Below are 57,671 nucleotides of genomic sequence, written 5' to 3'. Positions count from 1 at the left end.
TGCAATTAGTAAAGGTGCTCTCGCTACTTTAGGTATAGATTACTATAAATTAGGAAAAGAAGCAGGCTTTGAAGCTGCAGAAATATTTGAGGGAAAGAAGCCTTCAGAAATTGAAATAACAAAATTAAGTGAAATAAAAGTAGTTATAAATACAGATGTTGCAAAAAAATTAAATATAAAGATTCCTTCAGATATTGAAGCTAATGCTGAAAAAGCAACAGGTGGTATTGTTGAATAGTAGGGATTAATTTACTAAGGCACAATCAAAAAAATTGGACTCGTTATTTTATTTCATATCCTTAATTATTAACGGAAGTAGATGGTGATTAAAAATGAGCATAAAAACTAGGAAAATAGTAATAGTTGGAAGTGGAAATGTAGGCTCACATTGTGCATTTTCTCTAGCAATACAGGGTATATGTGATGAAATTGTAATGATTGATAAAATAGAAAAGAAAGCAAATGCAGAAGCAGTTGATTTAAGTGATACAGTTTCATATTTACCTCATTATGTAAAAAGCAAAAAAGGTACTTTTAAAGATTGCGAAGATGCAGATATTGTAGTAGTAAGTCTTGGAATTCCACCAGAAGATAATAAATCACGTTTAGATTATTTAGAAGATACAATAAAAGAAGTAAATACTATAATAAATCCAATACTAGAATCAGGATTTGATGGTATATTTATAGTTATATCAAATCCAGTAGACGTAATAGCTCATTATATATGGAAAAAAACAGGTTTTCCGAAAAACAAAGTCTTTGGAACTGGAACAACGTTAGATTCATCAAGGCTTAGAAGAATATTATCAGATGAAACAGGCATAGATCAGAAATCTATACAAGCATATTGCATGGGAGAACATGGGGATTCACAAATGGTACCATGGTCACATGTGTATTTTGGTGGAAAACCATTATTTGATTTGATGAAGGAAAAAACAGAAACTTATGGAAGGCTTAATCTAGATGAGTTAGCTAGTAGAACAGCAAATGCAGCATATGAGATAATAGCTGGAAAAGGATGTACAGAGTTTGGAATAGGCGTTGGTTTAAGTGAAATAGTTAAAGCAATACTTCATGATGAAAAGAGAATACTTCCTGCATCTACATTATTAGAAGGACAGTATGGTGAAGAAAATGTTTTTGCAAGTGTACCTGTTATATTAGGTAAAAATGGAGTAGAAGAAGTTATTGAAATAAGCTTAACTAAAAAAGAAAAATCACAATTTAATCATACATGTGGAATTTTAAAAGAATATATAGAGAAAGCCAATACTATTTAATTGCCAAAAAAGAACCCTCAAAACAAGGGTTCTTTTTTGGCAATTAAATTAGATATCTTATATTAGTAACTTTAGCCATTTTTACTTTAGAAGCACCTCTCTAGGAAATATGAGTTTACAATGCAGATAATAGAATTCATTTAATCCACATATCCAGAATCTTATATTATAATCTTTGAACATTTGTAGCCATAGGTCCCTTTTCGCCACTTTCAATGTCGAAGGTAACACTTTCATCTTCATGCAGATCTTTATCAGGCCCTTTATCTTTAATTTGGGAATGATGTACAAAAACATCATCTCCTTTGTCACAAGATATAAATCCATAGCCTATTTCTGTATCAAACCATTTAACTACGCCAGTAACTTTAGCCATGAAAAATTCCTCCTTTTGCAATAATTATATTTTATAGTCTTTGTTAAAAGAATGGATTTTAAACATTAAAATAATATAATAAATAAAAAGTTTAAAGTAAAAAATAATCAACTTTAAGCTTTTTTTGTTTTATATTAAATTCTAATATAAAATTAGAAAAAATGTGTTATAATTATAAACAAAAGAATATTATGGGAAAATAGGTTTAAAGTGCGAGTTTATTTGTCGAATTTGGCAATAAAACGGTACAACAATATTTTTTCAGAGAGTAATGGTATAAAAAATAGCGAAAATAAATTTGGAGGTGATCTTATTTTGAAATTAAGTAATATCAAAATAAAAAGTAAATTACACTTATTAAGTTCAATACTATTGATTTTTACAGTATTTGTTGGTATTTTCGGTTACATTCAACTAAAAATAAGCAATGATAATATGGAATCAATGTATAATAATAAATTAAATGCAATTAACTGGTTGAATGATAATAGAAATCAAGCAAGGGCAATTGAAGCGGATATGTATTACATAATATTATATCCAGATGATAAAGACAAGCAAAATGAAAAAATGAAGGACATTGAGAAAAGAAAGCAGATGTTTGATGATAACTTTCAAAAATATAAAAAAGTGGAGTTAGATACGTATGAAGAAGATATGATTACAACGATAGAAAACGATTTGTCAAAATATAGGGAAGGAAGAGATGAGGTATTAAAACTTGCTTTAGCGGGAAAGCAAAAGGAAGCATTAGAAAAGAATGAAGATATTAAAAATGTGGCGAATAATTTTCAAGTAAATTTAAAAGATTTGGCGCTACATAATATAAAAGCAGCAGATGAGATTAATGATTTAAACAATAAGAATTATAAAAAGATAACAATATTTTTTGTTATATCTATAGCTGTTTCTATTATAGTGGGATATTTGATGTCTAAGATTATCACAAAAAATATAGTTAAACCTTTAGATATTTCAGTTAATTATTTGGACATACTATCAAGTGGAGATTTTACGAGTGAAGTACCTGTAGAATTGAAAAAGAGAAAAGATGAAATAGGAACAATGGCAAAAGCGTTAGATAATATAAATGGAAGCCTGAAATCATTAATTAAAAATATTGTAGAAGAATCAGATAAAATTGAAGAGGTTGTTAACACAGTAAATAATGAAGTAAAAATTCTTAATGGAAATATAGAGGATGTTTCAGCAACTACGCAGGAACTTTCAGCAACTATTGAGGAAACCTCAGCTTCAGCAGAAGAAACTTCAGCAACTTCTCAAGAAATAGGTAAGGCAGTACAATCAATAGCTGAAAAATCACAAGAGGGAGCGATTCAAGCAGGAGAAATAAATAAAAGAGCACAACAAACTAAAGGAAATATTGAAAATTCTCAAAAGATGGCTCATAACACATTTGTAAATACAAAAGATGGACTTGAGAAAGCTTTAGAAAAGTCAAAAGTAGTTGAAGAAATTAATGTACTATCTGATTCAATTATGCAGATAACAGAACAAACAAACCTATTGGCATTAAATGCAGCCATAGAAGCAGCAAGAGCTGGAGAAGCAGGGCGTGGATTTTCTGTAGTTGCAGAAGAGGTAAGAAAACTTGCAGAACAGTCAAAAGATACTGTATCAGAAATACAGAAAGTAACAAATAAGGTTAGAGAAGCTGTTAACGATCTTTCATATAATTCAAATAATCTTTTAGAGTTTGTGTCTAAAGATGTAAAGAGAGACTATAGTAATATGCTTGAAGTAGCAGGGAAGTATAGCGAAGATGCAAAATTTGTAGATGACCTTGTTATGGACTTTAGTTCAACATCAGAAGAACTTTTAGCATCAATTAATGATATTTTAAAAACAATAGATGGAGTAGCAGAAGCAACAAGCGAAGGGGCAAGTGGAACGGTAGATATAGCAAATAAAGTTGCAGAAATTAATCATAAATCCAATGAAGTATTAGAACAGGTTACACAAACAAAAGAAAGTGCAGAAAAGTTAAAAGTTGAAATGTCTAAGTTTAAAGTTTAGGTTATATATATGAAGAAAACTTAAATAAGTAATACAATAAATATTAATATTGAGCCTGTAACAAGGCTCTTTTTTTATTTGGAGATTAAGTTATTAGCAAGTCGTTCGTAAACTCTCGCCTACAACCTCTGAGGTCCATAAATTATATACTTATAACTGCTAAATGTATTTGTGTAAAAATTTTGTCTGTAATCAAAGTAAAAACAAAAAATTAAGATGTCTTTGTGATTATATGTTATAATTATTTTTAGTGAGAAATTATGTAAATGTATGAAGGAAATCCAAATTGAGACTCTTCAATGTTTAATAATTGCTTTTGAATTTAGTATACATATATTGTCAGGAGAATAGAAAAATGAACTTAAATGTGTATTCAGATAATTTTGAAATAAGTAGAGAGTTACTTATTAAAGTAGATACTGAGGGAGTTATTAAATTTATTTCTAAAAACTGTTATAGGGTTTTAGGATTTATGCAAAATGAAATTCTAAATACTAGTATTGATAAATTTTTAGGTTATAGATTTGATGAGTTATTATCACGTGAAAGTTTCGAGGCCTTAGTTTTAAAAAAAGATGACAACCAGTTACTTTTTGAGGTTGTCTCTAAACCTATTTTTAATGATGATTCTAAAATAGTTGGGACATATTTGTCTCTTATTGATATAAGCAAATATATTCACATTCAAGAGAGGTACAATCAACTAATTAAAACATGTGAAAAAACAAAGGACGTTTTTTTTGTATTTGAAATTTTACCGGAATTTAGGTTTATATATGTTAACCCTTCGATGCAAGAGACTTTAGGGTATGAACTAGAAATGTACTATACTGACCCTCATTTTGTATTCGAAATTGTTCATCCTGAGGATACCAATATTATGCAATCTAGAGTGGATAAAAACACTGATTTTTCCAAAGATTTTTGTCTAAGATTTAAGCATAAAGATGGACATTATGTCTGGATAGAGGATTATTTAGTTCCTACATATAATGAAAATGGGGATTTAGTATCTGTATCAGGATTCAGCAGGGATATCACAGAAAGAAAAAAATTAGAAAAAATGCTAGAAGAACAAAATAAATTATTAGAAAAGGATGTTACTGCTGAAATAAAGACGAATAAAATCATGGAAAAAACATTAAAATCACAGGAAGAGTTATTGGTTAATATATCTCACGAACTTAAAACTCCATTAAATGTAATTTCGGCAACAGCTCAGTTATTAGAAATGTATTATATGGATGATTCAATAATAAATAAGAAGGACATACTTATTAAATATTTTAAATCAATAAAGCTAAATACCTATAGATTATCAAAGCTTATTAACAATATAGTGGACACGTCAAAAATTGAAGCAGGATTTTTTGAACTTAACCTATTGAATGTGAATATAGTTAATGTCGTAGAAGAAATAGTCATGTCAGTAACCAGTTTTATTAAAATTAAAGGCTTAAATATTATTTTTGATACGGATACGGAAGAAAAGATTATTGCATGTGATCCAGAAAAGATAGAGAGAATAATGCTAAACCTTATTTCAAATGCTACAAAATTTTCAAATGATAATGGTGAAATATTTGTAAAAGTTAAGGATATGAATGAATGGGTTGAAATATCAGTAGAGGATAATGGAATTGGTATCGAAGAGAAAAAAATGGATATTATATTTGATAGATTTGAACAAGCGGATAAATCTTTGTCTAGAAATGCTGAAGGTACGGGTATTGGATTGAGTCTAGTGAAATCTATTGTTTTATTACATGGTGGCAGTATAAATGTAGAAAGTGAATATGGGAAAGGGAGCAAGTTTACTGTGACTCTTCCAGCTATTTCAGTAGATAAGGAAAATATGATTTATGATAGAAATATTAAAAATAAGGATGAACGTATAAGAATAGAATTTTCAGATGTTTATTTTTAACTTTTGAAATCATGAATTACTAAAAATTTAAAAATATATTTTAGTACATAAAAGAAAATAACAGATCCTAATATGCTAATGAATTAATTTGGTATTTTCTTAATAGTGCCTTAATTGGTACAATCAAGATTAAAAAAACCGCATCTAGCATAGATATATACTAAATACGGTTTTTTAAAGAGCATAACAATCTTCACTAGCACAATAATAGATAGCTTATCATCATATTATAATCTTTCGACTATAATACAACAAATCACAACCAATTACCATGTTTCGCTCCACCACACAACATATTTATTCAACTTAATATAACCTCACGGCTGTATTAAATCAATTCAACACATTGAATAATGTTAACTCGACCTTATATAATAAGTTGGAGTACTATTATAATAGATATAAATCAACTATAATAAAACTTTTCCCCACCAGATAAAATCTTATCGCCGACTATCATAACAACTATATGTTATAACCATTATAAAATCTTTGTTCGACTTATATACACCCTCATATCAAGAGCATATAGAAATCTTTGCTCGACTGTTATGTTCCTTATGATATTAGCATGTGTAGTTTTGCTTTGAATATGCATGATACGAAAAATAAATTTTGAAATATTTAATGGACGTTGCATTGCAAAATTATTTCAAGGATATTAAAAGAGGATTTCTTATAGTTTTTTAGAAAAATAAAGAAATTGAGAAATGAGGAAAGATATAGATATCCGAACCAGGAAATTCACTTATACATTTAATGTTTCCATTAGTATTACATGAATTAGAATAATGAATGTGTCAAATTTATAATTTGGGTATCTATAATAAAAATAATTAAAATCTGGTAGATCAAGGATTGTATTAAGGGATACTTCTAATTTTATCATCTAACAAGAACATATGTGCGTATATTTTGTTCGATACTGGAAATAATTATAATATAGACATATGAGTGATCAAACCTAAATTTATGATATAATGGAGGTAGAAATATGGATAGAAAAAATGACTCATTTATAAACTTATTATAAATGTTAGGATGTGAGAATATGAAGTGGGAAGAAGTAAGAACTATATACCCTAATAAATTTGTGCTTTTGAAAAGCTTAGAGGCTCATATTGAAGAGAACAAAAAGTGTATAGATGATGTAGCTGTAGTGAGAGTTTTGGATGATGAAGAAGCAAGCAATATATTAATTAGATGTAAAGGCGATAATTTTGTATTTCATACATCAAAAGAAGAATTATCAATGAATATAGTTCAAATGCCAGTACTAAGAGGAGCAATTAGATGAAGTTAGAATATAAAAATGGTTTGTTATTTGTTGATATGAATATTGGATATAAGGGCAATAATGTAATAATTAATAATGTAGTTGTAGATACAGGTGCTGCACATACTATTATTAATCCAGATAGTGTATATAAATTAGGAATTAAAGCGGAAGCAGACGATGAATTTATCACAATGTATGGTGTTGGTGGCGAGCATTATTCTTATAGGAAAAATATTAATTCAGTTAATATAGGAAGAAATTGTCTAGAAGATGTAAATATAGATTTTGGATTAATTGATGAAGAAGGATATATAAATGGTTTACTTGGGCTTGATGTATTGTTAAAATTAGGTATAACTATCAACTTAAAAGAATTGAAATTATATAGCTGTTAAGGTGTAAGAATCTGATAAAGAAATATTTCATAATTTGAAAGTCTTAATTTTGACACTAGAATTCGCAAAAAGCTATCCGCAAAAGGATGGCTTTTTACATATTAAAATTTACAACTTATTTTTAAAGCTTATAGCTGGTGCTTGCCACTGTCAATCGTTGGTCTTTGGGGTGTTTAACCACGCGTGTTATCATTAAATGAATAGTAGAAATACGTGGATATTATGTAATAAAAAGGTTAGTATGCATATTGTTATATAGATTATAATGATAAAGAGAAAATATCGGATAAAAAGGCATATTTGTAACAATAATAGTAAGAAATATAGAAAAGAGATGATCAAATGATAAAAGCAAATTTTAATGATTATAAGTTATGCAATGAGCTATTAAAAGCAATTAGTATGTTGAATTTCAATGAGTTAACAAAAGTTCAAGAACAGGTTATACCGATTGCGTTAGAAGAAAAGGATATAGTAGTAAAGTCTAAAACTGGAAGTGGTAAGACTGCATCATATGCTATTCCTATTTGTCAATTAGTGGATTGGGAAGAAAATAAACCTCAAGCATTAGTGATTACACCAACAAGAGAACTTGCTATCCAAGTCAAAGAGGATTTTTTTAATATAGGTAGATTTAAAAGAATTAAAGCAGCTGCAATTTATGGGAATTCACCTTTCTATGATCAAGAAAAGGAACTTAAGCAAAAGACACATATAGTAGTTGGGACACCTGGTCGTATTATAGATCATATAGAAAAAGGGACATTTGATACATCAAAAATAAAGTATCTTATAATAGATGAAGCTGATGAAATGCTTAATATGGGATTTGTAGAGCAAATAGAAACAATAATAAAAAACTTATCAAAAGAACGTGTGACCATGTTATTGTCAGCCACAATGCCAAAAGACATAGAGACTTTATGCAATAAATATATGAAAGATCCTATACATGTTGAAATAGAGGAGCAAAATAAATCCGCAGATAATATATGTCAAGAAAGATATAATGTAAATGAATCAAATAAAATAGAACTCTTAAGAGATATAACTATATTGGAAAATCCAGATAGCTGTATGATATTCTGCAATACAAAACAAAAGGTAGATGAAGTTTATAAGGAGCTAGCAAAGCTCCAGTATAATTGTAGAAAAATACATGGCGGAATGGAACAAAGTGATAGATTAAGAGTAATGAATAATTTTAAGCAAGGTTATTTTAGATATCTAATAGCCACAGATGTTGCAGCTAGAGGGATAGATATAGATAATATCACCCATGTAATTAATTATGATATACCAGAAGATAAGGAAAGTTATGTTCATAGGATAGGAAGAACTGGACGTGCAGGCAAGATGGGTAAAGCGATTACTTTTGTAACACAAAATGAAAGTAAGTTTTTAAATGATATACATGAGTATATCGGTAAAGAAATTCTTTTGAAGGAAAGACCTAAAGTGGAAACTGTAAATAATCTCAAAGAAGAATTTGATTTGAAAATGAATACAAGATCTGAAATTAAAGAAACAAAGGGTGCGAAGTTAAGTAAAGAGATTATGAAATTACATATTAATGCAGGTAAGAAAACAAAGATGAGGGCAGTTGATATTGTAGGCACGCTTTGTAATATTGAAGGCATGACAAAAGACGATATAGGAATCATCAATATAGTTGATATATCTACCTTTGTAGAAATATTAAATAATAAAGGAGAGTGGGTGTTCCAGCAGTTACAAAAAACACCTATCAAAGGCAGGCTTCGTACCGTAAGTAAAGTTGATATATAAGAATAAACAATGTATTCTTATGAATTTGAAAATAATATTTTACCTGCTGACGTTTTAATATAATCTGTAACATGGTAACTTTTCTATTTCTAAGGTAAAAACCCCCGACATAAGTCGAGGGTTATATGTAGTTTTCATACCTAATATTTCAAGTGTAATAGTTTTCATTCATCTGAAATAACTTAAACTACAGTTAAATTATATTTTTAGATTTTAACTTATTAATGCTTTGCTTAACTAAATCAATTGCTTCAGACTTACTCTGTCCCTTATGCTTTATCTCATTATCACCTATTTTTGCAATTGCCTTATATGGGTATTGACTTTCATTATTCTGTATTACGATTATTTCATGATCTCCATATTTCTCCATAAAGCATACCACCTCTATATATTTTTATCTTATTATATCATATTCTAAATATTTTGAATATTCCTTCTTTTAAAATTTTTCTGAAAAATACTCAAAACTAAATAAGGAAGAAATATTAAGAATTAAAATTTGAATAACTGGATGATATGGGGATTAGTTTGAATAATGTAAAAAGTAGACTTAATAAAAATTATTATAGTAAATTATTTTTTAGTGTTAATATAAAGTGAGTCGTATAGTTAAATTATCTTCTAAAAGTTTAAATTTAATTGATGATAATAATGGGGCTAAATATGATGAATGAGTTAATACTTATGAAAATAGGGGGAAGACTTATTAAGCATTAAGCTACAAAGCAACTTTGAAAATTCAAATAAAGTACCAATCATAAGGGGAATATGATTGGTACTCTTTATTTATTAGGGAAATATATATGAAAAAAACTATCATCTAAACAGCTAATTTAAAAACATAAAATTTATAGAGATTTATTTTTCAGGGGTAAATCCTTGTTTCTTCATTGCATCCTTTACTTTTGGATAGTATATATTTTGATAAACACTTGAAGTTAAAGTACTCCAATTTTTTTCTTTATCATATCTACCGATGTCTTTTAAGTAAGCTTCCATTTCTTCATCGTAGCTATCAATAGAATTTTCTATAGCTTCTTTGTTATAAGTATCATTGTGTCTAAAGCTTTCAAAAGGAATTCTTGGCTTTTGGTGTGATTCATCTGAAGGATACCCTATTGCAAGACCTACAAGTGGGAATGTATATTTAGGCAAATCCAAGAGTTCTATAACTTCTTCGGGATTTTTTCTTATTCCACCAATTGGAACAGTTCCAAGGCCTAGAGATTCAGCTGCAATTATTGCTGCACCTAAAGTAATTCCACTATCTACAGCACCAACTAGAGCACTTTCAATGTCTTCATGTATTATTTGCTTAGAACCAGTTTTTTCTCCAGCTAAGTAAGTTCTATAAAAATCCATTACGAAAACTAAGAAAACAGGAGCTTTAGCTACGTATTCTTGATTCCCAACAAGCCCTGCAAGTTTTTCTTTTTTTGCCTTATCTCTTATAGCTATGACAGTTGTTTGTTGACCATTTATTGAATTAGGCATGGCTTGGGCAGCTTTTATTATTTCATCTATGATTTCATTTGAAACATCCTTATCTAAATATTGTCTAATTGATCTATGATTTTTTATATTTTCTATTGTATTATTCATTTTATTCAATCCTTTCAATTTTACGATTTATTACAATTTCATTATAGTGTTATTTTTAAGGGAAGTTACACCTTCTGGAGTATGAGTTGATAAATAAACTGTATCATTTTCTTTTATAAAAGTTCTGACTTTATTTAATGTTTCAATTGCTTGTCCTTTATCTTCAAAGACAACAGATAATTGGTTTTGCCTTAAAGCTTCGTCTGTGTAAGTAACATCACCATGAATCATGTAGTGAATACCGTTATCATAAACAACAATTAATGAATTTCCAGTAGTATGTCCATAAGCTGGCAACATATAAATATTTTCACTTATAATTTGGCTTTTATCAAAGTTTTTATACTGCCCATCAGTAAAATTAACTTCAACTAAATTGTCGCCTGCAATATTCATAGCCTCAAGCTCTATTTTTGATATATAAATCTTTGCATGATCAAACATTCTAAGTTCACCAGCATGATCTGGATGTTTATGAGTTAAAACGACTTTGCTAACATCTTCTGGAGTATAACCTACATTTTTTAGTGCTTCCTTAAAATTAGCAATTTTTTCACCCATATATAAGGCTTGATCAGGTTTGTCTTCAAAATCAGGAGTCTCAACTGGTAAACCTGTGTCTACTAGAATAACCTCTTTTCCAGTATCTATTAAATAATTTTGCAGGCTTGCAGGGTAATCTTTGTTTATATTAATTTTTTCTTTTTCAAGTGATCCTCCAAATGCAAAGGATTCTTTCATTCTTCCATTTTTATAAAATTCCAATGCTAAAATTTTCATAATCTTTTCCTCCACTATTATTAATCTTTATACGACATTCAATATGAATAGATTATATTGTGTAAAATTAAATTTGTCAATCGGTATTTTAACTTAAAATATTTTAAAACACGAACTTAAGCTACATAAATATTGGCATCTTAAGGAATAGGAGTTAATCTAAATATATGCCATATATTATATATTCTTTATATGTTCAGAATATTTCGAATATCATGTTTTCGCTAGAGGTTGGATTATAAATATGATACAATAACTAATAGAAATTATTATATAACATTAATACTTTATTTTGAGAATTAGAATTAGGAGAGATACGCGATGAAAACTGATTTATTAGAAAAAGGGGCAATATTGCAAAGGGATAAGGAAACATATGCAATTGCTCCACATTTAACTGCTGGACTTGTAACTCCAGAGATTTTAAGAAATATTGCAGATGTAGCTGAAAAATATAATGCAGCAGCTATTAAAGTTACAGGAGCTCAAAGAATTGCATTAGTTGGATTAAAAGAAGAAGATTTAGATAATGCTTGGGATGATCTAGGGATGGACCCAGGTGCAGCAGTAGGTCTATGTGTAAGAAGTATAAAAGTATGTCCAGGGACTACTTTTTGTAAAAGAGGTCTTCAAAATTCAGTAGCAGTTGGTTCAAAATTGGACAGCTTATATCATGGAAAAGAATTACCTAATAAATTAAAAATGGGAGTAAGTGGTTGCCCTCATAGCTGTGCAGATAGTGCATTTAAAGATATAGGATTAATAGGAAGCGGAAAAGGATGGATGTTCTATGTTGGCGGAAAAGGTGGAGCTAGACCAAGAATAGCAGATAGAATAGCACTTTCTGTATCAGAAGAAAAGGTATATGATTTAATAGAAAAAGTTATTGAAGTATATAGAGAAAATGCAACTAACAGAGAAAGATTAGGAGATTACATAGATAGAGTAGGATTAGATGAGTTCAAAGAACAAATAAATCTTAATAGTTATCTATAAAGTGAAAATTTTAATACATGGTTTTATCTGAATAGAAAATTTTCAAATTAATGAACAAATCAATTAGTTTAAATTTAATATATCTAATAGTGTAAAAAATCATGCTAAATAATGGCATGATTTTTTATTATTTCAAGCACAGCAGGAATATCTGCAGGAGCCCACTTCAAAGAAAGCAGGCTTTCTGGTTTCAGCCATAATAAAGCTGCATGTTCATTAGATTTAGGATAGCTATTTACTAATTCGCAGTTAGTAGTTATCAAATTTACAATAAAATCATCATATTCATGTCTATTTTCATTATGTATATTAATATATCGCACTTTACAATTTAATTCTTCAAAAATTTCTCTTTCAATAGCTTCTTTTGGAGTTTCGTTAGCTTCTATTTTACCACCTGGGAACTCCCAAAGATTTGGCGATTTCATAGTAGGAGAGCGTAAAGCACATAATATTTCTCCGCTATCATTTTTTATAATTGCAGCTACAACATTAATAGTTTTTTTCATCATAACACCTCAAAAAATATTTTATAGTATATGGATTGTATTTTCAAATAAACTTATAAAATTTAAACCCTTTTTTAAATAAACCTTTTTAACAATAAGAATTTTTTCAAAGTTTTCATTGTATATTTTTAAAAGGGAACAAAGGTTTAAATAAAACTTTTTACCTTTTTAAAAAGTTAAGAAGGTAAAAATGAAAAAAGTTAACTATGTTGCAGAAAATATAATGGCTGAGACGTATCAAAAGGTTTTGAAGAAACAAATATTATGAAATATAATATGATATTAAAAAACTAAGAATTTTATTATGAAGATTCACAGTTTTATTAATATAAGGCATTAAGTTCTAAATTAGCATCAATAACATAATATCTTAGATATTATAATTATCCCCAATATAATAATTAGAGCAAATATCACTGTGAATTAACAATTCTTATATTGAAATTACAGTGATTCTTATTATAATTCATATATAAATTGAAATTTAATTGTATGTGTTAGCTAGCTCAAGAAATGGGGCGGGATTTCCAAAGCCAGAAGCTATTGAAACTAAATGTTTAATTAGTTATAATGTTGTTAATAATCAAAACAAAAGATGATGAATAAGGTAAGGTTAATAAGATGGATAAGACATTAAAGGAATTAAATCTTGAAGATGATTTCCTTTTTGCAAAGGTTATGAGTGATAAAGAAATTTGCAAAGAATTATTAGAAAAGATTTTAGAAATTGAAATAGAAAAAGTCGAACTAGTTGAAGAGCAAAAAACCATAGATTTATTGCTAGAGAGCAAGGGGATTAGACTTGATGTTTATGTTAAAGATGAAAATAATACAATTTATAATGTAGAGATGCAACGAGGAAAACATAAAAATTTGCCTAAAAGACTAAGATATTATCAAGGAAGTATAGATTTAGACTTGATAAGTAAGGGTGAAGATTATAGGAAACTTGCAAAGAGCTACATAATATTTATTTGTACATTTGATTTGTTTAATAAAGGTCGTCATAAATATACTTTTCAAAATGTATGCTTAGAAGATAGTGATATAATCTTAAATGATCAAGCACAAAAAATACTATTAAATACTAAAGGAATCATGAAAGACTTAAGTTATGAGTTGCTGGAATTTCTTGATTATATAGAAGATTCAACAGAAGATAGAGTAAAGCATGCTAAAGGAAACCTTGTTAAAAATATACATAAAAGAGTTAATGAAGTTAAAAATGATATTTCGGTGGAGGTGGAGTTCATGACTTTATTGGAAAGAGATAGAGAGAAAATTGAAGAAGGAAAAATAGAAGGGAAAATGGAAGGATTAAAAGAAACTATTTTAGATAATTTAAAAGAACTAGGGAATGTGCCACAAAATTTAGTTGAGTGTATAAATGAACAAAATAATATAGATATATTAAAGAGATGGACTAAAATTGCAATTATTTCTAAAGATTTTGATGAATTCCAAGAAAAGATAAAATAATTCTATTAACAAAAGTAATAGCTAGTGCTTTGGTAGTAGCTTCAGTATTAATGCTAAATCCAATAGGTGCAAATGCAGAATGGAAACATAATTTAGCAGGATGGTGGTATGCAGAAGGAGATTCATGGGCCACAGGCTGGAGTGAAATTGATGGAAAATGGTATCACTTTAATTCAAGAGGTTATATGGAACATGATAAAACCATTGATGGATACTATTTAGATAGTAGTGGAGCATGGAAAGAAGTGATGACAACAAGTGAAAATTTGAAATTTGATAAATCAACTGGAACAATAGTAGGATATAGCGGAGTTAACACGGTTGTAAATATACCTAGTGAAATTGATGGTGTTTCAGTTACAAGTATAGGAAGAGGAGCATTTTCTACTGATAATAGCTCAGCTAAAATAGAGAGTGTAACAATACCAAATAGTGTGACAAGTATAGGAGAAAGCGCTTTTGAATGGGACAGCAATTTAAAAGCAATTAGTATACCTGAAAGTGTAAAAAAAATAGAGAAAGCAACATTTAATGGTTGTATTAAGTTAACTAGTGTGACAATGCCTAATGGTCTAACAAGTATCGGGCAAGGGGCTTTTTCAGGCTGTGGAAACTTAACTAATATAATAATACCAGATAATGTAACATATATAGATAATGTAGCTTTTGCCGGTTGCCATAGTTTAAGATCTATAGATATACCTAAAAGTGTGAAAAGAATTGTAGGGGGTGCATTTGAAAATTGTGATAAACTAACATCAATGAATATACATAGTAGTACTGTTATAGGACAATATGTATTCGATGGGACCCCTAATGTAAAAATCACAATTGTAAATTAGAAAAATAAAAGAACATTCTAAATGATAAATTTCATATTGGAAATGTATTCATGTTATATTTACAAATAAAAAGAGAGTAGCTTTTTTGAGAAAATTAAAAGTAAGTTAATAGTGTCTATAAATCAAAACTTTTTGAAAAAATATTGGCTATTATAATAAAAATGTGTTGCGATTATTACGCAACGCATTTTTATTATTAGTTTATTTATGCATTATTTATGTTTTCAACAAGCCTCTTATTTTTCATATCACGACTTCTCTTTTTATCGCTGAATAATGCAAACAATATGCCTGGCAAGAGAATTATAGCGCTCACTTTAAATGTAAAACTAAAAGCTTTAACAGTATAAGTCAAAAAGGTATCTTGGATATTAGATACTATTTTTTTTGTTTCTTTCTTTTGATTCTCAAAACTTTCTTTAATTTTATCTTCATCCATAGCTTGAGCAGAGGTTAACACAGTAGCTTCTTTTTCAGCAATTGTATTTAATATTTCTGAAAGACTAACGTTTTTATTAATACCTGTTTTGATAGAAGTAATCATCTGTTGCTTTGTTTCATCATCAAATACAGTGTCATTCTGTATTGTTTGAATAGCAGAGTCTTTAGCATCATACATCTGGGTAGTCATATTTGATGTAAATATAGTCAAAAATAAGGCAACTCCAAGTACAGTTCCAAGTGTTCTTGTCATATTATTTATTCCAGAAGCTATTCCTATTTTGTCTAAAGGAACGTTAGCCATTACAGAACCTATTAGTGTTGCCATACTTAATCCCGTACCAGAACCAGCAACAATTAATCTTAAAATAAAATCTATATTTGAAGAATTTTGAGTAAGAGAACTATTTAAGTAGCAAGAAATACAAAGTAAAAGAATGCCCAATGCACTAGTTAATCTACTGCCTAATTTTTTTGTCAAAACAGTAGCTAATATTGAAAAAATCATTGAAGTTAAGGACATAGTTGAAATAATAAGTCCTGCTGAAAGCTGATTTAATCCTTTAATCTGAATTAGGAAAAAAGATAGTAAGTAGGTACCAGACATCATACCAAGACCGAGTAAAAATAGCGTAATTGATCCGTTTGTAAATGGTATAGATTTAAATAAACTAAGAGGAACCATGGGCTCTTTAACTTTTAGTTCAATAATGACAAATAGTATAAAGGCTATAGCAGAAATTGCAAAGAAGGAAAGGATGAAGCTTGAAGTCCAACCTTTTTCATTAGCTTTCATTAATGCGAAAGTTAAGCAGAACATAGCAATTGAGATTGTTATAATTCCAAAAAAGTCTATGTTTTTGCTTGCGGTTGGGTCATAAGATTCCTTTATGAATTTTATAGTCAATATTATGCATATACAACCTATAGGTATATTAATAAAGAAAATATATCTCCAATTAAAAAATTGAGTTACTATACCCCCAATAGATGGTCCACTTGCAGCAGCAAGACCTGCAAAAGCTCCCCAAAGTGCCATAATAGTTTTTCTCATTTCTGGTGGAAATATTTCGGCAGAAAGAGGCGCTGCGACAGGTACAACAAAAGCTGCGGCTAGCCCTTGAAGTGTTCTAAATAATATAATTGCTTGAAGGGAATTTGAAATACCGCATAGAAATGAAGATATAGTAAATAGAAATACTCCTGAAATAAACATTTTTTTTCTGCCAAATTGATCTGCAAGTCTTGAAGCAGTTACTAGAATAACTGCAGTAGCTAGATTATAGGCATTTACTACCCAAGAAATATGATCTATAGTGGTATTAAAGTATTCAGTCATTCTAGGCAAAGTGATATTTACGACAGTTGTATCTAACAATGCCATAAAAAATCCTAAGATAATAGCTACAAAAGAAATGTATTGATGTTTTTTGTTCATAAGACAAACCTCCTAAATAGTAATAAAAACATTTTTATATTAGTATATAATAAACTACTATAAAGTATAGTAGTGACGCGAAAAAATTGTCTCACAATATTGAGATTTAGGCACTAGAAAGAAAATAACAAGTAAAAGATGATACATATATTTTGTGTAACATAAAGAAGTAATCTTAGATCATATTTGACTATTAACTAATACTACTGATTTAGTATGATGCAAAATAATAGTATGATACCTTGTTATTTTTGACAGTGACTTATTGGAGACATTAAATTATTAATTGTAATAATCAAAAACTTTTTCAGACCATTTTTGTAAAACATTGTAGAATTCGTTATATAAATCTAATATAAGAAATTCAGAACCAATTTTATCCTTGTGCTGTTTCGTGTCATTATAAATTGACTCTGCAAAAGCTCTACGTTCTTCTGCCTTGTCTTTGAAGTTTTTAAGGTATTCTTTTCTTTTTTCTTCTGGTAAGTTCTCTATATTAGCTAAAAATGCATTAAACTCTAAATAAACATTTCCTATATTTTTTGAACTTTCCTCCATTAGTTCATTGAAATATAAATTTCCTTTTTCATTCAATGAATATAATGTTTTTTCTGGCATTTCACCTTCTTTAACAGTTCTTGAATTTAAATACCCATTATCACATAACTTAATTATATTTTTATAAATTGACGGGGTACTAATCTTTAACCACTTAGTAAGATTCCAGACTTCAAATTCCTTAACCATTTCATAGGCACTTTTCTCTTTGTTCTGCAAATATCCAAGTATTATTAAATTAATTGAAGACAATTTAATCACCACCATTTATTATACTACTATACAATATAGTAGTATAACCTATATTTGTCAAGATAAAATTTGGTGAAATTATTTTAAACTTGCTTGTAGCGCAAATTTAAAGGTCTATTGTATATGATTTAGTAGAAAAAGTTATTAGAAATATATAGGGGAAATGCACTTGACAAAGAAAGATTAGGTGATTACATAGACAGAGTATGATTAGAGGAGCTCAAAGAACAAATAAATCTTAAAGGAACAAAGGTTTAAATAAAACTGTTTACCATTTTAAAAAGTTAAGAAGAAAAAAATGAAAAAAATCAATGGTTAACAACATTATGGAATATCATTAATAATTATGTTAAAATACAATAAAATGGAATTTTGTTATTTTGCAAAGGTAGTGTAAAAAATATATGAAAAATCAATCCAACTACCATTTAATGTTAAATTATGTTTGCTAGTTGCCCTTGACACACCTAAAGATAAATGGTCTTAGGCAGTTAAGGACGGGTGAATGATAATTTTGAACATGACTAATAGACCCGCCTATTGAGATATTTTACCATTTATCTTTGTGGGCGTGTCAAGGGTGCGTTTCACCAACTGCTTTAGATCATTAGGCAGTTATTGTACAGTTATTTAGAACAAAGTCTTGAGATAGTTCAATAAATTTGCACCATCTAGTAGGCATGTTGGACATTGACTCTAACTCTTCAAGGATTACAGGAGTTTTGCCTTCAAGGGCAGAATGTGGTCTTAGAAAGTTAAAGTATGCCACAAACATAGTTACAAATGCAACCGACCCGTTAGGACTTCCGAAGCCAGTAGTAGCTCTATAATTGCCTTTAAAGGTTCGGTTAAGACGTTCAATAATTTGCTTCAATGGCCTATATTCTTTTGAAACTTCATCTTTATTGGTTAAGCCTATAACTTGAGTAACATCGAATTTTATACTATGGCTTGCAAAGAAGTGCTGTGCAAGAAGATATATAGGGTTACCATCAGTTATAAGATTAAGATCTTCAGGTATTTCTTTTAACTTACTTAGAACATCATCGATGGCTTTTACAGCCGTTTCGGTATCTCTATGTGGTGATACTCTGTAAGATAGAATAATCTTTTTAACAGCATCAAAAAAGAAGAAAATATAGTTCCACTTACCGTTAACTTTTATGTAGGTTTCATCGCCGCAGAAAGAGTCAGAAAGTTTATAATCGTAGTTATCTATAAATGGCTTAACTACAATTGAAACGGCATTAACATAGTTTAAAATTGCTTGATGAGATATTTTAATATCATGAATATCTTTAAGCAATGCAGCTGTCTTTCTGGAAGATAAACCGTAGTTAACGTAGTAAGTTAGAATGAGTCCTAAGGTGTAAGAAGAAATCATAATGTTTGGAAGAGAAACCTTTGATTTTACCGGACTTTCTTTAGAAAGTGGCTTAAAGTCAAAAGTGAAATCTCTAAATATGTATCTAACTTTGAACTTACCAGGATTCTTCTTAAAATCTTGTTTTTCAGATTTTGTCATTGATTTAAGATTATTTTGGTAAAAAGAGCAATTATCATTCTTACACTTATAAACGTAGAAATCCTTACGCGCCTTGATTCTTTCAAGTGTTTTACTGCAGTGAGGACATCTTAACACTATGGATTTCTGATAGTAATTTTTAGGATTGAATGTGGTATCACAGACTTTGCAAAGATATTGTCCTCGGCCTCCGTTATTATCGTAAAGATAGGTATGTGGAGCACCACACTTAGGACAGATAACATCCTTAGGAGCTAACGCTTTGTTTTTGCGAGGTTTCACAGGAGCAAATTCTTTGCCGTGCTTAAACTCATATTCAGCTATTAGAAGCTTATAGTTAAGTTTTTCGGGAACATCAAAGATTGGTTGATCATCTACTTGAAGCTTTCGGTATTCTTTCTTAACAGGTTCGTCCGAAATGCTTTTAAGCAAGTTTTTGCCAACCAGCAAAGTCATGAGATACTTTATAATTTCAATAAGATAAATTACAGTTTCAAGAAGAAACTTATTAATCATGGTAATAGCTTGCCTCCTTTTTTAGTTCAGTGTTTTTGTTTTGCAAGTATAAAATATCTTAACTTTTTGGGGGTGGCAAGTTATTTATATAAAAAATAAGAAAAATTAAAGGGTTGCTGCCTTAGTTAGATAAAAAACTTTGACAGTACCTTTGCAAAAAATAGGGGGATAATATGAAAAAATTAAAATTAACAAAAGTAATAGCTAGTGCTTTAGTGGTAGCTTCAGTATTAATGTTAAATCCAATAGGTGCAAGTGCAGAATGGAAGCAGAATAAAACAGGTTGGTGGTATGCAGAGGGAAATTCATGGGCCACAGGCTGGAGAGTAATTGATGGAAGTTTATATTATTTTGATACAAAAGGCTATATGTTAGGTAGTATGCCAAATGAGTTTAGGGATGAATATGGAATTAATAGTAGTGGTCAATTTGCAAACGTCACAATTGAAGGAGCATGGGCTTTTTGTAAACAAACTGGTGAAATAGTGGCCTATGTAGGTAAGGACAGCAATGTAGTAATTCCAGATAAAATTGATAACGTTGCAATAACAAGTATAGGGAACAAAGCATTTTATAGAAATAAGAATATAACAAATATAACTATTCCAAATAGTATAAAAAGCATAGAAAGATCAGCACTTGTTGGATGTACAGGTTTAACAAGCATAAACATTCCTGCTAGCGTAAAAAGTATAGGTGGATATGCATTAACGGGATGTACAAGCTTAAAAAATATATCTGTAGATATTAACAATATAACTTTTAAGAGCGTTGATGGAGTATTGTATAGCAAAGATGGAACTAAAATAGTAAATTATCCTGTTGGAAAAGTTGACGAAAAATACACAATTCCAGATGGTGTGACAGATATAGAGTGGAATGCATTTTCTGGAGGAGTAAATTTAAAAAGTATAGAAATACCTAGCACTGTAACAAGTATAGGAAGTAGTGCCTTTGATGGATGTAAGAATTTAAACAGTATAACTATTCCAGATGGAGTTACAGATATAGGAATTGGTACTTTTTATGGATGTACAAACTTAAGCAGTATAAAAATTCCTAATACTGTCATAACAATAGAGCATAGTGCATTTCAAAACTGCATTAACTTAACAAGCATAGTTCTTCCTGACAGTATAACTAAAATAGAAGAAGGGGCATTTAATGGATGTAAAAATACCTTGTTTAATGTAAAAAGTGAGTCAGTGAAACAGCTTTTAATTAAAGCTGGTGTAGATTATAATAAAATTGTAGGGAATTCCTAAGATTAAACAGTAAGTAGTAAATTAGTAATTTTATAAGCTGAGATTTTCCTATATATATTGCAAAAATAATTCTTAATCATAATTTTAAAAATATTGCAAGAATTTTAGACGCAATTGTGAATTAGGAAATGTGCATCGTGAATCGCAATATATATATTTAGAAAGTCTCAGCTTTAATAAATAATATTTCTTAGAAGAATTTGCTGATATTATAGCTTATTTCATATTTGTTTTGTTATTTCTTAGGTCAAATTTTTCAATTTGCTCTGGACCTCTTAATATTTTTCTTTTTATATGAAGAATACCCTCTGAATCAGTTCTGATTCTCCATTCAATAAGCATTATTTTTCCATCTACTATTTCAATTCCTTGGATTCCACTTGCCCTAACACATGATCCATCATTGAAGTAAGGTAATTCCTTGACTTTTGGAAAGTGGGGCCTATGAGTATGTCCGCAGATGATCATAATTTTGTTCATTTTAATCCAATGACTATAAATACGCTCGATTTTATGAATCCTTTCAGAACTCTTTACGGGGCTTGCAGGATTTATGAATCCTATTGAGTGAAGAAATTTCCAAAAATATCTTACTGTAAGCATATTAAAACGCCACAAATTATCATTCATTCTGTCTCCTTGATGACCATGAACAGTTAGTATTTCCTGGCCTGTGTTTTTATGTTTAAATACCACTGCCTCATATGGTGTGATCCCAGGAAACAACTCTATTTCTTCTTCGTTATATTCATCATAGAATTTATAATAATTCTTTTCTACAAAATTGCTATATTTTAAGTGTACATTGTGATTACCATATAACATAATCAATCTATCAGAATCAAAGAACTTTTTTAGTAGAGCATATACTTCATCATGTGCAAGTCTTATATGTTTAAAGTTAGAATGTTCCCAAAGTTCATCTCCATCGCCAACTTCCACATAAGTATATCCATTATTAAAATAGAATTCTAATGCAAATAGAAAGATATTTTGGTTTTTTGCAAATTCATCAGAGGGTGTACCATCGCCTCTATGGCAATCACTGAAAAATATATATTTAGAGTTGTTATCAAAATATTCAATTTTAGCATTCTTATAAGCTTCTGTTAATCGCTTTTCAGCGAGCTTTTTTTCTGCTATCATAGTACACCTCTTTTATGATATTTAAAATTAATTTGATTATATGTAGTTAATCTGCCCTTTTAAAGAAGAATATATGTTAGTCAGATACCTTTTTTTATCATGCTTAAAGCAATTTAATCAATGCTTCCAACTCTTCAGATAAGGCTTTTGCACGTTCAAAATCTGTGTTTCTTAGTGATATGGCTATTTTCATTTCTAAATCTCTTTTCTTTTGTTCAATTTCTAAATAGTCTTTATCAAAGTATTTCGCATAAATCATCTTTCTAAATTTTCTCATATTCATTTTTCTGATTGTTTTATCTTCAATGAGTAAAACATAATCTACGCAATTAATTATGGAATAGTAATCATGAGATATCATTAAAATAGCACCATTGTATTTTTCTATGGCTTCTTCAAGAGCCATTTGTGAATATATATCTAAATGGCTTGTTGGCTCATCTAAAAGCAGCATATTTGCTTTGCTTGCAGAAATTTTAGCTAATTGAAGTATATTCTTTTCGCCACCAGATAAATCTTTTATTTTTTGGTTGATTCTCTCTTCTTCAAAATCATAGTTTGAAATGTAATTTTCAACATCATCATAAGTTTTAAATCCTGCGTCTAGGAATTCTTCAAGTATTGTATTAGACTCATTTAATATTTCGCCTTGAAGCTGTGATAAATATGCAACTTCAATTTCAGAATCTATTTCAATAGCAGGGTTGTCATTCTTAAATATGTCTCTAAGCAAAGTGGTTTTTCCTGTACCATTTAAACCAACAATAGCTACTTTATCATTAGATTTAATCTCAAAATTAACATTTTCTAAAAGTATCTCATCAAAGCCAGCACTATAATTGTTAACTTTTAGAGCAACTTTTTCTTCAACTTGATTTTTAGTAGTTAAACGTATATAAGGCTGCTTAATTTCAACAAAAGGTCTTTTTATTCTACGAGATTCTAATCTTTCTAGGAATTTCATTTTACCTTTTAGATACCTTCCAGCAGCAGTTTCGCCTGTAACTTCAGCTCTATCTCTCAGTCTCTTGATTATGCGTTCGTTTCTCTCAATTTCTTCATCATCAGCAACAGACAGTTCTTGAAGTTCAATTTTAGTTTGAAGTAATGTAAAGTTATAGTCTATATAGCTTCCATCAAACTCTTGGAGTTCATGATTTTCTAGATGAATAATTTTATTAAAACAATTATTCAATAGATATCTATTGTGAGTAATAACTAACATCATTCCCTTATGAGAATTTATTAAGTTTTTAAGAGAATTAAGATTTTCAAAGTCCAAAAATACATCAGGTTCATCCATAATCATTAAGTCTGGACTATTAAGCATTTCCCTAATTACTTGGATAAGCTTAAACTCTCCACCACTTAAATCTGATATCTTTGAATCTTTAAGCTTACTTAGATTTGCAAGATTTAATTTCTTACTAAGAGTACTTTCAAAATCATCTCCACCAATTACATCAAGAGCATCTAAAGCTTCCTGATATTTTTCTAGTAGGGCATCAATATCAGTAGAGGTTTCCATTAAGCTACAAATAGAAGTTATCTCATTTTGCAGTTTAATATAATCTTCACATAGATATTCGAAAACTGTTGTTTCTTTTGTGTTATCTACCTCACAGAACTGACTCACATAACCAATCCTGCAATTTGGATCAATCTCTAGAGTACCATCAAACATATAGTTCTCAGGATCCATGATTATATCTATTAGTGTACTTTTTCCACTACCACTAGAACCTATAAAAGCACAATGCTGATCATTTTCTAAAGTAAATGAAATATTATGATATAGATCCTTATTTGGAAATGAGTACGACAAGTTATCAATTTTTATCATTTTATTACCTCGTTTTTCATATGATTAAATTTTATAATTATTTATATTATGTTATATTTAGTGCAATTTTACACTTGATTGTATCATAGATTCAGAAGTTTATAAACATTTGTGGAAGATATATTGTATGACTTAAGAAGTGGATTATGTTTTAATCTATGTAGCTTTACTCTAATGAAGGAAAACTTCAAAGTTGGGCGAGTATTGAAACACTGTCTTTATTTAGCTATAATATTGTTAGTATCAAAGCAAAATATAAACTAATTTGCATGAAAGAAAATATTTAGTGTTTTTTTAGAATGTTTATTATGATGAATATAAAAAATAAAATTTGAGGAATTAAATGAAGTTAAATAATTCCAAATAAGTGGGAGACCTAAGGGGAAATGTTAGATAGTAACATCATATGAAAAACAACTTGAAGATAAGAGAGGTGATATAAGATGAAGTTAGAAAAAATAAAATTTAATAATCATGAAATATTTAATGATTTAGAGATAGATTTTAAAGATAATAATGAAAAAATATTAGATACAATTGTTATTATCGGTGAAAATGGTTCGGGAAAGACTACTTTATTAAAGTGCATTTATGATTCATTTGAAATAGATGAATGTGATTATGAAGAAGTGGAAGATAATAAAGTGGAGCTGACTCCTGCATTATATACAGCAACTGTGAAGTTAGAGAAGAATGAAATTGGCATGTTAAGTCCAGAGATTGCTTATGCATTAGGGGATAGCTCTACTGATCCTAAAGTTGTATATATGCCAACAGAAATAAATTTTGAAAAGATTAATAAGGTGGACAATACGTTGAATTTTACACCACATTTTCAAAATATAGTAGATCAAAATATGACTCAAAATGTGCCATCATTTATAGCTACAAAGATTAATAAAGAAATATTTAAAAACAGAAATAAAACTATAGGTCAAGTTATAGATAAAGTTTGTGATGATATAAATAGTATATTTTCTATTATGAATTTAGATATTAAGTTGGTAGGGTTATCTGAAACAAGTGAGACAAAACCTATGTTTAGAAATAGCTTAGGCAAAGAATTTGATATTACTGGTTTGTCATCAGGTGAAAAGCAATTGTTCTTAAGAGCATTGTCGCTTAAGTTTTTAGAAGTAAATAATTCAATAATATTAATTGATGAACCAGAAATATCACTTCATCCAGAATGGCAAAGAAAGATAATCGATGTATATAAGAGCATTGGACATAATAATCAGTTGATTATAGCAACTCACTCACCTCATGTAATTGGGAATATAACATCTAATGAGTTAAGAGTAATGGCAAAAGATGAAGATGGAATTAAGTTAGTTGATAATGATAAATTAAGTGAAACTTATGGAAAAAGCATAGGTGATATCTTAAGTACAACTATGAAATTAGATAGTTTAAGAAATGAAGATATAACTGATAAATTAAACAAAGTATATGATCTTTTAAATAGAAATTTATATGATACAGAAGAATTTAAAAATTTATTTAATTATCTAAGAACGTATTTAGGAGATCTAGATAAAGATATTATGAGAATAAGATTGGATGTATCAGTTAGGAACAAAAAAAATGCTAAAGGTTAATAAAGAACAAGAACCTGACTTTTTATTAGATTATAAGAAAAAACATACTCCTAAATCGTGGAAAGATTATAATAAGGACGATATTAGAAACAAAATTAAGGTAAATATATTACTTGTTGAGCAGGAAGAATATTGTCCTTATTGTGAAAAAAGAATATATACAAATGATGACGGTCACATAGAACATATAAAACCAAGAGATTTCTACCCTAAAGAATTTCAGGATTATAATAATATTTTGGTTTCTTGTAATGAAAAGAATAGCTGTGGAATTTATAAAAAGAATAATTATGATGATAAATTTATAAATCCAGTTATAGATAATCCTAATGATTATTTTTATTATAGTATTGCAAGTGGTGAGATAATACCTAAAAGTAATGATAAAAATAGTAATGAATATTTAAGAGCAAATTATACAATAGATATTCTAAACTTAAATAGCTATGAACTAAAAGAAGCTAGAAAGGCTTTAATTGATGCGTTAGAAGTTTATAGAGAAAATTATGAAGAGTATAGTGAGTATATACAATACTTTTTAGATGATGGTCATAATTTTCCAAGCTTGATTAAGTTGTTTATGGAATTATAAATAGATTTATCAGCTGCTTTTTTATGGAACATTGTTTTAAATAAAACTTTTTAAGAATTTAAAAAGTTAACAATTTAAGAAGGTAAAAATAAAAAAAGTTAACAATTTATAAGAATCATAAGAGGGAAGCATATTAAATGGCTTTGAAGATACAAATAGTATGAAGCTTGATATTGTTAAATAATTTTTATAAAAGCTGAGATTTGTACCATTGGGAAAATCTCAGCTTTTATATAGATATAGTGCAAAAATAATTCTTCATCATAATTCTAAAAATATTGCAAGAATTTTAGTCGTAATTGTGAATTCTGAAATTCAACATGAATGATACACAAAATCATTGATTCAAAGGATTGACGTATTTATGTTATACTGAAATATAAAATATGGGATAATATAATTGTTAATAATATAAATTATAGTTAATGAAGGAGAGGTATCATAATACGTGAATAATTTGAAAATAACTGATTTAAAAAAGTACTTAAGAAATAGGAATGATGATGAGTTGATAAATGAGATTATTGAATTAGTAAAACTATATCCGAGTGTTAAGGAATATTATAAAGCTAAGTTATTACCGCAATCTGAATTAGAAATTTTCGAAAAATATAAAAATATTATAAAAAATGAGTTTTTTCCAGATAGAGGTTTTGGGAAATTAAGATACTCAAAGGTTAATGAGGCCATACGTGAATATAAAAAATTAACTTCAAACTCGGAATTAATTGCTAAGCTAATGTTTTATTACACTGAAATCGGTATAAAATTTACAAGGGAATATGGGGATATAGATGAAAAATTTTACATTAATATTGAAAAGTCATATATAAATGTATTAGATTATGTACAAAAATGCGATTTACAAGAAATATTTGCAGAACAGGCTCATGAAGCAAAAGTGAAAGCAGCAGGAATAGGATGGGGTTTTGGAGATAATATGTCAGATATTTATTATGAGTATTATTATGATGATATTAATTAGAAATATTAATAAAGTAAAAGATGTAGATTTACTAGTCATAGTTATGAAAGTTTCTTGATGCTAGAAAACTGTTAGAATAATTTTATAAAATTATAATGCCATTATAAGGAACTATAAAAGGTGCTAAAGTAATAATTAAGAGAGAAGGGGAAAATCTCATGGAGATAAGTTCAAAAACGCAAAAGAAGGTTATGGAAGCTTCATATCTTACAGCTGATAATGCACATAGATATAGAGTGATTTTAAGAATAGCATATAGTCAATATGAGAAGATGAAATTATGGCTTTATAAAGAAGATATTTATACACTGATTAAGGAAATTCAAGACTTTGATGATTATAGCTTAGATAATTTAAAGCAGGATTTAGATTCTTTGGAACTTTGGGGAAACTTTTTGACAATTCAAGATACAGGAAGAGCTAAGAATTTAGAAGAATTTAAAAATAGAAAGTTTAAATATCAGATTTCACCATATACCATTGAACTTGAGAGAACTCTTATTAAGCTTGAAGGTGCTGATGAAATATCAAGAGGTTCATTAGAAATCTCTTTAATTGAGAGATTTAAAGATACTCTTAAACAAATAAATAATCTTGCATTAGTAGAGGAGCAAGACATTTATTCATGGTGGAATACTTTAAATAGTGATTTTAAAACTTTAAATGAAAATTATCAGGATTATATAAGTATGTTTTATTCCCCTAAAACAGATCAGATGCTAAAGACTACAGAATTTTTATTATTTAAGGAAAATTTTATCCGATATATTAGAAACTTTATCAAGGGAATACAGATGCATGTGCCTGAAATAATGCTGATTTTTCAAAATATTAATGATGATTTAGTAAAGCAGCTTATAAAGAAATTAATTGAATACGAGAAGAACAATATTTCTTTAGATAAAAATTATAATATAGAAGAAAAATTTGATTTAAATTATGAAAGATACATAAATATAAAGCAATGGTTCATAGGTGATGGAAAGAATATTTCTATGATAGATAGTCTTCTTAATAATACAAATGAAATAGTCAGAAAAATCACTAGGTATGCACTTCAAATTATTGACATGAAAACCTCTGGTGGAAGCAGAAAAGAGGAGTATAAGACTTTAGTTAACATATTTAATAACTGTGAGGATATTGAAGAGGCACATAAGCTGTCATCTGTTGTATTTGGGGTTATTTCATCAAGGCATATAGTATGTGAAAGTGATCGTGAAACTGAAAGTATAAACAGCAGCATCTTTGAAGAAAAACCTACAATAGTAACAGTAAAGCCAAGTAATAGATATAGAGAAAAAACTGCAAGCAGGGTATATGTTAAAGATAAAACTAAAGAAAAGAAAGAAAAAGCAGCTGAGGTAATTAGGCAAAGGGAAAAAGAAAGGCAGATTCTTGAAAGTAGAATAAAAAACAATAAATTATCTTTTAAGGATTTAGATGGTATAACAAGAGAGGAAAGGACAGTATTTTTAAGATGGCTGTCTTTAGGTTTAAATAGAAAAAATAATGAATGGGTTAAAAATGAATTTGGAAAGTTTTATAAGGTTGAAAATTTAGACAAAAATGAAACCATACTTATAAAATGCAAAGATGGTGATTTAACTATGCCTGCATATGAACTTATTTTCAAGGAGGAATAATTTTTAATGAAATTTACACAGCTACTTGAAAACTACATTATTTTAAAGGAAAAAGATCGTGAGCTTTATTATGATATTATAGATAATATTGATAATTATCGAGAATTTATAAATGATAATCTTTCATATAATCTGATTATTAAAGAGGATTTTATTAAGCTTGAAAAAATTCCGGCAATACCTAAAAGCTGGATGGGAATACAGAGCTTTAATAATAAAAAAGAATATATTTTCTTTTTGCTTATTTTAATGTATCTTGAAGATAAAAATAAAGAAGAGCAGTTTATTTTATCAAATGTAACTGAATATATAGAACATAATTATCCTGGTGAAAAAATAGAATGGACAGTATTTAAAAATAGAAAAAGTTTAATAACAGTATTAAAATTTTCTTTAGAACTTGGAATCATTAAGAAAAATGATGGTGAAGAAGAAGAGTTTAATAAAAGTGAAAATGGTGAAGTATTATATGAAAGTACAGGAATTTCTAGGTATGTAGTCAGAAGATTTAATAGAGAAATTTTTGATTCAGAAAGTTATATTGAACTTTTAGAAGATGCAATAGAGGGAATTAGTACTGATAAAGGTATTATACGAAAAAATAGAGTTTTTAGAGAGCTTACCTTATCCCCTATAGTATATAATAACGAAAATAGTAGTGATTATGAGTACATAAAAAATTATAGAAATTCTATAAAAAGTACCTTTGAAAAATATCTTGAATGGGATATTCATATTCATAAAAATGGGGCCATGGCAGTAATAAAAAATGCAAATGAAATTAGGGACACTTTTCCAAATGGAAAAGGAGAAAGTGCAATAACACTATTTGTTAACAGGAAAATAAAAGATATGCTTGAAGATGGAAAGCTTATTATAAATGAGAAAGATACAATTATTATAAAAGAAGAACTTTTCGATAAAATATTATTAGAAGTTAAAAAGAAATATGGACATGGTTTTACTAAGGCCTTTAGGGATGCTTTAGATAGTTACTACTTAGGAACTATAAAAAGATTTATGGAAGAATATTATTTAATTAATGTTAAAGATGGTTATGTTGAATTAATGCCGTTAATAGTAAAAGCTACAGGTAAATACCCTGATGATTATAATGGAGAGGAAAAATAGATGGAGAGATGGACAGCTAATAAATTTGGATTATTTAATTTTTGGTATTATGATGATGAAGAATTTAAATTATCAAATGGCAAAATTATATTTAGAGGAACTAATGGAAGCGGAAAGTCAGTAACTACCCAAAGTTTTATACCTCTTCTCCTTGATGGAGATAAAAGACCTTCAAGGTTAGACCCTTTTGGATCAAATGCAAGAAAAATAGAAAATTACATACTTGTTGATGAAAAAGATGAAGATAGAATTTCTTATTTATACATTGAGTTTGTAAAACCTGAATCAAATAATTACATAACAATAGGCATGGGAATGAGGGGACGTAAAGCCAAACAGTTAGATTCCTGGTATTTTATATTAAAAGATGGAAGAAGAATAAATGTTGATTTTAAATTATATAAATTCTCAGGTCAAAAGCTTCCTCTTACATCAAAACAGCTGCAAAATGAGTTAGATAATGGAAATATCTTTACAACAAGCCAGAAAGAATATATGGAAAAAGTAAATGAACATTTATTTGGATATTCTGATATTGAAAGTTACAAAGATCTTTTAAATTTATTGATTCAGCTTAGAAGTCCAAAATTATCAAAGGATTTTAAGCCAACAGTAATTTATGAGATTTTAAAGGAATCTCTAAACACTTTATCTGATGATGATTTAAGACCTATGGCGGAAGCCATGGATAACATGGATAATTTAAATTTAAGACTTGAAGAGCTTAAAAAGAGCATAGAAGGCGCAAGTAAGATAAAAAAAGTATTTGATAAATATAATTTAAATGTATTATACGAAAAGGCAGTTAAATATAAAAACAAATTAACTAACGTTGAAAAGCTTACTAAGTCATTAGAAAAAATTGAAAGTGAGTTAAAAGAGAAGGAGAAAGATACATATAATCAAAAGATTACATTAAAGGAAATGCAAAATGAGCTTAATAAAGCTAAAATTAAGGAATCAACATTAAAAGGAAATAAAGGTTTTGCTCTTAGAGATGAAATATCAAAGGAAGAAAAAGTACTAAAAGAAATTGAAGCAGAAATAAAAACAAAAGAAAATGAGAGTAATAGAATACTTCAAACTAAAATAGAAAAAGAAAATGTAACTAAAGAATTAGATAATGAATTGTATAAAAAAACAAAGAATTTTAAAGAAATTCTTGATGATGAAGAGTATTATAGAGACGAATCATTTTTTGAACATACTGAAGATTTTAGAGGTATTTTAGATAAAGATACAGAGTATGATTTTAAAAATATTTTAACCAGCATAGAGGAATATGATAATGCAGTAAGGTCTTCTTATAACTTAATTGCTAAGTATGAAAATATAACAAATGATTTAAATCTTATGGAAGAAAAACAAAGCAAGCAGCAGGGAATTGTGAAAACTAAAGAAAACATACTCTCAGAGTCAAAAGAATATTTAACTACTGTTAAAAGTGAATATATTGAAAAGATTAATGAATATATAACAAACCTTAAGGAACTTAGTATAGGTAAAGAACAAATAATAGAAATCTATAAACAAGTAAATGAAATCTATGAAATAAGTCATTGTGATAACATTAGAAACAATATTAGCGAAATAGCAGAAACTATAAAAAATAAAATAAATGAATTAAAGCTAAACAGCGAAATTTATATGAAAAAGGTACTTGAAGATATAGAGACTGTAAATAAAGAAATTGATAATCTAGTTAATTCTAAGGAAGTAATTGAAGATGAGGCTTACCTTTTAAAAGTTAAAGAAAAGCTAGATGAGAATTTGATTCCATATGAAGATTTCTATAAAGTAATTGATTTTAAAGATGATTTAGATGAAACAAAGAGAAAAAGCCTAGAAGGCAGTCTTTTGAATATGGGAATATTAACTTCATTAATAGTTCCAGAAGAGTTTAAAAATAAAGCTTTAGAAGTATTAGAAAATATAAATTATAGAATTATTTTTAGTGATGTAAATTGTGAAGAAGAGAATATTTATGAGTATTTTAATATTGAAAATGAAGTTTTTGCGAATACATATAAAGAAGATGTAAAAAGTATATTGATGTCCATATCAATAAATGAAGGAAATAAAAATAATACTTATATTAAAGACAGTGAATTTGGTATTGGGATAATTAATGGTTATAGTAATGATGATTATAATTTAAAATATATTGGTCTTAATTCAAGAGAAAATTATAGAAAAGAAAGAATAAAAAACTTAGAGAAATACAAAAATGAGAAAAATAAAGAAAAAGAAATATATGCTAAAAATATAGATGGCTTAATTGAAAGAAGTTCTATTTTAAATAAGGAAAAAGAGGAATTCCCTAAAACTGATGATATTAAAGAAACCATAAAGGTAATAGATGAAAATATAAAGAGTTTAGATAAAGAGGTAAGTGACCTTCAGTATATAAATGAGAAGATATATGGCTTAAAAGAAGAAGTTAAAAGTTTAAAAATAAAATTATTCACTGAAAGTGAAGGCATTAAAATCCCTAAAAATAAAAAAAGCTATGAAGAAGCAATGAAGGGGATTTCAGATTATAGAAAAACAATAAACAGTTTACAAAATCAATTGATAGAGATTTATTATAAACATAAAGAAAGAAAACAGCTTGAAGAGTATATTGAAGATATATTATATAATTTAGATAATGTAAATGGGGAGTTATATAAGCTTAAGGATAAAAGAAATGAAAGAATAAATAATATTCAAGGATTAACAGAAGCAATTAAAATATTTGATTTAGGTAAACTTCAAGAAGAATATGCCCTTGTAACAAATATAATAACGAATTATCCTGAAAAAATACAGGAGATTTCAGACTTTATTGCCAGAGAAGAAACAGCAATAGGATTTATTGAAGAAAAAATTGATCTAAAAAGAAAGAGTATATTAGAAGAAAAAACTCAGTTAAATTATTTTGAAGAGATTGTTAGAAATGAACTTAATCTTAAATACATAGAGGAATTAAGTGAATTAGAGTTTAAGGAGTCCATTAATTGGAGTATTGAAAATTCTAATAATATACGAGAAAATGTTAATATTCAGTCATTACTCTATGAAAATTTCAATTTAAATAAAGGGTACCTTATAGATTATCATCCTAAACTTGAAAATATTTTTAATTATGATGAAAGTGATGATACTAAAAATGAAATTTTCAAAGGATCTGCAAGATTAGATATAAAGATAAAATTTAATAAGAAGGATATATCTATTTATCAATTAATAAGTTATCTTGAAAGTGCATTAGAAGAGCAGGCATTACTTATAAATGAAAAAGAAAGAGAGGTATTTGAGGATACTCTAATAAATACCTTAAGCAGTAAAATAAATGCTAAAATCCATAAGGCAAAAGGCTGGGTAAAAGAAATTGATGAACTTATGGGAAATATGGATACATCAAGCGGTTTTAAATTATATCTAAATTGGAGACCAAAGAAGGCTGAAAATGAAGGTGAAATTAACATAAAAGATTTAACTGAAATACTAAGCACACCGCACTTTATGACAGAAGAGCAAAGAAAAAGTGTTTCTGAGCATTTTAAAGAAAAATTAAAGAGACAGAAGCGTATTGTGGATAAAGATGGTTTAAGCAGAAATTATCATACCATAATAAAGGAAGTATTGGATTATAGAGAATGGTTTGAATTTCAATTATCATTTTCAAAACCAACAGAAAGAAAAAAGGAATTAACAGATAATGAATTTTTTAAACTTTCTGGTGGAGAAAAAGCAATGGCAATGTATGTACCGCTTTTTGCAGCAGTAAATGCCAGATATAATAGTGCAGATAAAAAGGATTGTCCTAGAATAATATCCTTAGATGAAGCTTTTGCAGGAGTAGACGAAGATAACATTAGTAATATGTTTACATTAATCGAAAATTTAAAGCTTGATTATGTTTTAAACTCTCAAGTATTATGGGGAACTTATGAAAGTGTAAAAAGTTTATCTATATATGAACTTATAAGACAAGGGGAGGATGTAGTTCTGCCTTTTAAATATCACTGGAATGGTAAAGTAAAGACAATGGAAGTTGAGGTTTAGCATTATGGAAGAGGCTTTGGCTTTAATAAATAGCAATAAAATGTATAAAGTGATTTTTAAAGAAGTCTACAATAAGTTTAAGAAATATGGAAAAATAACAGGCTCTTTTGTAATAAAATCAAAGTCTGAAGAAGATACTTATGTGCTTATGAATTTCGATCAAAATGTGCTTTATGATGGAAAGGCAAAGATTAAATGCGCTTTGGTTGAAGAACTTTTTATAAAAAAACTTAAAGGTTACTCTTTTATAGAATTAATGGAAAAAGTTATAGGAAGTGAGCTTAAAAGCAATAAGGAATTAAGAGAAACAGAAAAAAATAGTATAAATGATTTTTTTGAAACTATAATTAATAAATCTCAAAATGGTAGAGGTAAGGATTGGTTTAGATATTTAGAGGAGAATAAAGCAAGAGGTTATAATACAGTAATTAGAAAATATAAAGAATATAAGGAAAATAATACTCTTAATATCTTACTTAATGAATTGATATTAGTAAATGATTCATTAAGTAAACTTCCTTATACATATAGTTCTAAAGAGAACATATCAGTGTTTGCGGCCCAAATGACTAAAAATCCACATTTTTTTGATTTAGATACTTACACTGGGAAATTATTAATTCATGGAATAAATTTTATTTTAAATAAAAAAGGTGCAGAGGCATTAGAAGAAATAAATGAATTATATTATAATGTTGGAATCTTAAAAGACGAAATATCTAATCATACAACTGTTTTTGGTCTAAATGCCTTTGATGAAGATGGTAGTGAAATAAAACCAATAAAATTGTTTAATGAATGGAAGGAACCATTGCAGCTTTCAATATCAAATTTATTAAAGATAAAGTGCATAAAAGCTGAAAATGATGAAGTTTATATTTTTGAAAATCCCTCTGTTTTTAGTAGCGTATCAAAGCAGATAAAAAGCAAAGCATCATTAATGTGTACAAGTGGACAATTAAATTTATCTTCATATATTATTATTGATAAAATAGCTGATTTAAAAACCATTTATTATGCAGGTGATTTTGATCCAGAAGGTTTGCTTATTGCTGATAAAATAAAACAAAAATATAAGGATAAAGTAAAATTTATGTTATATGATAGGTCTATATATGAAAAAATTAAATCATTAGAACCAATAAACCAAAAAAGATTAGCAATACTAGAAAACTTAAAATCTGAAGAATTAATGGATATTAAAGAAGCAATAAATAAAGAACAGAGAGCTGCATATCAAGAATTACTTATAGATGAGTATATTAAATTCATCTAATAAGGTAGATTAGTATATCATATATTTAAACAAATATTCTTTTGAATAAACATTGTTTTAAATAAAACTTTTTTACAATTTAAAAATTTAAGAATTTAAGAAGGTAAAAATAAAAAAAGTTAACAATTTATAAGAAACATAAGGGCTGAGACATATTAAAGGGCTTTGAAGATACAAATAGTATGAAGCTTGATATTGTTAAATAATTTTTATAAAAGCTGAGATTTGTACCATTGGGAAAATCTCAGCTTTTATATATAATACAAGAAATAAGGGATAATAGAATTGTTGATGATATAAATTATATTTAATTACTTTCCATTATCATTAATAGAATCAGCTAGCAAATTTTCAATCTGCTGCATAAAGTTTATAATATCGCAGATAATAGTTGATCTTGTGCTCATTCTTAAATTTAATGTATCTAATTTATTACCCAAAGAATTCACAATCTCAGTCACAGAGTCAACACCAGTTACTGCACCACTAATCTCAGAGCTTGTACGCTCAATTCCTTTAATTATATGCTGGCTAAACTCTTTTGCTTCAATAGTACAATCAGTTACTTGTTTGAAATCTTTTTGAACATTTTGAGCATATTCATAGTTATCAGTAATTGCGGTTTTAGAATTTCTGATTTCCTCTCTAAGAGAATCTATGCTTTCATATAATTCTTTAACACTTTTATCAATTCCACTAACTAATTCTGTTGTTGATAAAGATAATTTTCTAATTTCATCTGCTACAACAGAAAAACCTCTACCTGCTTCACCAGCTCTTGCTGCTTCAATAGATGCATTTAAAGCCAGGAGATTTGTATTGCTAGCTATGCCTGTTATACTATTTGACATATTTTGAATGTTTCTAGAGTTATTTTCTAATTCATGAAAAGCCTCTGTAATTGAATCTAGCTGAGTACATGTTCCGTTAATTTTATCTGCCAACGTACCCATTTTATTATCTGCCTGGTTTACTGCACTGTCAGAACGATTCATAACATCATTAATTTTATTAGCATATTGGCTAAAATCATTAAAATTAGAGTCTATATTGTTAATTACATTTTGTATGGCATTGATTTTTGAATATGTATTGTCAATTTCTTTAATGGATTGAGTCACTCTAACTTCTTCATCCATGAATTCTCCAAATTTCTTTTCCATATGTAAAATACCATAGTTAACATATTTATCGTAATTAGACGTTTTTTCTGTGTTTAATTTGTTATTCTGTTCATTTTGAATATTTTCTTCTTCGTTTTGATTTTTATTTTTTCTAAATTTAAACCAATTCATATCGCATTACCTCATTCTATTCAAATACAGCAAGAACCATTGTTTGATTAAAGTGTTGATCTCTAAGCTGTTCTCCATAACCTGCAAAACCTATATAGTTACCTAAAGCATTTCCCATATTTTTAGCAAACTCATTTAAATACCCATCTGTTTCGAAAAGCATTGATCTTGCCAGACAGTTAACCATAATAGCTAATGATGGATTTGGAACTTCTTTTTTCACAGTAGCAATTGTTTCATTAATTACATTTTTATAATCATCAGGCTCTAAAAGAACCATTTTTGAATTATTATATACTTTCGCATGGTATGACATCCCATTATTTTTAGTAACCATTTGATTTGCTGTAATATACATATCACTTCCGATAATTCTACCTAAAGGATAACTATCTAAATATTTGGGAAGATTTTCAACAGAGGTGTTTAATGCTTGTGCCATAACAAGTGCTGCTGGTTTATTATCATACTCATATACTATACGATTTCTTGTATCTACTTTAGTGGCAGTAAAATAGTGAGCAGTTTTTTTATAGATATTTTCTCTGTATAATCTGATTTTACCACTTAAATTTTTGATGATTACAAAAGCACATGTATTGTTGTATACTATGCCGTTAAAAGAAACCATTGTTTTTTCAGCCTTACCTTTGTCACCAGCAGATCCGCCAAATAGAGGAATCTTATGTTCATCAAGGACTGAATTTAATGTAGATAAAACCAATTCTTCACAGCTTATTAAAGCAGTAGAAATTTCAAAACATATGGTATTAGATTTGTCACGAAAATTATTCACACATTTAGTTACTCTGTCTATATATTTAAGAGGATATTTATCTACCTCTTCTAATATATCGGCATAACATTCAATTCCATCCTCAATCCCCATAACTATCAGTGAATTTTTATAAGCTCCATCCATGCAAAAGCTTGCAAATGTGGTGGAGCCAATAATAATGCTGTTTTGAAATTTTTCTTTAATTTTCTTAGAATATTCTTCAAAAGGTTCAACATTGGAAAAAAATAAAATTAATTTGGGTGCTTTAAGCCCAAGTGTAGCTTCTGATACTGCTTCATTTAAATCACCTTTTGAACTTTTTCCTACTTTATAATTCATACGTACCACCTTCTATAATAAAGTGCATAATATTACATACAATAAATTTTTAATTATGCAAAATTACTCAATATATCCATAAATTTGTCTATTCATTGATAATTGTACGTACTACACAAATAAAAGTCAATGAAAATATTGGATTATTTACATGATTTTAACCTTTAGAGTTGTAAGTACAGCTTTATATTTCATTTATGGATCTAATTCTTGATAAAGCACGTGAGTATACAAAAAACACTTGAATTTAGATCAAGATTTTTTTGAGTAATTGTTAATCTATTGTATATAGCTGTAGCTTAGAAGCAGGGAAATGGAAATAGTTAAATTCTAACAAATGAAAGAGAAATTAAAAAGGCATTTTTAAAGGATGCAGATTCAGAAAAATTAGAAAGACTTGGACAAGTTGAACAAATTATGATGTTTGAATTGTAGTGAGTTCTCAGAACTACAACTTTAGGTAGTAACGAGAAGTTTAGAAAGAATTATCTGAACAGTATGGTAAACAAGTATGGTACTAAGGAAGAAGCAGTTGATAAACTTATAACAATAATTATACAAATCGAAAAAAATATTGAATATTAAGAAAAAACTGAAAATATTTTTGAAATTACAATTATTCTCATAATAGTTATTGACAATTGTACAACATACCGTATAATAGATTTATACACAATGGCTGGTGTTAATAACACCAGCTATTTTTTTTACAATAATTTTAACGTTAAAAAATTATCCTACAATAATTCTTGGGAATATATTCAAAATAGAAAAGTAAATATTATTATGCATAATATGGTGTAAACATAAAATAGGATTAAAAATATTAACTATATGACAAAGGTGTCTATAAAATCAAGGAAGATTTTATAGGCGCTTTTTTTGTATAAAGCAGGACTAGTATTAAATAAAAAATTGAAAATTTGGAGGAGATATTTATGATAAGAAAGGCATTTTTCAAAAGAATATTAGGGGTAGTAACTATAGCTGCAATGACAGCAACAATGGTTATGGGGTGTAGTGAGACAGCTAAAGTAAGTTCAAATGGGGGAAGTGCAGCTAGTGGAGATACAATTAAGATCGGAGGAGTATTTCCATTAACTGGTGATGTTCCGGCTTTAGGTGCAGCAATGGAAAACGGATCTAAACTTGCAATAAAAGAAATAAACGATGCTGGTGGCGTTCTTGGTAAAAAGTTAGAGCTTGTTTCAGAAGACGATCAAAATCAAGCAGCAACAGCGCCAAATGCCATTACAAAGTTAATTACGCAAGATAAAGTTTCGGCAGTAGTCGGAACATATGCAAGTAAATGTTCAATTCCAATGGCAGCAGTTGCAAAAGATTCAAAAGTAGTTATGATTACACCAGGGTCAACAAATGAGAAAGTTACTACTGAAGGTGGAGATTATGTATTTAGAGCATGTTTTATAGATCCATTACAAGGTCAAGTTGGTGCAAAATTCGCGTCAGAAAATTTAAAAGCTAAAAAAGTAGCAATGCTTTATGATATTGGTAATGATTATTGTGTAGGTATTTCAAAAGAATTCAAGAAAAACTTTGAAGCGGCAGGTGGTACTGTAGCATATGAAAAAACTTACAATGCAGGAGAAAGTGATTTCAAAGCATTTTTAACTGAAATAAAAGAATTAAATGTGGATGTAATTTATCTTCCAGATAACTACTCAACTGTTGGATTAATTGCAAAACAAGCAAGAGAAATTGGTATAAAGGCACCATTCTTAGGTAGTGATTCATGGAGTGATCCAGGTCTTGTAAAAGTTGGAGGAGATGCTATTGAAGGATCTTACTTTACAGATCACTTATCATTAAAATCAGATAATGCATCAATTAAAAAGTTCGTTGAAAATTACAAAAAAGAATATAATGGTGATCCTAGTGCATTCTCAGTACTTAGCTATGATTCAGTATACATTTTAGCAGAGGCAATTAAAAAAGCAGGCAGCACAGATGAAAATGCCATTAAAGATGCAATGGCTAAGTTAGATGCAGATTGTGGAACTACACATTATAAATTTGATGATAAACATAACCCAATTAAGAGTGTAGTTATTAATAAAGTTGTAAAAGGACAATTTGAATTTGAAACTGAGGTTAAATAATTCTAAAGAAAATTAAATTTTATTGTTTAGCGTCTATATTAATGGGGTAAGCTGTAATTTAAGTAGACCTAGAGATATAGCCTTTTATAAAGGAGAGGTGTACATGAGTACTTTATTACAACAAATTGTAAATGGTATATGCCTAGGTAGTGTATATGCATTAATAGCTATTGGCTACACTATGGTATATGGAATTATTAAATTAATTAATTTTGCTCACTGTGATATTTATATGGTTGGTGCTTTCTTAGGGTACTTTGCAGCAACTGTATTAGGTCTTGGATTTATTCCATGTTTAATTTTTTCTATGGTTTCATGCGCTGTCTTAGGTATGTTAATTGAAAGAATTGCTTATAAACCACTTAGGAATTCACCTAATGTAACATTGTTAATAACCACAATGGGAATGGAACTTATATTACAAAACTTTGTTAAAGCTGATTTTGTTGCAGGTCCAAATACTAGAAATTTTCCAGAAGTAATTCCTTTAATTTCTTATAAAGTTGGAGCAATAACAATAAGTAATCTTCAAATAACAGCACTTGCTATTACTATTATATTATGTGTTGCATTACAATACCTTGTAAATAAAACTAGAACAGGTAGAGCAATGAGAGCAACTTCTTATGATAGAGATGCAGCAGCATTAATGGGAATAAATATTAATAGAGTAATTTCTTTAACTTTTGCTTTAGGTTCAGCACTAGCTGCCACAGCAGGTGTACTTGTTGGTATGCTATATCCTAGACTTGAGCCTGCTATGGGTGTTATGCCAGGACTTAAATCTTTCGTAGCTGCTGTTCTTGGGGGCATTGGAATTATACCAGGGGCTATGTTTGGTGGACTTGCAATGGGGCTTATTGAGACTTTATCAAAGGTATATATTAGTTCAGGATTATCAGATGCAATTGCTTTTTCAATTTTAATTATAATTCTTATTGTAAAACCAACAGGTTTATTTGGTAAGAAAAACAATGTGAAGGTGTAGGTGATAAAAATGGTAAATAAGATAAGCAAAAATGAAGATAATCCAAGCTTAAGCTTGGTTAAAACCACATATACGAGATATATGATTACAACAGTTGTCCTTGCCTTAATTTATGTGTTTTTAATGTTTCTTGTAAACCAAGGAATAATTGGTGATTATATACTAAGAATTATGAAACAAATTGGTATTTTTTTAATTGCAGCCTTAGGTCTTAATCTTATATTAGGGTTTACTGGTCAATTTACTATGGGACATGCTGCTTTTATGTCAATAGGAGCATATGGCTCTGCAATAATGACTAAAAATTTTAATATGCCCTTTCCAATTGCCTTACTTGTAGGAATCATATTAGCTGGAATTTTAGCAGCGTTAATTGGATATCCAATATTAAGACTTAAAGGGGATTATTTAGCTATTTGTACCTTAGGGTTTGGAGAAATAGTAAAGGTAGTAATTCAAAATGTAGATTATGTTGGTGGTGCTAGAGGGATTTCAGGAATACCAGGAAGCACTTCTTTCTTAATAGTATTAATAGGTGTAGCACTTTGTTATGCAATACTAAAAAATTTAATTCATTCTTCAAAAGGTAGAGCAATTATGGCAATTAGAGAAGATGAAATAGCAGCAGAAGCTATGGGAATAAATTCTACTAAATACAAGATGATTGCATTTATTATAGGTAGCAGTATGGCTGGTCTTGCTGGGGGCTTATATGCACACTTTAATTCTTTTATTGATCCAGCAAGCTTTGCATTTTCAAAGTCAATTGAGTTAATAACTTATGTAGTACTTGGTGGAATGGGAAGTTTATCAGGAACTGTAATTGGAACTTCAATTCTTATTTATTTACCTGAATGTCTAAGAGGACTTAGTGAGGTATTTAAGACATATCGTATTTTAATATATGCTGTTATGCTTGTGCTCATGATGATTTTCCGTCCACAAGGTATTCTTGGAACAAGGGAAATTACAGTAGATAATATAATAAAATTTTTTAAGAAATTCGGGAAAAACTCTACAAAAAATATAGTTCAAAGCGAAAAGGCTGGTGAGTAGTATGTCTTTACTTTCAGTAGAAAAATTAACAATAAAATTTGGTGGTCTTACTGCCGTTTCTGATGTAAATATGGAAATTGGGGAACATCAATTAATTGGTCTTATAGGTCCAAATGGTGCAGGTAAAACAACTCTTTTTAATATGCTTACTGGCGTATATAAACCAACAGAAGGAAAAATACAATTAAATGGTGAACGTATTGATGGAACTAAACCTTATGATATTACATCAAAGCATATTGCTAGAACATTTCAGAATATTAGACTTTTCACTGAATTAACTGTACTTGAAAATGTTATGATTAGTTTTAACTTTCAAGCAAAATCTAGTTTGTTTACATCTATTATTAAGACTCCAGCTCACATTTATGAGGAACAAAAAATGAAGCAAGAGGCTTTAGAAATATTAAAAATTTTTAAATTAGATGATAGTGCAGATGAGCTTGCGAGTAATCTCCCTTATGGTAAACAAAGAAGATTAGAAATAGCTAGAGCGTTAGCAGCTAAACCTAAGCTTTTACTTCTTGATGAGCCAGCCGCTGGTATGAATCCTCAAGAAACAGTGGAACTTACTGAACTTATTCGCTGGATAAAAAATGAGTTTAAAATATCTATTTTACTTATCGAACATGATATGAAACTTGTAATGAATGTATGTGAATACATTTATGTGCTTTCTTTTGGCGAAATTATTGCTAAAGGAATTCCAAAGGAAATTCAAAAAAATCCACAAGTAATTGAAGCGTATTTAGGAAAGGGGGCGGCACAATAATATGTTAAAAGTAGAAAATATTAATATATCTTATGGTGCAATTCATGCTATTCACGATTTGAGTTTAGAAGTAAATAATGGAGAAATTGTAACTTTAATTGGAGCTAATGGTGCTGGGAAAACTAGTACACTCAGAGCAATTAGCGGTTTAAATCCAATTAAATCTGGTGAAATCACTTATAATGGCAAAATAATTGGCAATATTGGAGCACATAAGATAGTATCTTATGGTCTTAGCCAAGTTCCAGAAGGAAGAAGAGTATTTGGTGATCAGACAATAGAAGAAAATCTTTTATTAGGAGCTTATTTAAGAAAGAGTAAATCTGAAATTAAAGCATCAATGGAAGAGGTATTTACATTGTTTCCAAGAGTAAAGGAAAGAAGAAAGCAGCTTGCAGGAACTATGTCAGGTGGTGAGCAGCAAATGCTTGCAATAGGGAGAGCGTTAATGGCAAAACCTAAATTATTATTGCTTGATGAACCATCAATGGGTCTTGCTCCTATTGTAGTTGAAGAAATCTTTGAAATAATAAAAAACATCCGTAAAGCTGGAACAACAATTCTTTTAGTAGAGCAAAATGCAAATGCTGCACTTCAAATAGCTGATAGAGGTTATGTTTTAGAAACAGGTAGTGTTGTATTAGAAGGATTAGCACAAGATTTATTACATGACGATTCTGTTAGAAAAGCATACTTAGGAGAATAAAAGGATGACCATATGAAATGATAGTGTAAAGTAAGTTATGAAAAAAATAAAGGTAATTTACATTATTAAATGAAGGGGGAGGTAATATGGACAGGTTTGTAATTGCAATCACAAGAACTTGTGGAAGTGGTGGAACAACAATTGGTAAAATGCTTTCAAAGGATCTAGAGATTAATATGTATGATAGAGAATTATTACGTTTAGCATCAGAGGATAGTGGAATTAATGAATCACTATTTGCAAATGCAGATGAGCATGTTAAAAGTAGCTTATTATATATGGTGTCAAAGAAGGTATATGAAGGTGAATTGATTCCGCCAGAAAGTAATGATTTTACCTCAAATGATAATTTATTTAATTATCAAGCTAAGATACTGCGGGAGTTAGCAGAAAGAGAATCTTATGTTGTAATAGGGCGTTGTGCAGATTATATTTTAAAGGATAATCCAAATGTATTTAAGATTTTTATTCATGCATCTAATGAGTATTGTATTAAACATCAAATGGAAAGTTTGTGTATTTCAGAAAAAGAGGCTGCTAAGCAAATTAGGAAATTGAATAAGTATAGAAGAGGATACTATTATTACCACACTGGAAACAAGTGGGAAAACGTAAAAAATTATGACTTATCTCTTGATACTAGTAAATTAGGAATTGAAAATTGTGTTAAATATATTAAAGAATATATTAAGTTAAGAATGAATTCTTAATTAAGGAGATATTTATGGATAAAATGGATTACAAAATATTAAAGTGTTTGAGATCAAATGCTAGAATTAAAGCAGCCTCTATAAGTAATGAAATTCATTTATCAGTTTCAGCAGTTCTTGAGCGCATACATAAAATGGAGAAAAATAAGGTAATTCAAAATTATACCATTATAGTAGATCAAAAAAAATTAGATAATGATGTGTGTGCTTTGATGGAAGTTAGTCTTGAACATCCAAAGTTCTATGATAAATTTACTTCAGCAATTAAATGTAATGATAATATTGTTTCATGTTATTATTTAACTGGAGATTATGATTTTATGCTTAAAATAATTTGTCAATCATCTGATCATCTTGAGAAAATTCATCGTGCAATAAAAAGCATAGAAGGAGTATCAGCAACTAAAACTCATTTTGTTTTAAAAAATATAAAAAATACTTTTTCTGTAATACCAGATGTAGAAGAGTAAATAGGCATATTAAAAATTTGAGGTTTATAACTGAATTTTTTAAAATATAAGAAAAAATTTTGGTAATATAGCAAATAGCAATAAAATTAACTGGAATTTTAAAAAATATTGAAAAATATTTCTGTAGGATATACTATATGAATATAGTATTAGTATCCAAGAAAAACCAGATATACTTTAGACGAAGAAGTCAAATTCAAAGGTCTAAAATATGTCTGGTTTTTTTATTTTAAAAATTTAAGGAGGAAAACAAAATGGAGAATTTAGGTTATTATAATGGAAAGTTTGGATTATTAGAGGAAATGACAGTGCCAATGCTTGATCGTGTTTGTTATTTTGGAGATGGAGTTTATGATGCTACTTATAGCAGAAATCATAAGATTTTTGCATTGGACGAGCATATTGAAAGATTTTACAACAGCGCTGGTTTATTAGGAATTAAAATTCCTTATTCAAAGGAGCAAGTAAAAGAAATCCTTAAGGAGATGGTATTAAGGGTTGATTCAGGAGAACAATTTGTATATTGGCAAATTACTAGAGGAACTGGAATGAGAAATCATGCTTTTCCTGGAGATGAGGTCCCTGCAAATCTATGGATTATGTTAAAACCATTAAATATTAAGGATATGTCAAAAAAATTAAAGTTAATCACTTTAGAAGACACTAGATTTTTACACTGTAATATCAAAACCTTAAATTTATTACCAAGTGTAATTGCATCTCAAAAAACTGAAGAGGCAGGATGTCAGGAAGCTGTATTTCATAGAGGGGATAGAGTAACTGAATGTGCACATAGCAATGTATCAATTCTTAAAGATGGTATATTAAAAACTGCTCCAACAGACAATTTAATTTTACCTGGTATAGCAAGAGCTCACCTTATTAAAATGTGTAAATCATTTAATATTCCTGTAGATGAAACAGCATTTACCTTGAAGGAATTAATGGAGGCAGATGAAGTTATTGTTACTAGTTCAGGTCAATTTTGTATGGCAACTAGTGAAATAGATGGAATACCTGTAGGGGGAAAAGCACCAGAGCTTGTAAAGAAATTACAAGATGCATTGTTAAATGAGTTTTTAGAAGAAACAAAAACAGAATAGGAGGGGGAATATGAATCAACAAGAATTAACAATATTTAATTTGGGAGAGAATTTAGATAATTTAATGAATTTAGACCCTAGGGGATATGGTGTATGCCGCATTTTATATTCTGCAGCAAGAGAATATACAAAAGAGCCTTTAACTACAAATGCAGCAAAAAAATTGGTGAACACCTTAAAAGATGGCGACTTAGTCTATATAATGACTGGGTTTGTACTTCTTCCTTTTAAAAAGGCTGAGATGGATGGAATTGTTAGCTCTATGATATTAGCTAGAGCTTTAGTTAAAGCTTTTAATGTGAAACCTGTAATAATATGTCCTGAAGATAATATGGAGGCTGTAAAAAATTTGGCGCAAGTAATAGGAGTTCACTTATATGATAGCATAGAGGAATTAAAAGAATATCCTATATCTATTGCAGCTGTACCATTTACAAAGGATGAAAATGTAGCTGCCAAGCAGGCTGATGAAATCATAGCTAAGGGATTACCAAGTGCTGTTATTAGTATTGAGTGTCCAGGGGCAAATTCAATTGGTGTTTATCATAATGCAGTAGGACTAAATGTAACTGAATTAGAGGCAAAACAAGATATTTTGTTTACTAAATTACAGGACAAGGGTGTTCTTAATATAGCAATAGGAGATCTTGGAAATGAAATTGGTATGGGAACTATTAGTGAACATTTACAAGAATACATTCCATATGCAGCTAAAGGAAAATGTAATTGTGGATGTAATGGTGGAATTGCAGTAGCTACAAAGGCAGATAATATTATTACTGCAACAGTTTCTGACTGGGGATGTTATGGGCTAATTGCGGCAATAGCTTATTTAAAGAAAGATTTAGAAATACTACATACAAAAGAGTTACAAGAAGAAGCAATGGTTGTAGCTTCAAGAAGTGGAATGATAGATATGTATGGATGGCTTGTGCCTGCTATAGATGGATTTGGATTATCAATGAATCTTTCAATAGTTAATTTGATGAGAGAATGTGTATCTTATTCTATTAAATTAGAAGATACCTGTGCAACTTGGTTTGATAAAGTTATTGAATTAGGTTTTTATGAAAATGTTGTGTAGGGTTCTGACCATTGGGATGATTTATCAAGTAGTGATGTAGGAATAATTATTGGTAGTGTAAAAAATATATGAAAAATCAATCCAACTACCATTTAATGTTAAATTATGTTTGCTAGTTGCCCTTGACACACCTAAAGATAAATGGTCTTAGGCAGTTAAGGACGGGTGAATGATAATTTTGAACATGACTAATAGACCCGCCTATTGAGATATTTTACCATTTATCTTTGTGGGCGTGTCAAGGGTGCGTTTCACCAACTGCTTTAGATCATTAGGCAGTTATTGTACAGTTATTTAGAACAAAGTCTTGAGATAGTTCAATAAATTTGCACCATCTAGTAGGCATGTTGGACATTGACTCTAACTCTTCAAGGATTACAGGAGTTTTGCCTTCAAGGGCAGAATGTGGTCTTAGAAAGTTAAAGTATGCCACAAACATAGTTACAAATGCAACCGACCCGTTAGGACTTCCGAAGCCAGTAGTAGCTCTATAATTGCCTTTAAAGGTTCGGTTAAGACGTTCAATAATTTGCTTCAATGGCCTATATTCTTTTGAAACTTCATCTTTATTGGTTAAGCCTATAACTTGAGTAACATCGAATTTTATACTATGGCTTGCAAAGAAGTGCTGTGCAAGAAGATATATAGGGTTACCATCAGTTATAAGATTAAGATCTTCAGGTATTTCTTTTAACTTACTTAGAACATCATCGATGGCTTTTACAGCCGTTTCGGTATCTCTATGTGGTGATACTCTGTAAGATAGAATAATCTTTTTAACAGCATCAAAAAAGAAGAAAATATAGTTCCACTTACCGTTAACTTTTATGTAGGTTTCATCGCCGCAGAAAGAGTCAGAAAGTTTATAATCGTAGTTATCTATAAATGGCTTAACTACAATTGAAACGGCATTAACATAGTTTAAAATTGCTTGATGAGATATTTTAATATCATGAATATCTTTAAGCAATGCAGCTGTCTTTCTGGAAGATAAACCGTAGTTAACGTAGTAAGTTAGAATGAGTCCTAAGGTGTAAGAAGAAATCATAATGTTTGGAAGAGAAACCTTTGATTTTACCGGACTTTCTTTAGAAAGTGGCTTAAAGTCAAAAGTGAAATCTCTAAATATGTATCTAACTTTGAACTTACCAGGATTCTTCTTAAAATCTTGTTTTTCAGATTTTGTCATTGATTTAAGATTATTTTGGTAAAAAGAGCAATTATCATTCTTACACTTATAAACGTAGAAATCCTTACGCGCCTTGATTCTTTCAAGTGTTTTACTGCAGTGAGGACATCTTAACACTATGGATTTCTGATAGTAATTTTTAGGATTGAATGTGGTATCACAGACTTTGCAAAGATATTGTCCTCGGCCTCCGTTATTATCGTAAAGATAGGTATGTGGAGCACCACACTTAGGACAGATAACATCCTTAGGAGCTAACGCTTTGTTTTTGCGAGGTTTCACAGGAGCAAATTCTTTGCCGTGCTTAAACTCATATTCAGCTATTAGAAGCTTATAGTTAAGTTTTTCGGGAACATCAAAGATTGGTTGATCATCTACTTGAAGCTTTCGGTATTCTTTCTTAACAGGTTCGTCCGAAATGCTTTTAAGCAAGTTTTTGCCAACCAGCAAAGTCATGAGATACTTTATAATTTCAATAAGATAAATTACAGTTTCAAGAAGAAACTTATTAATCATGGTAATAGCTTGCCTCCTTTTTTAGTTCAGTGTTTTTGTTTTGCAAGTATAAAATATCTTAACTTTTTGGGGGTGGCAAGTTATTTATATAAAAAATAAGAAAAATTAAAGGGTTGCTGCCTTAGTTAGATAAAAAACTTTGACAGTACCTAATTATTAGGAAGGGGATAATTATGGATTATTCTAAGATGAAACCGAGTGAAGTTCGAAATTTAATACGTGAAGGCAAAATTACAGGGCCAACTTCAGGAATGTGTGCTGGATATGCACAAGCTAATTTGGTTATCTTGCCAAAGGAGTTAGCCTATGATTTCTTATTATTTAGTCAAAGAAATCCAAAAGCTTGTCCTATATTAGAAGTTAGTGATGTGGGAAGCAGGAGTTTAAGATATATTGCAGAAGATGCAGATATAGCTAAGGATATACCTAAATATAGAGTTTATGAAGATGGAATATTAACTGGTGAATATACTAGTGTTGAGCATTTATGGAGAGACGATTTTGTGAGCTTTTTAATAGGGTGCAGCTTTTCATTTGAATCAGAGCTTTTAGAGGCTGGAGTACCTGTAAGGCATATAGAAGAAAATTGTAACGTGCCAATGTTTATAACCAATATAGAGTGTGAACCAGCGGGGATCTTTAATGGAAAAATGGTTGTAAGCATGAGACCTATTCCCTATAATCAAATTGTTAAATCAGTAATGGTTACTGGAGCAATGCCAAAGGTTCATGGAACACCAATTCATATAGGAGAACCTTCTGTTATTGGAATTTCAGACATTAGCAAGCCTGATTTTGGAGATAGTGTTAAAATAAAAGAAGGAGAAGTTCCAGTATTTTGGCCTTGTGGTGTGACACCACAATCTGTGGTTATGAATGTTAAACCTAAAATAGTGATTACACATTCTCCTGGCCATATGCTTATAACGGATACTAAAAATATAGACATTAAATTCAGTTAAGAGCGTTGAGTTATGAGTTAATGATGAAATCCTTGCAGGATTTCTATAATAAATAGATAAGAAAGCCTATGGCTTTCGATATCAATTGCTAACATAGCCTGTGGATTTCATGCAGCAGATCCGCTTGTAATGGAGTATGCAGTAAAATTAGCTAAGGCAGATGGCGTTAGTATTGGTGCTCATCCTGGGTTCCCTGATTTAGTGGGATTTGGAAGAAGAAATATGAATGTATCTCCAAAAGAAGCTAAAGCTATGGTGCAATATCAAATTGGTGCTTTAGATTCTTTTTGGAAAACAAGGTTATAGCTATTACAAGGTGAAGATATACCAATTAAAGTGGATTCTATATGTGTCCATGGAGATGGAGCTAAGGCATTGGAATTTGTAAAAAAAATTAAGCTTAGCCTTGAAGAAGAAAATATAGAAATCATTCCATTACACAAAATATACTAATATATAATAAAGAAGGCTTTTTTATGGGAGAATATTTTAGAACTTATGCAAAAATAGATTTAGAGGCTATTTTGCATAATATAAATGAAGCAAAAAAACGAATAGAAAAAAATGTGAAGATTATGGCAATAATTAAGGCTGATGGATATGGACATGGCGCTGCTGCCCTAGGTAATTTTCTTAAAAGTGAAGTGGATTATTATGGTGTAGCTACTTTAGAGGAAGCTCTAGAGTTACGTCAAGCTGAAATAGAATTACCTATATTAATTCTCGGATATACATCACCTAGTCAATATATAGAAGTAGTTAAAAATAATATTACTCAAACTGTGTATAATACTGAAATGGCTAAGGAAATGTCAAAGGCAGGAGCAATATGCGAAAAAGAAGCAAAAGTTCATATTGCTCTAGATACTGGTATGACTAGAATAGGTTTTGATGCAAATGAAGATGGAATAGCAGCAGTTCAGGAGATTTTAACTTTTTCAAATTTAGTAGTTGAAGGTTTGTTTACTCATTTTGCTACAGCAGATGAAGCTGATAAAAGTTATAGTAAACTGCAAATAAGCAAATATGATAAATTTGTAGCTTTACTAGAAGAAAGAGATATAAATATTCCTATTAAGCATATGTGTAATAGTGCTGGAATTATGGAATTTGATCATCATCGCTTTGATATGGTTAGGTCTGGAATAATTACTTATGGATTATATCCATCCGAAGAAGTTAATAAAAATGCTATTACATTAAAACCAGCGCTTCAATGGAAAACCCATGTGATAAATGTAAATAAAGTTGATGCAGGTCATGGGGTAAGTTATGGGAAAACCTATATTACAAAAAATGAAACAAAGATAGCTACTCTTTCTGTAGGATATGCTGATGGATATCCTAGAGCTCTTTCTTCAAAGGGAAGGGTATTGATACATGGAGAATATGCACCAATTATAGGAAGGATTTGCATGGATCAAATGATGGTGGATGTTACACATATAGATAATGTGAAGATTGAAGATGAAGTAACTTTAGTTGGGAAAGATGGAGATAATATTATTTATGTTGAGGAATTAGCTAATATGGCTGGAAGTTTTAATTATGAGTTTGTTTGCGGGATAGGTAAAAGAGTTGAGCGAATTTATAACGGTTTAGAGCATATTACAGATAACAAAATAGAGGAAATGGACAAGAAATTGGTCATGATATAAATCTAATTCACATTTAAAAAATAACATTATTTTTAATAGTCATATTTTTTGAATATGTCTAGAGAGAATTTTTATAATTAGCAAAAATATAGCTGATCACAAATTCGCGGTCAGCTATAATAACAATATTATTTATGAAAAGTACTAGAATGGAGAAAGCTGCATATGGAAAAGAATAAGTTTGAAGCTGAAATTTCTCAAATAAGTGAAACATCATCTTTAGTTGAATTTGGGAAGGTAATAAGTGAAGAGATAAATAAAGAAGTAAGAACATTTTGTGCGTATCTAGATGAATATCCTTTCAAGGGAATGATAGAATATGTGCCTGCCTTTACAAGTGTTTCTATAATTTACAACCCTTTGGATGTGAACAGTGAATCTCCCTATGAAGTTGTAAAAGACATTTTAGATAAAATAATTTCTAAACTTAATTTTTCTTCTCTGGATGAGGAAAATATTGTTCAAATACCAGTATGTTATGGTGGGGAATTTGGACAAGATATTGAGCAAGTTGCAAAAATAAATAATATTACTGTAGATGAGGTTATAAAAATTCATTCTGAAGGAAAATATCTAGTTTATATGATTGGTTTTGCTCCGGGATTTCCATATTTAGGTGGAATGTCTGAAAAAATTGCGGCTCCAAGGCGTGAATCTCCAAGAACAGCAATACCAGCAGGTTCAGTTGGTATTGCTGGAATGCAGACAGGGGTATATCCTATAGAAACTCCTGGAGGCTGGCAGCTTGTAGGAAAGACACCATTAAAATTATTTGATTTAAAGAGAAATTCTAAAAGCCTTTTAAAGGCAGGAGATATAGTTAAATTTTATCCTATTTCTTATGAAGAATATGTACAGTTAAAGGAGGAAGAATAGTGAGTATATCTGTTTTAAATCCAGGACTGCAATCAACTATTCAAGATTTGGGAAGACATGGATATCAAAAATATGGGGTTATAGTTAGCGGTGCTATGGATGTTTATGCTATGAGAATTGCAAACATTGCAGTTGGAAATGATGAAAGTGAAGGTGTTTTGGAAATTACAATGATTGGTCCCTCATTAGAGTTAGAAAAGGGAGCCTTAATTTCTATAACAGGTGGAAATATTTCGCCTACTATTAATGGAAAGAAAATTCCAATGGGAAGACCAGTTTATTTAAAAGAAGACTGTGTATTAAATTTTGGAGCGTGTATAGCTGGATGTCGTTCTTATTTAGCTATAGCAGGCGGCTTTGATGTTCCAGAAGTTATGGAAAGTAAAAGTACATATTTAAGAGCACAATTTGGAGGCTTTAATGGAAGACCTTTGAAAAAGGGAGATATATTAAATATTGGTACTAAAAGTGTAGCAGCTATTAAAATAATAGAAAAGCTACAAGAAATAACTCAAAAAGGTGAGTTTGTAGCTCCCAGTTGGTATATGGGGGATTCAACAGTAGAAAATATCAATAGCACAATTATTAGAGTTTTTAAAGACAGGCAATTTGATAATATTTCTGATGAAAGTATAAATAAATTTTTTAATTCAGAGTTTAATGTAGATAATAAATCAGATAGAATGGGATATCGTTTATGTGGAGAAAAAATAGAACTTAAAGAAAGATTGGAAATGATATCTGAAGAAGTTTCTGTTGGGACTATTCAAATTCCACCTGACGGTAACCCTATTATTTTATTAGCAGATAGGCAAACTACAGGAGGATATCCTAAAATAGCTCACGTAGTTTCTGTAGATATTCAAAAAATAGTTCAACTTAAACCTAATAGTAAAATTAAATTTAAACAGATTACATTAAAGGAAGCTGAAAGGCTATACTTTGAAAGAGAAAAATATATTGATGAACTAAAAAAAGCAATAAGACTTACAATATTATAATAGGAAGTGAAATTATGATTAATATAGAGGATATAGAAAAAATCATGCAAGTTGTTGATAAATTTGAGGTTTCTCACTTTGAATTTCAACATGAAGATAGCAAGATAATAATAGATAAGAATAAGATATGTGAAGGTTTAGTTGGTACTAATACGTTTACTAAAGGTGAAATTAAAGCTGCTCAGTCTAAAATTGAGAAAAGTATCAATGAGGACGTTGAGATAGAAATTACAGAGAAGGAATATATTAAAGCCGCTTTTGCAGGGAGCTTCTATTCTTCCAAAGAAAAAAATGAACAAGCCTTTGTTAAAGTTAATGATGAGGTAGAGTGTGACACTGTTGTTGGGTTGATTGAAGTAATGAAATTATTTAATGAAGTTGAAGCTGGAGTTCAAGGAACTATAGTTGATATATTAGTTAAGGATGGAGAGTTTGTAGAATACGGCCAACCACTATTTGAGATAAAAAGTAAGTAAGTGATTTGAAAAGGAGAAAGATATGTTTAAGAAAATTCTCATAGCTAATAGAGGAGAAATTGCTGTTAGAATTATACGTGCTTGCAGAGAGCTTGGAATTTCAACAGTTGCTATTTATTCAGAAACGGATAAAGATGCATTGCATGTAAAAATTTCTGATGAAGCTTATTGTATTGGTAAAACATTTGTAAAGGATAGTTATCTTAATGTGCAAAATATATTGAGTGTCGCTATACATGCTAAAGTAGATGCTATTCATCCAGGTTATGGTTTCCTTTCAGAAAATACAAATTTTGCTCAAATGTGTGAGGAATTTGGAATTAAATTTATAGGTCCCTGTCCTGAAATTATAAGTTTAATGGGTGATAAATCTAATGCAAGAGATACAATGAAGCGAGCTGGAGTGCCTACTGTTCCTGGGACAGATGGAGAAATACAAAATATTGATGAAGCAATAGCAATTGCAAAAGAAATAGGATATCCAGTTATAGTTAAAGCATCAGCAGGAGGCGGAGGTAAAGGAATGAGAGTGGTTAATTCTGAAGATGAATTAATAAGCTCCATTGAAACTGCCCAAAAGGAAGCACAAAATTATTTCGGAAATCCTATGGTTTATTTGGAGAAATATTTAGAGTATACTAGACATGTAGAAATTCAAATAATTGGAGATAATTATGGAAATGTAGTTCATTTAGGTGAAAGAGATTGTTCAATACAAAGACGTCATCAAAAGCTTGTAGAAGAATCACCATCACCAGCATTAAATGAAGATTTAAGAAATGCTATGGGTGAAGCGGCTGTAAGAGTAGCTAAAGCTGTAAAGTATAATAGTGTAGGAACTGTTGAATTTCTTTTAAATGAGGATAATAATTTTTATTTTATGGAAATGAATACAAGAATACAAGTTGAGCATGGTGTTACTGAAATGATAACTGGCATTGATCTTATGAAAGAACAAATATTAGTAGCAAGTGGTGAAAAATTATCTTTTACTCAAGAAGATGTTAAGATAAATGGATGCGCTTTAGAATGTAGAATAAATGCGGAAGATCCATATAGAAACTTTATTCCTTGTTCAGGAAAAGTTGAAAATTATTTATCACCTGGTGGAATTGGTTTAAGAATAGATAGTGCAGTTTATCCAGGATACGTTATATCACCATTTTATGATTCAATGGTATCAAAAGTGATTGCTTGGGGAAGAGATAGAGATGAAGCAATTCTAAGAATGAAAAGAGCATTAAATGAATTTGTTATTGAAGGAGTTAAAACAACAATTCCTTTTCATAAAAAACTAATGGATAATGAAACTTTTAGAAAAGGAAACTTTAATACAAAATTTTTGGAAATACATAAAATCTGCTAATAAATTCTTATGATTTAATTAGACTGCATATTGGGAATGGAGGTTTTAGATACTCTTGATGAAAGTATTAATGTTAAAGATTACACATTAATATTTTCAATATAGAGGGTTACAGAACTCGAAAAATTCATATTTCAAAAGAAGAGAAACTGGAAAGATGGATATACTGTAAACGAAGCATACATGCTAAACATTCCGCTTTTAATTAGCCGTCCAAATATAAGAATTACAGTAGCAAATAAAGTTACAAGTCTTATTGATTTAAATGCTGAAAATATCATTCTTGAAACTATTAAGAAAGCTGAGGATGTTAATGGGACTATTATTAGAATTTACGAATTCGAAAATAAGCTTACAGAAGTAAAGGCACGTTTAAGCATAGATTTTACCAAAGTAATAGAATGCAACTTGCTGGAGGAGGATATTTCATGTATTGCTGAAAAAACAAATGAATTTTCCTTTACTATAAAGCCATATGAAATTAAGACCTTTAGAATAGTTTAATATATTGTTATCATTAAATATATAAAATTTCTGGAAGATGTGTTTTGATTAACATAAAGAAGACTTAAAGTGAGTAAATGTGTACTTACTTTAAGCCTTCTTTATTCTGTATGAATTTTTATTCCAGTAAAATCTGTAGGCAACTTAAAAAAGTTGGTTGAATAGTTTTTGTATTCTAAAAAAAACAAAAAAGAAATCTTATCCGCCTTCAATTTTTTTTACTTGTTACATATATTCTTGTCCTAACTTGTTAGCTGTTAAAATAGCAGCGTAAACATCTTCAGGGGTAACTTCAAATGGCATATTATGTGCAGTATCTTCTTTTGAAGTAGCAGCCTTTGCAACTTCCATAATTTCTTCTGGTTTTATTTCATCGATACCTAATTGTTTTAAAGTAACAGGAAGACCAACCCTAGTACAGAAATCTAATACTTCTTCAATTTCATCCATTGGAGCATTTTCAAGTACTAATTGAGCTAATGTACCAAATGCAACTTTTTCTCCATGGTACATGTGATGACAAGCTGGCAATACAGTTAAACCATTATGGATAGCATGAGCAGCTGCAATACCACCGCTTTCAAAGCCAAGACCACTAAGCAGAGTATTAGCTTCAACTATTTTTTCTACTGATTTTGTACAAACTCCTTCTTCTACAGCAAGTTTTGCCTTATATCCTTCAGTAATTAATGTATCATAGCATAGTCTAGCTAATGCTTGAGCTGTAATAGTAGTAGTACCAAAAGCACATGTTCCAGCATTAGATTTTTCACAAGCTCTTGCTTCAAAATATGTTGCTAAGGCATCACCCATACCAGATACTAAAAGACGAACTGGAGCCTTTGCAATAATACCAGTATCAACCAAAACTATATTAGGATTTTGCTTTAAGAATAAGTATTTATCAAAGACACCATCATCAGTGTATAAAACTGACAAAGCACTACATGGAGCATCTGTAGCAGCTATGGTAGGTACAATCACAACAGGAAGATTTGCATAGTATCCAACAGCCTTAATAGTATCAATAATTTTTCCACCACCAATACCAATAAGGACAGTTAATTGATTTTCATCACAAATTTTGATAATACGATTCACTTCAGTTATAGAGCATTCTCCATTAAATATGTCGTATTTTACACCTACATTTTTAGCCTCAAAACTTTTATCTATAGTATCTTTTACCCTTTTTAAGCCACTTTCACTAATCAAGCATAATGCTTTTTCACCAAGTACAGATACGTATTCTGCAATATTTTTCAATTCTCCATTACCTTGAATGTATTTACTTGGTGCAATCATAATTTTTGCCATAAAAAACTCCCCCTTAACTATTTAACAATGTATATTAATTATTATGTATTAAATTATACCATTTTTATCAATTATGGTAAAGTTTACATGTGCTAAATAGGCTTATAAAAATAGATTATTATAAACCACAAAATTGCCACAATTGAAATGAAATATATTGAGCTTTACTGGTGGTTACTTGGAATATATAATTGGGTTATAAAGTAAAACAAGTAATTTGATGGAGGAGATAAATGAATTTTAGGGATTTAAATATTAAAATATTTGCAGATGGAGCAAATTTAAATGAAATGCTAGAGGTTTATAAGGTCGGTATTGTTAAAGGCTTTACTACAAATCCCTCACTTATGAAAAAGGCAGGAATTGATGATTATAAGAAATTTGCAAAAAATGTGTTAGAAGAAATTAAAGATTTACCAGTATCTTTCGAAGTTTTCTCAGATGATTTCGAGACTATGGAAAGGGAAGCAGACGTTTTATCTGAACTAGGCGAAAACGTTTATGTAAAGATACCTATCATGAACACTAAGGGAGAATCTTCAATTCCGCTAATTAAAAAGTTATCGGAAAAAGGATACCATCTTAATGTTACTGCAATTTTCACTTTGGATCAGGTAAAAGAGGTGGTAACTTCATTAAATCCAGAAGTTAAGAGTATTGTGTCTGTATTTGCAGGAAGAATAGCAGATGCTGGAACTAATCCAATGAAGCTTATGATGACTAGCAGCAAGCTATGTAAAGCCAATAAAGGTGTAGAGCTTTTATGGGCAAGCTGTAGGGAATTATACAATATTGTTGAAGCAGATGAATGTGGTTGTGAA

At 29.3% G+C, this 57,671-nt stretch carries 49 protein-coding genes and 1 pseudogene (2 of these 50 cut by a window edge); 36 read left to right on the top strand and 14 right to left on the bottom strand.

The genetic code is table 11. The features are described 5' to 3' along the window. On the top strand, positions 1–238 hold the end of the coding sequence (locus tag PZA12_RS14360) for an ABC transporter substrate-binding protein (RefSeq protein WP_103699090.1). It extends 782 nt beyond the left edge of the window; 238 of the gene's 1,020 nt are visible here — the last part of the coding sequence; its start codon lies beyond the left edge, outside the window; it ends in the stop codon at positions 236–238. A gap of 94 nt (positions 239–332) precedes the next feature. Further along, positions 333–1,286 (top strand): L-lactate dehydrogenase, encoded by a 954-nt coding sequence (locus PZA12_RS14355; protein ID WP_103699089.1) that lies wholly within the window; start codon positions 333–335, stop codon positions 1,284–1,286. 166 nt (positions 1,287–1,452) lie between these two features. On the opposite strand, the gene PZA12_RS14350 is transcribed toward PZA12_RS14355, so the two are convergent. Continuing rightward, positions 1,453–1,662, bottom strand: coding sequence for a cold-shock protein (locus tag PZA12_RS14350; RefSeq protein WP_103699088.1), 210 nt, complete (start codon positions 1,660–1,662; stop codon positions 1,453–1,455). Positions 1,663–1,977: 315 nt separating this feature from the next. Between PZA12_RS14350 and PZA12_RS14345 the strand changes: the two genes are divergently transcribed. The 5 genes from PZA12_RS14345 (at position 1,978) to PZA12_RS14325 (ending at position 9,088) form a co-directional block, all read left to right on the top strand. Next, positions 1,978–3,699 (top strand): methyl-accepting chemotaxis protein, encoded by a 1,722-nt coding sequence (locus PZA12_RS14345; RefSeq protein ID WP_103699087.1) that lies wholly within the window; start codon positions 1,978–1,980, stop codon positions 3,697–3,699. A gap of 355 nt (positions 3,700–4,054) precedes the next feature. Continuing rightward, a complete protein-coding gene (locus tag PZA12_RS14340) occupies positions 4,055–5,626 on the top strand; it encodes a PAS domain-containing sensor histidine kinase (RefSeq protein WP_103699086.1) in 1,572 nt (523 codons plus the stop codon). Between the two features lie 1,051 nt (positions 5,627–6,677). Then, positions 6,678–6,923, top strand: a complete 246-nt coding sequence (locus PZA12_RS14335; RefSeq protein WP_017210671.1) for a hypothetical protein — start codon at positions 6,678–6,680, stop codon at positions 6,921–6,923. Continuing rightward, positions 6,920–7,300: a retroviral-like aspartic protease family protein gene (locus tag PZA12_RS14330; protein ID WP_078115360.1), complete on the top strand. Its 381-nt coding sequence runs from the start codon at positions 6,920–6,922 to the stop codon at positions 7,298–7,300. The genes PZA12_RS14335 and PZA12_RS14330 overlap by 4 nt, the downstream gene beginning before the upstream one ends. A 342-nt stretch (positions 7,301–7,642) precedes the next feature. Beyond that, on the top strand, positions 7,643–9,088 hold the full coding sequence (locus tag PZA12_RS14325; protein ID WP_078115361.1) for a DEAD/DEAH box helicase: 1,446 nt from the start codon (positions 7,643–7,645) through the stop codon (positions 9,086–9,088). A 193-nt stretch (positions 9,089–9,281) separates the two neighbouring features. Here the strand turns inward: PZA12_RS14325 and PZA12_RS14320 are convergent, their stop codons facing one another. The 3 genes from PZA12_RS14320 to PZA12_RS14310 all read right to left on the bottom strand — a co-directional run bounded on the left by PZA12_RS14320 (position 9,282) and on the right by PZA12_RS14310 (position 11,473). Further along, positions 9,282–9,461, bottom strand: coding sequence for a hypothetical protein (locus tag PZA12_RS14320; protein ID WP_077839270.1), 180 nt, complete (start codon positions 9,459–9,461; stop codon positions 9,282–9,284). A 488-nt stretch (positions 9,462–9,949) separates the two neighbouring features. After that, the gene (locus tag PZA12_RS14315; protein ID WP_078115362.1) at positions 9,950–10,693 is read right to left on the bottom strand and encodes an NADPH-dependent oxidoreductase; all 744 of its coding nucleotides are present in this window, start codon (positions 10,691–10,693) and stop codon (positions 9,950–9,952) included. Between the two features lie 30 nt (positions 10,694–10,723). Next, positions 10,724–11,473 (bottom strand): MBL fold metallo-hydrolase, encoded by a 750-nt coding sequence (locus tag PZA12_RS14310; protein WP_078115363.1) that lies wholly within the window; start codon positions 11,471–11,473, stop codon positions 10,724–10,726. 321 nt (positions 11,474–11,794) lie between these two features. Here PZA12_RS14310 and PZA12_RS14305 point away from each other — a divergent pair, with 321 nt between their 5' ends. Next, entirely contained in the window at positions 11,795–12,469 is a 675-nt protein-coding gene (locus tag PZA12_RS14305) for an NAD(P)/FAD-dependent oxidoreductase (protein ID WP_012058982.1), read from the top strand. Positions 12,470–12,573: 104 nt separating this feature from the next. Here the strand turns inward: PZA12_RS14305 and PZA12_RS14300 are convergent, their stop codons facing one another. After that, entirely contained in the window at positions 12,574–12,978 is a 405-nt protein-coding gene (locus tag PZA12_RS14300; protein ID WP_078115364.1) for a (deoxy)nucleoside triphosphate pyrophosphohydrolase, read from the bottom strand. A 621-nt stretch (positions 12,979–13,599) separates the two neighbouring features. On the opposite strand from PZA12_RS14300, the gene PZA12_RS14295 reads away from it, so the two are divergent. Together PZA12_RS14295 and PZA12_RS14290 are read left to right on the top strand one after the other, a co-directional pair. Further along, positions 13,600–14,457, top strand: coding sequence for an Rpn family recombination-promoting nuclease/putative transposase (locus PZA12_RS14295; protein ID WP_242964366.1), 858 nt, complete (start codon positions 13,600–13,602; stop codon positions 14,455–14,457). Between the two features lie 50 nt (positions 14,458–14,507). Then, on the top strand, positions 14,508–15,299 hold the full coding sequence (locus PZA12_RS14290; RefSeq protein ID WP_078115365.1) for a leucine-rich repeat domain-containing protein: 792 nt from the start codon (positions 14,508–14,510) through the stop codon (positions 15,297–15,299). A gap of 205 nt (positions 15,300–15,504) precedes the next feature. Here the strand turns inward: PZA12_RS14290 and PZA12_RS14285 are convergent, their stop codons facing one another. From PZA12_RS14285 to PZA12_RS14275, 3 genes are all read right to left on the bottom strand, one after another. Continuing rightward, a complete protein-coding gene (locus tag PZA12_RS14285) occupies positions 15,505–17,178 on the bottom strand; it encodes an MFS transporter (RefSeq protein ID WP_078115366.1) in 1,674 nt (557 codons plus the stop codon). A gap of 282 nt (positions 17,179–17,460) precedes the next feature. Continuing rightward, positions 17,461–17,988, bottom strand: coding sequence for a PadR family transcriptional regulator (locus PZA12_RS14280; RefSeq protein WP_078115367.1), 528 nt, complete (start codon positions 17,986–17,988; stop codon positions 17,461–17,463). Between the two features lie 607 nt (positions 17,989–18,595). Beyond that, positions 18,596–20,029 carry a DDE-type integrase/transposase/recombinase gene (locus PZA12_RS14275; RefSeq protein WP_168983577.1) on the bottom strand — a complete coding sequence of 478 codons (1,434 nt, stop codon included), beginning with the start codon at positions 20,027–20,029 and terminating at the stop codon, positions 18,596–18,598. 173 nt (positions 20,030–20,202) lie between these two features. Between PZA12_RS14275 and PZA12_RS14270 the strand changes: the two genes are divergently transcribed. Continuing rightward, positions 20,203–21,294: a leucine-rich repeat domain-containing protein gene (locus PZA12_RS14270; RefSeq protein ID WP_078115368.1), complete on the top strand. Its 1,092-nt coding sequence runs from the start codon at positions 20,203–20,205 to the stop codon at positions 21,292–21,294. Positions 21,295–21,510: 216 nt separating this feature from the next. Here the strand turns inward: PZA12_RS14270 and PZA12_RS14265 are convergent, their stop codons facing one another. Both PZA12_RS14265 and PZA12_RS14260 read right to left on the bottom strand, forming a co-directional pair. Then, the gene (locus PZA12_RS14265) at positions 21,511–22,440 is read right to left on the bottom strand and encodes a metallophosphoesterase (RefSeq protein WP_078115369.1); all 930 of its coding nucleotides are present in this window, start codon (positions 22,438–22,440) and stop codon (positions 21,511–21,513) included. A gap of 103 nt (positions 22,441–22,543) precedes the next feature. Then, positions 22,544–24,283 carry an ABC-F family ATP-binding cassette domain-containing protein gene (locus PZA12_RS14260; RefSeq protein WP_078115370.1) on the bottom strand — a complete coding sequence of 580 codons (1,740 nt, stop codon included), beginning with the start codon at positions 24,281–24,283 and terminating at the stop codon, positions 22,544–22,546. A 443-nt stretch (positions 24,284–24,726) separates the two neighbouring features. Between PZA12_RS14260 and PZA12_RS14255 the strand changes: the two genes are divergently transcribed. From PZA12_RS14255 to PZA12_RS14225, 7 genes are all read left to right on the top strand, one after another. Next, positions 24,727–25,884 carry an AAA family ATPase gene (locus PZA12_RS14255; RefSeq protein WP_078115371.1) on the top strand — a complete coding sequence of 386 codons (1,158 nt, stop codon included), beginning with the start codon at positions 24,727–24,729 and terminating at the stop codon, positions 25,882–25,884. Further along, positions 25,871–26,476: a retron system putative HNH endonuclease gene (locus PZA12_RS14250; RefSeq protein ID WP_171983627.1), complete on the top strand. Its 606-nt coding sequence runs from the start codon at positions 25,871–25,873 to the stop codon at positions 26,474–26,476. The genes PZA12_RS14255 and PZA12_RS14250 overlap by 14 nt, the downstream gene beginning before the upstream one ends. A gap of 448 nt (positions 26,477–26,924) precedes the next feature. After that, the gene (locus PZA12_RS14245; protein ID WP_173713780.1) at positions 26,925–27,461 is read left to right on the top strand and encodes a DUF6155 family protein; all 537 of its coding nucleotides are present in this window, start codon (positions 26,925–26,927) and stop codon (positions 27,459–27,461) included. Between the two features lie 158 nt (positions 27,462–27,619). Beyond that, on the top strand, positions 27,620–29,107 hold the full coding sequence (locus PZA12_RS14240) for a TIGR02677 family protein (RefSeq protein ID WP_078115373.1): 1,488 nt from the start codon (positions 27,620–27,622) through the stop codon (positions 29,105–29,107). A gap of 6 nt (positions 29,108–29,113) precedes the next feature. Beyond that, positions 29,114–30,238 carry a TIGR02678 family protein gene (locus PZA12_RS14235; protein WP_078115374.1) on the top strand — a complete coding sequence of 375 codons (1,125 nt, stop codon included), beginning with the start codon at positions 29,114–29,116 and terminating at the stop codon, positions 30,236–30,238. Next, on the top strand, positions 30,239–34,288 hold the full coding sequence (locus PZA12_RS14230; protein WP_078115375.1) for a TIGR02680 family protein: 4,050 nt from the start codon (positions 30,239–30,241) through the stop codon (positions 34,286–34,288). A 4-nt stretch (positions 34,289–34,292) separates the two neighbouring features. Continuing rightward, on the top strand, positions 34,293–35,564 hold the full coding sequence (locus PZA12_RS14225) for a TIGR02679 domain-containing protein (protein ID WP_078115376.1): 1,272 nt from the start codon (positions 34,293–34,295) through the stop codon (positions 35,562–35,564). Between the two features lie 311 nt (positions 35,565–35,875). Here the strand turns inward: PZA12_RS14225 and PZA12_RS14220 are convergent, their stop codons facing one another. Both PZA12_RS14220 and PZA12_RS14215 read right to left on the bottom strand, forming a co-directional pair. Then, complete coding sequence (locus PZA12_RS14220) at positions 35,876–36,859, bottom strand: methyl-accepting chemotaxis protein (RefSeq protein ID WP_078115377.1); 984 nt, start codon at positions 36,857–36,859, stop codon at positions 35,876–35,878. 16 nt (positions 36,860–36,875) lie between these two features. Next, entirely contained in the window at positions 36,876–37,976 is a 1,101-nt protein-coding gene (locus PZA12_RS14215; protein ID WP_078115378.1) for an FIST signal transduction protein, read from the bottom strand. A 938-nt stretch (positions 37,977–38,914) separates the two neighbouring features. Here PZA12_RS14215 and PZA12_RS14210 point away from each other — a divergent pair. The 9 genes from PZA12_RS14210 to PZA12_RS14170 all read left to right on the top strand — a co-directional run bounded on the left by PZA12_RS14210 (position 38,915) and on the right by PZA12_RS14170 (position 46,985). Continuing rightward, a complete protein-coding gene (locus PZA12_RS14210) occupies positions 38,915–40,096 on the top strand; it encodes an ABC transporter substrate-binding protein (RefSeq protein WP_078115379.1) in 1,182 nt (393 codons plus the stop codon). Positions 40,097–40,199: 103 nt separating this feature from the next. Continuing rightward, on the top strand, positions 40,200–41,084 hold the full coding sequence (locus tag PZA12_RS14205) for a branched-chain amino acid ABC transporter permease (RefSeq protein WP_078115380.1): 885 nt from the start codon (positions 40,200–40,202) through the stop codon (positions 41,082–41,084). A 9-nt stretch (positions 41,085–41,093) separates the two neighbouring features. After that, on the top strand, positions 41,094–42,140 hold the full coding sequence (locus PZA12_RS14200) for a branched-chain amino acid ABC transporter permease (RefSeq protein ID WP_077307106.1): 1,047 nt from the start codon (positions 41,094–41,096) through the stop codon (positions 42,138–42,140). A gap of 1 nt (position 42,141) precedes the next feature. Beyond that, positions 42,142–42,912: an ABC transporter ATP-binding protein gene (locus PZA12_RS14195; RefSeq protein ID WP_012058972.1), complete on the top strand. Its 771-nt coding sequence runs from the start codon at positions 42,142–42,144 to the stop codon at positions 42,910–42,912. A 1-nt stretch (position 42,913) separates the two neighbouring features. Next, a complete protein-coding gene (locus PZA12_RS14190) occupies positions 42,914–43,618 on the top strand; it encodes an ABC transporter ATP-binding protein (RefSeq protein ID WP_078115381.1) in 705 nt (234 codons plus the stop codon). 86 nt (positions 43,619–43,704) lie between these two features. Then, complete coding sequence (locus PZA12_RS14185; RefSeq protein WP_078115382.1) at positions 43,705–44,328, top strand: AAA family ATPase; 624 nt, start codon at positions 43,705–43,707, stop codon at positions 44,326–44,328. Between the two features lie 14 nt (positions 44,329–44,342). Next, positions 44,343–44,798, top strand: a complete 456-nt coding sequence (locus tag PZA12_RS14180; protein ID WP_078115383.1) for an Lrp/AsnC family transcriptional regulator — start codon at positions 44,343–44,345, stop codon at positions 44,796–44,798. A gap of 254 nt (positions 44,799–45,052) precedes the next feature. Then, the gene (locus PZA12_RS14175) at positions 45,053–45,901 is read left to right on the top strand and encodes a D-amino acid aminotransferase (RefSeq protein ID WP_078115384.1); all 849 of its coding nucleotides are present in this window, start codon (positions 45,053–45,055) and stop codon (positions 45,899–45,901) included. A gap of 10 nt (positions 45,902–45,911) precedes the next feature. Beyond that, positions 45,912–46,985, top strand: a complete 1,074-nt coding sequence (locus PZA12_RS14170; protein ID WP_078115385.1) for a DUF4392 domain-containing protein — start codon at positions 45,912–45,914, stop codon at positions 46,983–46,985. Positions 46,986–47,256: 271 nt separating this feature from the next. Here the strand turns inward: PZA12_RS14170 and PZA12_RS14165 are convergent, their stop codons facing one another. Continuing rightward, on the bottom strand, positions 47,257–48,690 hold the full coding sequence (locus PZA12_RS14165; RefSeq protein ID WP_168983577.1) for a DDE-type integrase/transposase/recombinase: 1,434 nt from the start codon (positions 48,688–48,690) through the stop codon (positions 47,257–47,259). 173 nt (positions 48,691–48,863) lie between these two features. On the opposite strand from PZA12_RS14165, the gene PZA12_RS14160 reads away from it, so the two are divergent. The 8 genes and pseudogenes from PZA12_RS14160 to PZA12_RS14125 all read left to right on the top strand — a co-directional run bounded on the left by PZA12_RS14160 (position 48,864) and on the right by PZA12_RS14125 (position 55,533). Continuing rightward, positions 48,864–49,652 (top strand): putative hydro-lyase, encoded by a 789-nt coding sequence (locus tag PZA12_RS14160; RefSeq protein WP_078115386.1) that lies wholly within the window; start codon positions 48,864–48,866, stop codon positions 49,650–49,652. A gap of 78 nt (positions 49,653–49,730) precedes the next feature. After that, positions 49,731–50,105: pseudogene (locus tag PZA12_RS14155) on the top strand (LamB/YcsF family protein); the annotation flags it as partial. 23 nt (positions 50,106–50,128) lie between these two features. Beyond that, on the top strand, positions 50,129–51,310 hold the full coding sequence (gene alr / locus PZA12_RS14150) for an alanine racemase (protein ID WP_078115387.1): 1,182 nt from the start codon (positions 50,129–50,131) through the stop codon (positions 51,308–51,310). A gap of 165 nt (positions 51,311–51,475) precedes the next feature. Next, positions 51,476–52,186 (top strand): 5-oxoprolinase subunit PxpB, encoded by a 711-nt coding sequence (gene pxpB, locus PZA12_RS14145; protein ID WP_078115388.1) that lies wholly within the window; start codon positions 51,476–51,478, stop codon positions 52,184–52,186. After that, entirely contained in the window at positions 52,186–53,187 is a 1,002-nt protein-coding gene (locus tag PZA12_RS14140; protein WP_078115389.1) for a biotin-dependent carboxyltransferase family protein, read from the top strand. Before pxpB ends, PZA12_RS14140 begins: the two co-directional genes overlap by 1 nt. A gap of 14 nt (positions 53,188–53,201) precedes the next feature. Continuing rightward, positions 53,202–53,663: an acetyl-CoA carboxylase biotin carboxyl carrier protein gene (locus PZA12_RS14135; protein WP_078115390.1), complete on the top strand. Its 462-nt coding sequence runs from the start codon at positions 53,202–53,204 to the stop codon at positions 53,661–53,663. Positions 53,664–53,685: 22 nt separating this feature from the next. Then, a complete protein-coding gene (gene accC, locus PZA12_RS14130) occupies positions 53,686–55,029 on the top strand; it encodes an acetyl-CoA carboxylase biotin carboxylase subunit (protein WP_103698533.1) in 1,344 nt (447 codons plus the stop codon). 183 nt (positions 55,030–55,212) lie between these two features. After that, positions 55,213–55,533: a glycosyl hydrolase-related protein gene (locus PZA12_RS14125; protein WP_078115392.1), complete on the top strand. Its 321-nt coding sequence runs from the start codon at positions 55,213–55,215 to the stop codon at positions 55,531–55,533. A 225-nt stretch (positions 55,534–55,758) separates the two neighbouring features. Here the strand turns inward: PZA12_RS14125 and PZA12_RS14120 are convergent, their stop codons facing one another. Then, on the bottom strand, positions 55,759–56,850 hold the full coding sequence (locus tag PZA12_RS14120) for a glycerol dehydrogenase (protein WP_077839288.1): 1,092 nt from the start codon (positions 56,848–56,850) through the stop codon (positions 55,759–55,761). A gap of 233 nt (positions 56,851–57,083) precedes the next feature. On the opposite strand from PZA12_RS14120, the gene PZA12_RS14115 reads away from it, so the two are divergent. Continuing rightward, positions 57,084–57,671 carry the 5' portion of a transaldolase gene (locus tag PZA12_RS14115; RefSeq protein WP_078115393.1) on the top strand. 129 nt of this gene lie beyond the right edge of the window, so the window shows 588 of its 717 coding nt (coding positions 1–588); its start codon is at positions 57,084–57,086; the stop codon falls past the right edge of the window.

Origin of the sequence: Clostridium beijerinckii (assembly GCF_036699995.1) — a bacterium.
GTDB classification, from domain to species: domain Bacteria; phylum Bacillota; class Clostridia; order Clostridiales; family Clostridiaceae; genus Clostridium; species Clostridium helianthi.
This window is presented reverse-complemented; position numbering and strand designations above follow the sequence as displayed.

Bases quoted from the DNA above. Each gene is read 5' to 3' on its own strand.
- PZA12_RS14180 (WP_078115383.1), top strand. From the start codon at position 44,343: ATGGATAAAATGGATTACAAAATATTAAAGTGTTTGAGATCAAATGCT.
- PZA12_RS14125 (WP_078115392.1), top strand. From the start codon at position 55,213: ATGCTAAACATTCCGCTTTTAATTAGCCGTCCAAATATAAGAATTACA.
- PZA12_RS14120 (WP_077839288.1), bottom strand. From the start codon at position 56,850: ATGGCAAAAATTATGATTGCACCAAGTAAATACATTCAAGGTAATGGA.
- PZA12_RS14300 (WP_078115364.1), bottom strand. From the start codon at position 12,978: ATGAAAAAAACTATTAATGTTGTAGCTGCAATTATAAAAAATGATAGC.
- PZA12_RS14295 (WP_242964366.1), top strand. From the start codon at position 13,600: ATGGATAAGACATTAAAGGAATTAAATCTTGAAGATGATTTCCTTTTT.
- PZA12_RS14195 (WP_012058972.1), top strand. From the start codon at position 42,142: ATGTCTTTACTTTCAGTAGAAAAATTAACAATAAAATTTGGTGGTCTT.
- PZA12_RS14325 (WP_078115361.1), top strand. From the start codon at position 7,643: ATGATAAAAGCAAATTTTAATGATTATAAGTTATGCAATGAGCTATTA.
- accC (WP_103698533.1), top strand. From the start codon at position 53,686: ATGTTTAAGAAAATTCTCATAGCTAATAGAGGAGAAATTGCTGTTAGA.
- PZA12_RS14200 (WP_077307106.1), top strand. From the start codon at position 41,094: ATGGTAAATAAGATAAGCAAAAATGAAGATAATCCAAGCTTAAGCTTG.
- PZA12_RS14310 (WP_078115363.1), bottom strand. From the start codon at position 11,473: ATGAAAATTTTAGCATTGGAATTTTATAAAAATGGAAGAATGAAAGAA.
- PZA12_RS14220 (WP_078115377.1), bottom strand. From the start codon at position 36,859: ATGAATTGGTTTAAATTTAGAAAAAATAAAAATCAAAACGAAGAAGAA.
- PZA12_RS14350 (WP_103699088.1), bottom strand. From the start codon at position 1,662: ATGGCTAAAGTTACTGGCGTAGTTAAATGGTTTGATACAGAAATAGGC.
- PZA12_RS14210 (WP_078115379.1), top strand. From the start codon at position 38,915: ATGATAAGAAAGGCATTTTTCAAAAGAATATTAGGGGTAGTAACTATA.
- PZA12_RS14265 (WP_078115369.1), bottom strand. From the start codon at position 22,440: ATGATAGCAGAAAAAAAGCTCGCTGAAAAGCGATTAACAGAAGCTTAT.
- PZA12_RS14335 (WP_017210671.1), top strand. From the start codon at position 6,678: ATGAAGTGGGAAGAAGTAAGAACTATATACCCTAATAAATTTGTGCTT.
- PZA12_RS14340 (WP_103699086.1), top strand. From the start codon at position 4,055: ATGAACTTAAATGTGTATTCAGATAATTTTGAAATAAGTAGAGAGTTA.
- PZA12_RS14255 (WP_078115371.1), top strand. From the start codon at position 24,727: ATGAAGTTAGAAAAAATAAAATTTAATAATCATGAAATATTTAATGAT.
- PZA12_RS14250 (WP_171983627.1), top strand. From the start codon at position 25,871: ATGCTAAAGGTTAATAAAGAACAAGAACCTGACTTTTTATTAGATTAT.
- PZA12_RS14135 (WP_078115390.1), top strand. From the start codon at position 53,202: ATGATTAATATAGAGGATATAGAAAAAATCATGCAAGTTGTTGATAAA.
- PZA12_RS14285 (WP_078115366.1), bottom strand. From the start codon at position 17,178: ATGAACAAAAAACATCAATACATTTCTTTTGTAGCTATTATCTTAGGA.
- PZA12_RS14170 (WP_078115385.1), top strand. From the start codon at position 45,912: ATGAATCAACAAGAATTAACAATATTTAATTTGGGAGAGAATTTAGAT.
- PZA12_RS14290 (WP_078115365.1), top strand. From the start codon at position 14,508: ATGCTAAATCCAATAGGTGCAAATGCAGAATGGAAACATAATTTAGCA.
- PZA12_RS14205 (WP_078115380.1), top strand. From the start codon at position 40,200: ATGAGTACTTTATTACAACAAATTGTAAATGGTATATGCCTAGGTAGT.
- pxpB (WP_078115388.1), top strand. From the start codon at position 51,476: ATGGAAAAGAATAAGTTTGAAGCTGAAATTTCTCAAATAAGTGAAACA.
- PZA12_RS14320 (WP_077839270.1), bottom strand. From the start codon at position 9,461: ATGGAGAAATATGGAGATCATGAAATAATCGTAATACAGAATAATGAA.
- PZA12_RS14305 (WP_012058982.1), top strand. From the start codon at position 11,795: ATGAAAACTGATTTATTAGAAAAAGGGGCAATATTGCAAAGGGATAAG.
- PZA12_RS14260 (WP_078115370.1), bottom strand. From the start codon at position 24,283: ATGATAAAAATTGATAACTTGTCGTACTCATTTCCAAATAAGGATCTA.
- PZA12_RS14240 (WP_078115373.1), top strand. From the start codon at position 27,620: ATGGAGATAAGTTCAAAAACGCAAAAGAAGGTTATGGAAGCTTCATAT.
- PZA12_RS14175 (WP_078115384.1), top strand. From the start codon at position 45,053: ATGGAGAATTTAGGTTATTATAATGGAAAGTTTGGATTATTAGAGGAA.
- PZA12_RS14165 (WP_168983577.1), bottom strand. From the start codon at position 48,690: ATGATTAATAAGTTTCTTCTTGAAACTGTAATTTATCTTATTGAAATT.
- alr (WP_078115387.1), top strand. From the start codon at position 50,129: ATGGGAGAATATTTTAGAACTTATGCAAAAATAGATTTAGAGGCTATT.
- PZA12_RS14315 (WP_078115362.1), bottom strand. From the start codon at position 10,693: ATGAATAATACAATAGAAAATATAAAAAATCATAGATCAATTAGACAA.
- PZA12_RS14275 (WP_168983577.1), bottom strand. From the start codon at position 20,029: ATGATTAATAAGTTTCTTCTTGAAACTGTAATTTATCTTATTGAAATT.
- PZA12_RS14185 (WP_078115382.1), top strand. From the start codon at position 43,705: ATGGACAGGTTTGTAATTGCAATCACAAGAACTTGTGGAAGTGGTGGA.
- PZA12_RS14230 (WP_078115375.1), top strand. From the start codon at position 30,239: ATGGAGAGATGGACAGCTAATAAATTTGGATTATTTAATTTTTGGTAT.
- PZA12_RS14190 (WP_078115381.1), top strand. From the start codon at position 42,914: ATGTTAAAAGTAGAAAATATTAATATATCTTATGGTGCAATTCATGCT.
- PZA12_RS14270 (WP_078115368.1), top strand. From the start codon at position 20,203: ATGAAAAAATTAAAATTAACAAAAGTAATAGCTAGTGCTTTAGTGGTA.
- PZA12_RS14355 (WP_103699089.1), top strand. From the start codon at position 333: ATGAGCATAAAAACTAGGAAAATAGTAATAGTTGGAAGTGGAAATGTA.
- PZA12_RS14160 (WP_078115386.1), top strand. From the start codon at position 48,864: ATGGATTATTCTAAGATGAAACCGAGTGAAGTTCGAAATTTAATACGT.
- PZA12_RS14225 (WP_078115376.1), top strand. From the start codon at position 34,293: ATGGAAGAGGCTTTGGCTTTAATAAATAGCAATAAAATGTATAAAGTG.
- PZA12_RS14235 (WP_078115374.1), top strand. From the start codon at position 29,114: ATGAAATTTACACAGCTACTTGAAAACTACATTATTTTAAAGGAAAAA.
- PZA12_RS14330 (WP_078115360.1), top strand. From the start codon at position 6,920: ATGAAGTTAGAATATAAAAATGGTTTGTTATTTGTTGATATGAATATT.
- PZA12_RS14215 (WP_078115378.1), bottom strand. From the start codon at position 37,976: ATGAATTATAAAGTAGGAAAAAGTTCAAAAGGTGATTTAAATGAAGCA.